58 protein-coding genes and 1 tRNA gene (1 of these 59 cut by a window edge) are annotated in these 55,024 nt (G+C 70.8%); 32 read left to right on the top strand and 27 right to left on the bottom strand.

The features are described from left to right. Positions 1-388, top strand: partial view of a DnaJ family domain-containing protein gene (locus GA0115233_RS11740; RefSeq protein WP_093720121.1) — the 3' portion only. Its footprint begins 35 nt before the window's first position; 388 of the gene's 423 nt are visible here — the last part of the coding sequence; its start codon lies off the left edge, out of view; it ends in the stop codon at positions 386-388. A gap of 51 nt (positions 389-439) precedes the next feature. On the opposite strand, the gene GA0115233_RS11735 is transcribed toward GA0115233_RS11740, so the two are convergent. Together GA0115233_RS11735 and GA0115233_RS11730 are read right to left on the bottom strand one after the other, a co-directional pair. After that, entirely contained in the window at positions 440-721 is a 282-nt protein-coding gene (locus tag GA0115233_RS11735) for a hypothetical protein (protein WP_093720120.1), read from the bottom strand. Between the two features lie 2 nt (positions 722-723). Continuing rightward, positions 724-1,329: a hypothetical protein gene (locus GA0115233_RS11730; protein WP_093720119.1), complete on the bottom strand. Its 606-nt coding sequence runs from the start codon at positions 1,327-1,329 to the stop codon at positions 724-726. Positions 1,330-1,435: 106 nt separating this feature from the next. Here GA0115233_RS11730 and GA0115233_RS11725 point away from each other — a divergent pair, with 106 nt between their 5' ends. Next, positions 1,436-1,936 (top strand): GNAT family N-acetyltransferase, encoded by a 501-nt coding sequence (locus tag GA0115233_RS11725; RefSeq protein ID WP_093720118.1) that lies wholly within the window; start codon positions 1,436-1,438, stop codon positions 1,934-1,936. On the opposite strand, the gene GA0115233_RS11720 is transcribed toward GA0115233_RS11725, so the two are convergent. Further along, a complete protein-coding gene (locus tag GA0115233_RS11720) occupies positions 1,929-3,947 on the bottom strand; it encodes an MDR family MFS transporter (RefSeq protein WP_093720117.1) in 2,019 nt (672 codons plus the stop codon). The two genes, GA0115233_RS11725 and GA0115233_RS11720, sit on opposite strands and share 8 nt — an antisense overlap. A gap of 180 nt (positions 3,948-4,127) precedes the next feature. Here GA0115233_RS11720 and GA0115233_RS11715 point away from each other — a divergent pair, with 180 nt between their 5' ends. Further along, a complete protein-coding gene (locus tag GA0115233_RS11715; protein WP_093720116.1) occupies positions 4,128-5,069 on the top strand; it encodes a peptidoglycan-binding protein in 942 nt (313 codons plus the stop codon). Between the two features lie 305 nt (positions 5,070-5,374). On the opposite strand, the gene GA0115233_RS11710 is transcribed toward GA0115233_RS11715, so the two are convergent. Next, positions 5,375-6,037, bottom strand: coding sequence for an HAD family hydrolase (locus GA0115233_RS11710; RefSeq protein WP_176711739.1), 663 nt, complete (start codon positions 6,035-6,037; stop codon positions 5,375-5,377). Positions 6,038-6,257: 220 nt separating this feature from the next. Then, complete coding sequence (locus GA0115233_RS11705) at positions 6,258-6,839, bottom strand: TMEM165/GDT1 family protein (protein ID WP_093720115.1); 582 nt, start codon at positions 6,837-6,839, stop codon at positions 6,258-6,260. Positions 6,840-7,194: 355 nt separating this feature from the next. On the opposite strand from GA0115233_RS11705, the gene GA0115233_RS11700 reads away from it, so the two are divergent. The 3 genes from GA0115233_RS11700 to GA0115233_RS11690 all read left to right on the top strand — a co-directional run bounded on the left by GA0115233_RS11700 (position 7,195) and on the right by GA0115233_RS11690 (position 10,107). Further along, positions 7,195-7,839, top strand: coding sequence for an HNH endonuclease family protein (locus GA0115233_RS11700; protein ID WP_093720114.1), 645 nt, complete (start codon positions 7,195-7,197; stop codon positions 7,837-7,839). An 85-nt stretch (positions 7,840-7,924) separates the two neighbouring features. Beyond that, positions 7,925-9,568, top strand: coding sequence for an alkaline phosphatase D family protein (locus GA0115233_RS11695; RefSeq protein ID WP_093720113.1), 1,644 nt, complete (start codon positions 7,925-7,927; stop codon positions 9,566-9,568). 101 nt (positions 9,569-9,669) lie between these two features. Beyond that, a complete protein-coding gene (locus GA0115233_RS11690; RefSeq protein WP_093720112.1) occupies positions 9,670-10,107 on the top strand; it encodes a DoxX family protein in 438 nt (145 codons plus the stop codon). Positions 10,108-10,167: 60 nt separating this feature from the next. Here the strand turns inward: GA0115233_RS11690 and GA0115233_RS11685 are convergent, their stop codons facing one another. After that, positions 10,168-10,713, bottom strand: a complete 546-nt coding sequence (locus GA0115233_RS11685; RefSeq protein ID WP_093720111.1) for a superoxide dismutase family protein — start codon at positions 10,711-10,713, stop codon at positions 10,168-10,170. 185 nt (positions 10,714-10,898) lie between these two features. Between GA0115233_RS11685 and GA0115233_RS11680 the strand changes: the two genes are divergently transcribed. Together GA0115233_RS11680 and helR are read left to right on the top strand one after the other, a co-directional pair. Continuing rightward, positions 10,899-11,513 (top strand): DedA family protein, encoded by a 615-nt coding sequence (locus GA0115233_RS11680; protein WP_093720110.1) that lies wholly within the window; start codon positions 10,899-10,901, stop codon positions 11,511-11,513. Positions 11,514-11,723: 210 nt separating this feature from the next. Further along, entirely contained in the window at positions 11,724-13,880 is a 2,157-nt protein-coding gene (helR, locus tag GA0115233_RS11675) for an RNA polymerase recycling motor ATPase HelR (protein ID WP_255310148.1), read from the top strand. Here the strand turns inward: helR and GA0115233_RS11670 are convergent. After that, the gene (locus tag GA0115233_RS11670; protein WP_093720108.1) at positions 13,877-14,221 is read right to left on the bottom strand and encodes a hypothetical protein; all 345 of its coding nucleotides are present in this window, start codon (positions 14,219-14,221) and stop codon (positions 13,877-13,879) included. The genes helR and GA0115233_RS11670 overlap by 4 nt on opposite strands. A 138-nt stretch (positions 14,222-14,359) precedes the next feature. Here GA0115233_RS11670 and GA0115233_RS11665 point away from each other — a divergent pair, with 138 nt between their 5' ends. Continuing rightward, positions 14,360-14,872: a GNAT family N-acetyltransferase gene (locus tag GA0115233_RS11665; protein ID WP_093720107.1), complete on the top strand. Its 513-nt coding sequence runs from the start codon at positions 14,360-14,362 to the stop codon at positions 14,870-14,872. 1 nt (position 14,873) lies between these two features. Beyond that, positions 14,874-15,236: an iron chaperone gene (locus tag GA0115233_RS11660; protein WP_093720106.1), complete on the top strand. Its 363-nt coding sequence runs from the start codon at positions 14,874-14,876 to the stop codon at positions 15,234-15,236. 4 nt (positions 15,237-15,240) lie between these two features. Here GA0115233_RS11660 and GA0115233_RS11655 read toward each other — a convergent pair whose 3' ends face one another. Continuing rightward, on the bottom strand, positions 15,241-16,137 hold the full coding sequence (locus GA0115233_RS11655) for a ketopantoate reductase family protein (RefSeq protein WP_093720105.1): 897 nt from the start codon (positions 16,135-16,137) through the stop codon (positions 15,241-15,243). A gap of 102 nt (positions 16,138-16,239) precedes the next feature. Between GA0115233_RS11655 and GA0115233_RS11650 the strand changes: the two genes are divergently transcribed. Beyond that, positions 16,240-16,470 (top strand): DUF2277 domain-containing protein, encoded by a 231-nt coding sequence (locus GA0115233_RS11650; RefSeq protein ID WP_093720104.1) that lies wholly within the window; start codon positions 16,240-16,242, stop codon positions 16,468-16,470. 8 nt (positions 16,471-16,478) lie between these two features. Here GA0115233_RS11650 and GA0115233_RS40595 read toward each other — a convergent pair whose 3' ends face one another. After that, positions 16,479-16,667 carry a hypothetical protein gene (locus GA0115233_RS40595; RefSeq protein WP_141689502.1) on the bottom strand — a complete coding sequence of 63 codons (189 nt, stop codon included), beginning with the start codon at positions 16,665-16,667 and terminating at the stop codon, positions 16,479-16,481. Between the two features lie 94 nt (positions 16,668-16,761). Here GA0115233_RS40595 and GA0115233_RS41690 point away from each other — a divergent pair, with 94 nt between their 5' ends. After that, positions 16,762-16,893, top strand: coding sequence for a hypothetical protein (locus tag GA0115233_RS41690; protein ID WP_255310147.1), 132 nt, complete (start codon positions 16,762-16,764; stop codon positions 16,891-16,893). A 370-nt stretch (positions 16,894-17,263) separates the two neighbouring features. Then, positions 17,264-17,590 (top strand): hypothetical protein, encoded by a 327-nt coding sequence (locus GA0115233_RS11640; protein WP_093720102.1) that lies wholly within the window; start codon positions 17,264-17,266, stop codon positions 17,588-17,590. A 43-nt stretch (positions 17,591-17,633) separates the two neighbouring features. On the opposite strand, the gene GA0115233_RS11635 is transcribed toward GA0115233_RS11640, so the two are convergent. Then, positions 17,634-17,705 (bottom strand) — tRNA-Val (locus GA0115233_RS11635). A 220-nt stretch (positions 17,706-17,925) separates the two neighbouring features. Here GA0115233_RS11635 and GA0115233_RS11630 point away from each other — a divergent pair. From GA0115233_RS11630 to GA0115233_RS11620, 3 genes are all read left to right on the top strand, one after another. Continuing rightward, positions 17,926-18,648 carry a DUF4097 family beta strand repeat-containing protein gene (locus GA0115233_RS11630; protein ID WP_255310146.1) on the top strand — a complete coding sequence of 241 codons (723 nt, stop codon included), beginning with the start codon at positions 17,926-17,928 and terminating at the stop codon, positions 18,646-18,648. A 77-nt stretch (positions 18,649-18,725) separates the two neighbouring features. Further along, positions 18,726-20,099 carry a hypothetical protein gene (locus GA0115233_RS11625; protein ID WP_093720100.1) on the top strand — a complete coding sequence of 458 codons (1,374 nt, stop codon included), beginning with the start codon at positions 18,726-18,728 and terminating at the stop codon, positions 20,097-20,099. A gap of 32 nt (positions 20,100-20,131) precedes the next feature. After that, positions 20,132-20,344 (top strand): FmdB family zinc ribbon protein, encoded by a 213-nt coding sequence (locus GA0115233_RS11620; RefSeq protein WP_093720099.1) that lies wholly within the window; start codon positions 20,132-20,134, stop codon positions 20,342-20,344. Between the two features lie 9 nt (positions 20,345-20,353). On the opposite strand, the gene GA0115233_RS11615 is transcribed toward GA0115233_RS11620, so the two are convergent. From GA0115233_RS11615 to GA0115233_RS11605, 3 genes are read right to left on the bottom strand one after another with little or no spacing between them, the layout of a single operon-like run. Further along, complete coding sequence (locus GA0115233_RS11615; protein ID WP_093720098.1) at positions 20,354-21,166, bottom strand: HAD family hydrolase; 813 nt, start codon at positions 21,164-21,166, stop codon at positions 20,354-20,356. Then, positions 21,166-23,601 (bottom strand): phosphoribosyltransferase, encoded by a 2,436-nt coding sequence (locus GA0115233_RS11610; RefSeq protein ID WP_093720097.1) that lies wholly within the window; start codon positions 23,599-23,601, stop codon positions 21,166-21,168. Before GA0115233_RS11610 ends, GA0115233_RS11615 begins: the two co-directional genes overlap by 1 nt. 21 nt (positions 23,602-23,622) lie before the next feature. Continuing rightward, on the bottom strand, positions 23,623-24,789 hold the full coding sequence (locus GA0115233_RS11605; RefSeq protein WP_093720096.1) for an HpcH/HpaI aldolase/citrate lyase family protein: 1,167 nt from the start codon (positions 24,787-24,789) through the stop codon (positions 23,623-23,625). A 186-nt stretch (positions 24,790-24,975) separates the two neighbouring features. Between GA0115233_RS11605 and GA0115233_RS11600 the strand changes: the two genes are divergently transcribed. Continuing rightward, positions 24,976-25,803: a TerD family protein gene (locus GA0115233_RS11600; protein ID WP_093720095.1), complete on the top strand. Its 828-nt coding sequence runs from the start codon at positions 24,976-24,978 to the stop codon at positions 25,801-25,803. Between the two features lie 21 nt (positions 25,804-25,824). On the opposite strand, the gene GA0115233_RS11595 is transcribed toward GA0115233_RS11600, so the two are convergent. The 6 genes from GA0115233_RS11595 to GA0115233_RS11570 all read right to left on the bottom strand — a co-directional run bounded on the left by GA0115233_RS11595 (position 25,825) and on the right by GA0115233_RS11570 (position 30,332). Then, positions 25,825-26,565 carry a TerD family protein gene (locus GA0115233_RS11595; protein ID WP_093720094.1) on the bottom strand — a complete coding sequence of 247 codons (741 nt, stop codon included), beginning with the start codon at positions 26,563-26,565 and terminating at the stop codon, positions 25,825-25,827. 89 nt (positions 26,566-26,654) lie between these two features. Further along, complete coding sequence (locus GA0115233_RS11590) at positions 26,655-27,797, bottom strand: DUF475 domain-containing protein (RefSeq protein ID WP_093720093.1); 1,143 nt, start codon at positions 27,795-27,797, stop codon at positions 26,655-26,657. Between the two features lie 134 nt (positions 27,798-27,931). Continuing rightward, positions 27,932-28,507, bottom strand: a complete 576-nt coding sequence (locus GA0115233_RS11585; RefSeq protein WP_093720092.1) for a TerD family protein — start codon at positions 28,505-28,507, stop codon at positions 27,932-27,934. Between the two features lie 108 nt (positions 28,508-28,615). Next, positions 28,616-29,191, bottom strand: a complete 576-nt coding sequence (locus GA0115233_RS11580; protein WP_093720091.1) for a calcium homeostasis/redox stress adaptation protein — start codon at positions 29,189-29,191, stop codon at positions 28,616-28,618. 113 nt (positions 29,192-29,304) lie between these two features. After that, positions 29,305-29,763, bottom strand: a complete 459-nt coding sequence (locus GA0115233_RS11575; protein ID WP_093720090.1) for a peroxiredoxin — start codon at positions 29,761-29,763, stop codon at positions 29,305-29,307. Between the two features lie 128 nt (positions 29,764-29,891). Continuing rightward, entirely contained in the window at positions 29,892-30,332 is a 441-nt protein-coding gene (locus GA0115233_RS11570; RefSeq protein WP_176711738.1) for a DUF3052 domain-containing protein, read from the bottom strand. Positions 30,333-30,718: 386 nt separating this feature from the next. Between GA0115233_RS11570 and aceE the strand changes: the two genes are divergently transcribed. Further along, positions 30,719-33,466, top strand: a complete 2,748-nt coding sequence (gene aceE / locus GA0115233_RS11560) for a pyruvate dehydrogenase (acetyl-transferring), homodimeric type (protein WP_093720088.1) — start codon at positions 30,719-30,721, stop codon at positions 33,464-33,466. A gap of 120 nt (positions 33,467-33,586) precedes the next feature. Here aceE and GA0115233_RS11555 read toward each other — a convergent pair whose 3' ends face one another. Then, positions 33,587-33,877, bottom strand: a complete 291-nt coding sequence (locus tag GA0115233_RS11555; RefSeq protein ID WP_093720087.1) for a small hydrophobic protein — start codon at positions 33,875-33,877, stop codon at positions 33,587-33,589. A gap of 296 nt (positions 33,878-34,173) precedes the next feature. Beyond that, positions 34,174-35,766 (bottom strand): MFS transporter, encoded by a 1,593-nt coding sequence (locus GA0115233_RS11550; protein WP_093720086.1) that lies wholly within the window; start codon positions 35,764-35,766, stop codon positions 34,174-34,176. 65 nt (positions 35,767-35,831) lie between these two features. Between GA0115233_RS11550 and GA0115233_RS11545 the strand changes: the two genes are divergently transcribed. From GA0115233_RS11545 to GA0115233_RS11535, 3 genes are all read left to right on the top strand, one after another. After that, a complete protein-coding gene (locus tag GA0115233_RS11545; RefSeq protein WP_093720085.1) occupies positions 35,832-36,458 on the top strand; it encodes a TetR family transcriptional regulator in 627 nt (208 codons plus the stop codon). 100 nt (positions 36,459-36,558) lie between these two features. After that, positions 36,559-37,776 (top strand): alpha/beta hydrolase, encoded by a 1,218-nt coding sequence (locus tag GA0115233_RS11540; RefSeq protein ID WP_093720084.1) that lies wholly within the window; start codon positions 36,559-36,561, stop codon positions 37,774-37,776. A 57-nt stretch (positions 37,777-37,833) separates the two neighbouring features. Further along, on the top strand, positions 37,834-38,685 hold the full coding sequence (locus GA0115233_RS11535; protein WP_093720083.1) for a DUF4429 domain-containing protein: 852 nt from the start codon (positions 37,834-37,836) through the stop codon (positions 38,683-38,685). Positions 38,686-38,688: 3 nt separating this feature from the next. Here GA0115233_RS11535 and GA0115233_RS11530 read toward each other — a convergent pair whose 3' ends face one another. Both GA0115233_RS11530 and GA0115233_RS11525 read right to left on the bottom strand, forming a co-directional pair. Then, a complete protein-coding gene (locus GA0115233_RS11530) occupies positions 38,689-39,708 on the bottom strand; it encodes an aldo/keto reductase (protein WP_093720082.1) in 1,020 nt (339 codons plus the stop codon). Beyond that, positions 39,705-40,169, bottom strand: a complete 465-nt coding sequence (locus GA0115233_RS11525; protein WP_176711737.1) for a MerR family transcriptional regulator — start codon at positions 40,167-40,169, stop codon at positions 39,705-39,707. The genes GA0115233_RS11530 and GA0115233_RS11525 overlap by 4 nt, the downstream gene beginning before the upstream one ends. 97 nt (positions 40,170-40,266) lie before the next feature. Between GA0115233_RS11525 and GA0115233_RS11520 the strand changes: the two genes are divergently transcribed. Together GA0115233_RS11520 and GA0115233_RS11515 are read left to right on the top strand one after the other, a co-directional pair. Further along, positions 40,267-40,737 (top strand): GNAT family N-acetyltransferase, encoded by a 471-nt coding sequence (locus tag GA0115233_RS11520; RefSeq protein ID WP_093720080.1) that lies wholly within the window; start codon positions 40,267-40,269, stop codon positions 40,735-40,737. Between the two features lie 18 nt (positions 40,738-40,755). After that, positions 40,756-41,583, top strand: a complete 828-nt coding sequence (locus GA0115233_RS11515; RefSeq protein ID WP_093720079.1) for a serine hydrolase domain-containing protein — start codon at positions 40,756-40,758, stop codon at positions 41,581-41,583. Here GA0115233_RS11515 and GA0115233_RS11510 read toward each other — a convergent pair. Next, positions 41,580-42,233: a pirin family protein gene (locus GA0115233_RS11510; protein WP_093720078.1), complete on the bottom strand. Its 654-nt coding sequence runs from the start codon at positions 42,231-42,233 to the stop codon at positions 41,580-41,582. The genes GA0115233_RS11515 and GA0115233_RS11510 overlap by 4 nt on opposite strands. A gap of 63 nt (positions 42,234-42,296) precedes the next feature. Here GA0115233_RS11510 and fasR point away from each other — a divergent pair, with 63 nt between their 5' ends. The 5 genes from fasR to fabF all read left to right on the top strand — a co-directional run bounded on the left by fasR (position 42,297) and on the right by fabF (position 47,237). Further along, a complete protein-coding gene (gene fasR / locus GA0115233_RS11505) occupies positions 42,297-43,502 on the top strand; it encodes a fatty acid biosynthesis transcriptional regulator FasR (protein WP_093720077.1) in 1,206 nt (401 codons plus the stop codon). Positions 43,503-43,591: 89 nt separating this feature from the next. Continuing rightward, entirely contained in the window at positions 43,592-44,506 is a 915-nt protein-coding gene (locus GA0115233_RS11500) for an ACP S-malonyltransferase (protein WP_093720076.1), read from the top strand. 16 nt (positions 44,507-44,522) lie between these two features. Beyond that, positions 44,523-45,524: a ketoacyl-ACP synthase III gene (locus tag GA0115233_RS11495; protein WP_093720169.1), complete on the top strand. Its 1,002-nt coding sequence runs from the start codon at positions 44,523-44,525 to the stop codon at positions 45,522-45,524. A gap of 107 nt (positions 45,525-45,631) precedes the next feature. Further along, positions 45,632-45,880: an acyl carrier protein gene (locus GA0115233_RS11490; RefSeq protein WP_015660680.1), complete on the top strand. Its 249-nt coding sequence runs from the start codon at positions 45,632-45,634 to the stop codon at positions 45,878-45,880. A gap of 85 nt (positions 45,881-45,965) precedes the next feature. Further along, on the top strand, positions 45,966-47,237 hold the full coding sequence (gene fabF, locus GA0115233_RS11485) for a beta-ketoacyl-ACP synthase II (RefSeq protein WP_093720075.1): 1,272 nt from the start codon (positions 45,966-45,968) through the stop codon (positions 47,235-47,237). A 67-nt stretch (positions 47,238-47,304) separates the two neighbouring features. On the opposite strand, the gene GA0115233_RS11480 is transcribed toward fabF, so the two are convergent. Next, positions 47,305-47,799 (bottom strand): DUF3145 domain-containing protein, encoded by a 495-nt coding sequence (locus tag GA0115233_RS11480; protein ID WP_093720074.1) that lies wholly within the window; start codon positions 47,797-47,799, stop codon positions 47,305-47,307. 257 nt (positions 47,800-48,056) lie between these two features. Between GA0115233_RS11480 and GA0115233_RS11475 the strand changes: the two genes are divergently transcribed. Further along, a complete protein-coding gene (locus GA0115233_RS11475; protein WP_093720073.1) occupies positions 48,057-48,959 on the top strand; it encodes an SGNH/GDSL hydrolase family protein in 903 nt (300 codons plus the stop codon). A gap of 15 nt (positions 48,960-48,974) precedes the next feature. Continuing rightward, positions 48,975-49,949, top strand: coding sequence for an aldose epimerase family protein (locus GA0115233_RS11470; protein ID WP_093720072.1), 975 nt, complete (start codon positions 48,975-48,977; stop codon positions 49,947-49,949). A 69-nt stretch (positions 49,950-50,018) separates the two neighbouring features. On the opposite strand, the gene GA0115233_RS11465 is transcribed toward GA0115233_RS11470, so the two are convergent. After that, a complete protein-coding gene (locus GA0115233_RS11465) occupies positions 50,019-52,454 on the bottom strand; it encodes a beta-glucosidase family protein (protein WP_093720071.1) in 2,436 nt (811 codons plus the stop codon). A 102-nt stretch (positions 52,455-52,556) separates the two neighbouring features. Here GA0115233_RS11465 and GA0115233_RS11460 point away from each other — a divergent pair, with 102 nt between their 5' ends. Continuing rightward, entirely contained in the window at positions 52,557-53,144 is a 588-nt protein-coding gene (locus tag GA0115233_RS11460) for a TetR/AcrR family transcriptional regulator (protein ID WP_093720070.1), read from the top strand. Between the two features lie 78 nt (positions 53,145-53,222). After that, positions 53,223-54,437, top strand: a complete 1,215-nt coding sequence (locus GA0115233_RS11455) for a pyroglutamyl peptidase (protein ID WP_093720069.1) — start codon at positions 53,223-53,225, stop codon at positions 54,435-54,437. Here GA0115233_RS11455 and GA0115233_RS11450 read toward each other — a convergent pair. Then, the coding region (locus GA0115233_RS11450; protein WP_093720068.1) for an EI24 domain-containing protein at positions 54,397-55,024 on the bottom strand (628 nt) is incomplete at its 5' end. The genes GA0115233_RS11455 and GA0115233_RS11450 overlap by 41 nt on opposite strands.

The raw sequence follows: 55,024 nt of genomic DNA, 5'->3' as shown, positions 1-55,024 counted from the left end.
GTCCTTCGTGGACAAGCAGATCCGCGACGCCGAGCGGCGCGGTGACTTCGCCCGTCTCCCGGGCGCGGGACAGCCGTTGCCGCCGGGCACGGACACCACGTACGACGAACTGTGGTGGATCAAGCAGAAGATGGCCCGCGAGGGCCTGGCGGTGCTCCCGCCCACGCTCGCCCTGCGCAAGGAGGCGGAGGACGCCCTGGAGGCGGCGCTCGGGGCGCCCTCGGAGTATCACGTCCGGAAGATCATCACCGAGGTCAACGCCAAGATCCGCGAGATGATGTTCAAGCCTCCGCCGGGGCCCCCGCTCGGCAAGAAGCCGTACGACGTCGAGGACGTCGTACGGCTCTGGCGGGAGCGCGGAGGCGCGCAGGGGCGCGAAGGCGCGTAAGGCTCCCTCGGGCAGGCCGAGTGCGCCGATCCGGATGCGCAATGCTCCGATTCAGATGCGCATCAGCCGGTCGGCCAGCTCGCGGTAGTCCTTCAGCGCGAGCCGCAGTTGCTCGGTGTCGGTCGCGGACTCGTCGTCCTGCCAGGAGCCGCGCAGCGTCCGGCGCCGCTGGGCCAGCGCCTCCGTGACCCGCCCGGAGACCTCCTCCAGCACCAGGTCGGCCTCCTCGACGGCGGCCCGGGGCTGCTCCACGAAGTCGGACAGGGCGTGCTGGAGCCGCAGTTCGAGCTTGTCGCACTCCTCGCGGCGCATGAGCGGCGTGTGTTCCGGCATGGTCACTCAACTCCCCTGCTGCCGTGGCTGGTTGCGGCCGGGCGGGCGTGCCGGCGGCGGCCGTGTCCGTCGGACCCGACCAGCTCGTCGAACAGGTGCCGCGCCTCGACCATGGCCTCCCGCATCTCCTCGGTGCTGCCGTCGCCGCCGTCGGCCGCCACGCGATGCACCCGGCGATAGCCGTCGACATGACCGGCGTGGTGCACGGAGAGCGCGGAGAGCTGCTCCTCGTACTGCCCGCCGTCGGGGAACCCGCGCTCCCCGGCGACGGAGGCGAGCAGCCGGTCGGCCTCGCCGACGGCCTCCCTCGGCGACTCCACGAACCGCTCCTGGGCCGCCGCCCAGCGCGCCTCGTACTCCTGCCTGCGCTCCGGCTCCAGCTCACGCTCCCGCAGGTCACCGTGGCGCCGTACGCGCTCGGCGAGTTCCCGCTCGGCCGCCTTGGTGTCCCCGTCGTGCCGGGCCACCGTCCGCTCGTACTCGGGCCCGAAGCGCCGCTTCAGACTCCGCCCGTTTCCCTGCCCCCGGGCGCGCAGGGCGAGGACGGCCGCGCCGATGACGACGACCGCCGCGATCACGATCAAGGCAATGATCAGGCCAGTGGACATGGACGCCTTCCACAGTTGTCGACCCAACCGGTCTCCGTGCGAACCGGTACCCGCCCCGGGTAGCCCCGGCGGCCGTCCCCAAACCGAACCGACGGACAATGCCCCCATGACCTGGAGCATCACCACGGAACCCGCCGTCTCCGCCACCGCCACCGCGCTCTGGCGGGAGTACTACACGGAGGTCAGCGACCGCTGGTATCTCCGCTTCGAGGGCCACCGCACCGACCCGGCGGAGCTGGAACGGGAGATCGCGGCCCAGACCTGGGCGGAACTCACCCCGCCCACCGGCCGGTTGTTGGTGGCGCGGTACGCGGGCGAACCGGCCGGGACGGCGGGCGTCCATCTGCTGGACGCGCACACCGCGGAACTCCGGCGCGTCTACGTCCGCCCGGCGCACCGCGGCAAGGGCGGCGCCGAACTCCTGGTCCGGGCCGCCGAGGACGCAGCCCGCGCGATGGGCGCGGCCCACATCGTCCTGGACACCCGCAGCGACCTGACCGAGGCCCGCGCGCTGTACACCCGGCTCGGCTACACGGAGACCGAGCGGCACAACGACGAGCCCTACGCCGAGCACTGGTTCCGCAAGGAGCTGACGCCGGTCAGCTGAGCTGCGCGCGGGCGGTGGCGTGGGGCTGCTCCCGCTCGGAACCGCACAGTTCGTCGTTGAGCTCCTTGACCAGGTGCACGAGGTCGGTGGGCCGGTCGGGACCCCACCAGTCGCCGAGGAGTTCGGCGAGGGAGTCCTCACGGGCCTGCGCCAGCCGCTCAGCGACCTCGCAGCCCTCATCGGTCAGTACGAGATCCGGCCCCGTACGCACCGCGAGCCGCCGCTCCTCCACCTGCCGGGCGGCGGCGAGGATGACGGCGAGCGGGACCGTACTGCGCTCGGCGAGCTGGGCGGGTTCGACCGAGCCGTACTTGCGGATGCGCAGCAGCAGCCAACTCGCCGCGGGCAGCAGGTCGTAGCCCGCCCGCTCGGTGATCCTGACGTAGATCTCGCGCCGCCCCTCGCCGGTGCCCAGCACCGACAGCGCCCGGCACACCTCGTCGTAGGACGACCGCTCCACCGGGTTGCTGGCCAGCGTCTCGGTGATGTCCGGCGCGGTGACCGAGCCGCGCAGCCTGTCCTCCTTCAGGAACCAGGCCAGTACGAAGCCGAGCAGGGCGACGGGGGCGGCGTAGAGGAAGACATCGGTGATGGAGGTGGCGTACGCCTCCACCGCCGCGGGCTGGAGCGAGCCGGGCAGTTCGGCGATACCCCGCGGGTCGGACTCCAGCGCGTCCGCCGAGACCCCGGGCGGCAGTTCGACGCCGCGGAAGGCATCGGCGAGCTTGTCGTCGAGCCGGCCCGCGAAGACGGTACCGAAGACGGCGACGCCGAAGGAGGCACCGATCGACCGGAAGAAGGTCGCGCCGGAGGTGGCGACGCCGAGGTCCTCGTAGGGCACGGCGTTCTGCACGATGAGCACCAGCACCTGCATGACGAGCCCGAGTCCGAGCCCGAAGACGAAGAAGAAGGTGCTCATCACGCCGGTGGAGCTGCTGACATCGAGCTGGTGCAGCAGAAGCAGCCCCAGCGCCGTGACTCCCGTCCCCGCGACGGGAAACACCTTCCACCGGCCGGTACGGCTGACGATCTGCCCCGAGACGGTGGACGCCAGCAGCATGCCCACCACCATCGGCAGCATGTGCACCCCGGACATCGTCGGTGTCACGTCCTGCACGACCTGGAGGAACGTCGGCAGATAGGTCATCGCCCCGAACATCGCGAACCCGACGACGAAGCTGATCACGGCGGCCAGGGTGAAGGTGCGGATGCGGAACAGCTTGAGCGGCAGCACGGGTTCGACGGCCCGCCGCTCGACGGCGACGAAGGCGACCGCGAGCACCACGCCCAGCACGGCGAGCCCGACGATCTGCCAGGACCCCCAGGCCCAGGTGACCCCGCCGAGGGAGGCGACGAGCACCAGACAGGTGGCGACGGCGGCGATGAGGAATGTGCCGAGATAGTCGATGACGTGCTGGGCGGAGCGCCGGGGAATGTGCAGCGCGAGCGCGATGACGACCAGCGCCACGACTCCCACGGGCAGGTTGATGTAGAAGACCCACCGCCAGCTCAGATGCTGGGTGAACACCCCGCCCAGCAACGGCCCGAGCACACTGGTGGCACCGAAGACGGCCCCGAACAGCCCCTGGTAGCGCCCGCGTTCACGGGGCGGGACCAGATCTCCCACGATGGCCATGGACAGCACGATGAGCCCGCCGCCCCCGAGCCCCTGAAGCGCCCGGAAGCCGATGAGCTGGGCCATGTCCTGGGCCATGCCGCACAGCGCGGAGCCGATCAGGAAGATGACGATGGCGAGTTGGAAGAGCCGTTTGCGCCCGTACTGGTCACCGAGCTTGCCCCACAGCGGCGTGGCGGCCGTGGAGGCGAGCAGATAGGCGGTGACCACCCACGAAAGATGCTCCATACCCCCCAGATCGCTGACGATGGTGGGCAGAGCGGTGGAAACAATGGTCTGGTCAAGGGCCGCGAGCAGCAACCCGAGCAGCAGAGCACCGATGGGAACGAGCACGTTCCCCGGCACGCGTTCCTGGACCTGACTGTCCCCTGCCATGCCGACCTCCCGAGTCCTCCCGAAACTCGACGCACCTTCCATCCTGGTCGGTGTGACCAGTTATGGCCTGTTGAATCCTGTGAAACGTGACGTTCCGGGGGGCGTGTCGATGACGGTGTGAAGCAAATCTGCATAATCTCTGGAGTTCGCGAGGGGAGTCGCGAGGGGAGGGACAAGCGCGTGACAGAGCAGAGGAACCATGGGTGCCCGGAATGCGGGGCGCCCCGGGGGGCCGACGGCACCCCGTCCTGCGGCTGCACGGAACGAGCCGCGGAGGCCCTGCGCGACGCGCGCGAGGCACAGGCGGCAGCGGCGGAGGACTTCAATCCGCTGCGCATACGTCCGTACGTGGACCTGGAGGGTCACGGGGAGGAACCGTCCGGGGACCCGGAGGCAACGATGGCGCTGCGCGCCCAGGCCCCGCCCCCCACCCCGGACCTGAGCCTGTTCGAACCGTCGACGCACCCGCGGCAGCCGGAGCACCACCCGGACCCGGCCCACCCGACGGGAAACCGCCGCCGGGGCCGCAGGCTGCTCATAGGCACGGCAGCGGCATCCGTGGCGGTCCTGGCGGCAGCGGGAATGGCCAGCGGCCTGTTCAACTACGAAACCCCGACGCGGGAGACCTCCCTCCCGGACCCGGTGCGGGCAAGCGTCCCCGAGGAAACCCCGGAGACGACGCAGAAGTCGAACCCGAAGGACGCGACCCCCACCCCGACGCAAACGTCGGCGTCCCCGTCGGCCACGGAATCGGAATCACCCTCACCGACACCCTCGGACTCCACCACGTCACCCTCCGGCTCCCCGTCCCCCACCACCACGGAGCCGTCCCCGACCTCCACCCCGGCCAAGGCCTCGGAGGAGCCCCCGGCCGAACAGCCGACCGCCCAGCCCGGCGGCCCGGTCCTCCGCCGCGGCGACAAGGGCCCCGAGGTAGTCGAACTCCAACTCCGCCTGCGCCAGCTCTACCTCTACAACGACGAAATCAACGGCAACTTCAACTGGCGCGTGGAAAACGCCCTGATGAACTACCAGTGGAGCCGAGGGGTGGGCAGAGACACCCTGGGCGTCTACACAGCGGAAACGAGAGCGGCCCTGGAATCGGAAACGACGGAACCGTAGGGGCAGCCTTTCAGCCGGCCCCGCGCTTGAAAACGCAGGTCGGCACCACCAGCCCGCCCGGCGCTTGAAAACGCAGGTCGGCACCACCAGCCCGCCCGGCGCTTGAAACGCAGGTCGGCACCACCAGCCCGCCCCGCACTTGAAACGCAGGTCGGCTCCTCCAGCCCGTCCGGCGCTTGACGGACGGGGCCCGTTCAGGGCCGATAGGGGGTCCAGGGGGCGGAGCCCCCTGGGCGGGGTCGAAGGGGCGGCAGCCCCTGGGGACGGGAACGGGAAGGGGCGGCGGGGGCGAAAACCCCCAACAGTCACCCCACGTACAGCCGCACAACCCCTCCGTCAACCCCCACCCGCACCGCCCTCAAATCCGGCACCACCACATCCGGCCCGTGCAAACCCGCCCGAGCCCCCACCCCCACAACCCGCATCCCCGCAGCCCGCCCCGCCTCAATCCCCGCCCCGGAGTCCTCGAACACCACACACTCCCCGGGCTCGACCCCCAACTCGGCGGCCCCCTTCAAGAACCCCTCGGGATCGGGCTTGCTGGCCCCCACACACTCCGCGGTCACCCGCACATCCGGCATCCCCAGCCCCGCCGCCCGCATCCGCGCCGTGGACAGCGCGACATCCGCGGACGTCACCAGCGCATGCGGCACAGATCCAGCCACCAGGGACGCCAAGAACTCCCCGGCCCCCGGCACCGGGACGACGCCCTCCACATCCGCGGTCTCCTGCTCCAGCATCCACGCGTTCTCCGCGTGGTTCTGCGCCATGGGCCGCTCCGGCAGCAGCAGCGCCATGGAGGCGTACCCCTGCCGCCCGTGGACGACCTTCATGACCTCGTCCCCGTCCAGCCCGTGCCGCTCGGCCCAGCGCCGCCAGATCCGCTCCACGACGGCATCGGAGTTGACGAGGGTCCCGTCCATGTCCAGCAGCAGGGCACGGCAGGTGAGCACGGTGGTGGCCGACATCGGCAGCTCCAAGGGACAGGTCGGGAAGACCAGGGAAGGAAACAAAATGGCCCCACCCGCCGGTCAGGGAGAACGGGCGGGATCCACTTTGTTCCCCCACGGTACAAAACCGTCCCATGATCCCGCCACTCCCCCACGGGCTCAGCCCGCGACCACCGCCACGAACCTCCGCCCGCGGCCACCACCACGAACCTCCGCCCGCGACCACCACCACGACCGCTCAGCCCGCAACCGCCTCCCACAAACTCCACACCCCGAGCCCACCCATCAGCACGGCCGCGATCCGAGTGATCAACGTCAGCGGCACCCGCTTCATCAGCGCCTTGCCGCCCACGATCCCCAGCCCCGCCACGGACCACAGCGCCAGCACGGCCCCCAGCCCCACGGACAGCGGATCGTCGTACCGCGCGGCGAGATTCGCGGTCATGATCTGCGTGAGATCCCCGAACTCGGCGACGAGGATCAGCATGAACCCGGCCCCGGCCACCTTCCAGAAGGACTGGTCCTCCGGCCGCCGGACCGACTCCTCGCCGTCGTCCTTCTTCAGCAGCAGCATCGCCGCCCCGCCCAGGAAGAGCACACCGGTGATCGCACTCACGACCTGCTGCGGCAGCAGCGTCAGCACACTCCCCGCCGCGACCGCGAGCGTGACATGCAGCGCGAACGCGGCGGCCACCCCCGCGAAGACATAGGACGCCCGGTACCGCGTACCGAGCACGAGCCCCGCGAGCGCCGTCTTGTCGGGCAGTTCCGCGAGAAAGACGACGCCGAACGCGACGGCCGTCACAGTGAAGCTGATCAAGGTTCCTCAATCGGTCGGGGCTGCCCCACCGAGAGTGCTGGTCCTCTTCGCGAAAAAGACACCTCGGCACGGCAGCGCACGGTCAATGCACTGCTTTGCCGAAGGTCTCGCTGGCGGCGCCCCTAGGGGCCCGCCTCCGGGCGCCGGCTCAGACGAGCTGAGCAGTATGTCGACGTTCCGGCGAAGAGCTACTCCCCTTCTGCGCCGACCATCCTACGCGATCGTTTCGCCGTAAACCTTGTCATGTCATGCACCCGTCACTACCTTGCCACGCAGCGCTCATCTCCCCGCAACAGGACGTGGCGAGCATTCCCACACCCACCCGCCAACGCCCCCACTCCCCAAGGAAGTTCGCATGCCGAAGTTCTACGCGCGTCGACGCGTGAGCACAGTCACCGCACTCACCGGTCTCATAGCCTCCGTCGGCCTGTTCAACGGACCGACCGCCTCCGCCGCCCTCCCCACCCCGGTCAGCGCCGCCACCGCCCGCTCCTACCTCGCCACGCTCACCGTGGCGGCCGAGGACCGCACCGGCTACGACCGCGACCTGTTCAACCACTGGATCACCATCTCCGGCACCTGCAACACCCGCGAGACGGTCCTCAAGCGCGACGGCACCAACGTCGTCACCAACTCCTCCTGCGCCGCCACCAGCGGAAGCTGGTACTCCCCCTACGACGGCGCCACCTGGACCGCCGCCTCCGACCTCGACATCGACCACCTCGTCCCGCTGGCCGAGGCCTGGGACTCCGGGGCCGACAACTGGTCCAGCTCCAAGCGCCAGGCCTTCGCCAACGACCTGACCCGCCCGCAGCTCCTCGCGGTCACCGACAACGTCAACCAGGCCAAGGGCGACCAGGACCCGGCCACCTGGATGCCCTCGCGCACCGCTTACCGCTGCACCTACGTCCGCGCCTGGGTCCAGGTGAAGTACTACTACGACCTGTCCGTGGACTCCGCCGAGAAGAGCGCGCTCACCGGCTATCTGAACGCCTGCTGATCCCGGCGCCGATCCGAGGGCTCCGGAACCTGTCCACCGGCCTCCGTCGTTCCGTACCGTACGGGGCGACGGAGAGGGGATCACCGTGGCCGATCTCAGACTGGGCCCGCTGCTGAGGTACGCCGACGGTTCGTCGGCGACCGTCTGGGTCGAGACGAGCCGCCCGTGCCTGGCCGAGGTGCGCGGCGGCTCGGGCGCCCGCGGCGAGTCCCGCACCTTCCAGATCGCCGGGCACCACTACGCGCTGATCGAGGTGGGCGGACTCACCCCGGGCACCAGTCAGCCGTACGAGGTCCTGCTCGACGGCGCCCCTGTGTGGCCGCTGCCGGACTCCCCGTTCCCGCCCTCGGTGATCCGCACCCCGGCACCGGACGACGACACCGTCCGCGTCGCCTTCGGTTCCTGCCGCTGGGCCGCCCCGCCGGACGGCGGCCACGACCCGGTCGGACCGGACGCCCTGGACACCCTCGCCGCCCGGGTCGCGGCCGACCCCGAGGGCGAGCGCCCCGACGTCCTGCTGCTGCTCGGCGACCAGGTGTACGCCGACGAGGTCTCCGAGGACACCCACCGCTGGCTGGCCGCCCGCCGTGACCTGAGCGACCCGCCCGGCAGCCAGGTCGCCGACTACGAGGAGTACACCCACCTCTACTACGAGTCCTGGCTCGACCCCGAGGTCCGCTGGCTGCTCTCCACGGTCCCCAGTTGCCAGATCTTCGACGACCACGACGTGATCGACGACTGGAACACATCCGCCTCTTGGCTCGCCAACATGCGGGCCACCCCGTGGTGGCAGGAGCGCTTGCTGAGCGGGCTGATGTCGTACTGGGTCCACCAGCACCTGGGCAACCTCAGCCCCGCCGAACTGGCCACCGACCCGCTCTACGCCGCCGTACGCCACTCCCCCGACGGCACCGACGAGTTGCGCGCCTTCGCCGCCCGCGCCGACGCCGATCCGGCTTCCGTGCGCTGGAGTTACCGGCGCGACTTCGGCCGGGTGCGGCTGCTCATGCTCGACAGCAGGGCCGCCCGCGTCCTCGACGAGGACAGTCGCGCGATGATCGACCCCGGGACGGCCGACTGGCTGCGCGCGCAGATCGAGGACGGGCGCGGGGACTACGACCACCTCCTGATCGGCACCTCACTGCCCTGGCTGCTGCCGCATCTGGTGCACTACGCCGAGGCGTGGGACGCGGCGCTGTGCCGGGGCGGCAAGGGCGAGCGCTGGGCCCGGTTCGGGGAGCGGCTCAGGCGCGCGGCCGACCTGGAGCACTGGGCCGCCTTCCCCGACTCCTTCGAGGCGCTGGCCGAGACCCTGCGCGAGGCGTGTTCCGGGCCCGGCGCGCCGGCGACGGTGTGCGTGCTGTCGGGGGACGTGCACCACGCGTACGTGGCCGAGCCGTCCTGGCCCGGCGCCGACCGGCAGCCCGGCGCCCGGGTCGTCCAGCTCACCTGCTCCCCGGTGCACAACTCCGTCCCGTTCCACATCCGGCTCGGTTTCCGGTTCGGCTGGAGCGGCCCCGCACGGGCGCTCGGCCGGCGGATCGCGGGGCACGGCGGAGTCCCCCGGCCCAGCATCAACTGGCGCCGCACGGGCGGCCCTTGGTTCGGCAACCAGCTCATGACCCTCACCCTGCGCGGCCGTTCGGCCCGTCTCCGTCTGCAACGAGCGTACCCGGAGAAGGACGGGGCCCGGCTGCGCACGGTCATGGAGCGCGAACTCGGCGCCTAGCCACGCCACATGGCCAAATGTTGAACTTGCAAGCACCATGAGGCGTACCTAGCCTGAGGCTCACCGGAACTCCGTCCCCACGGCCCCAAGGAGCCCCCCACATGACCGGACGCCTCAACAGCGCCCAGCCGTACGCCCTCGGCCTGTTCCGCATCGTCGTCGGACTGCTCTTCACCTGCCACGGCGCCTCCTCCCTCTTCGGCGTGCTCGGCCGTGAGAGCGTCGAGACCGGCGCCTGGCCCAACTGGTACGCCGCCGTCATCGAGTTGGTCGGCGGCGGCCTGGTCCTGCTGGGCCTGGCCACCCGCGCCGCCGCGTTCGTCTCCTCGGGCGCGATGGCGTACGCCTACTTCAAGGTGCACCAGCCGCAGGCGCTGTGGCCGATACAGAACAGCGGTGAGGGTGCCGCGATGTACTGCTGGTCGATGTTCCTGCTGGTCTTCACCGGCTCCGGCGCCTTCGGCCTGGACCGGCTCCTCGCCAGGCGTTCCTCCGAGCGGGACGAACGGCCCCGGGAGCAGGCGCCGGTGGCCGCCTGAGGCACACCGCGGCGCCCGTCCTCCGCAGGGACGGGCGCCGCGGTCGTCCTCCCGGCCGGTTCAGGCCACCCAGCCGAACGGCACCGTGAAGCAGCCCGCCCGCTCCCTGCTGCCCGGCCGGTCGTGCAGGACGACGGAGGCGGCCTCCCCCTTGCGGAACCCCCAGGAGTGCTCGGCCCGCGCCCGGCCCGCGCCGCGCTCGTCGGTGGTGAAGTCCAGCCACACCTCGTTGTCGGCGTTGACGTGGTGCGCTTCGGAGGAGACCACGTGCTGGTAGTGCCCGCCGGACGCGGCGGGATCGGCGCCGCAGGGATTGCGGTGCACATGGACCCCGTACGCGTGCCCCGGCTTCAGGCCGCTCACCCGCAGCCGCACGCTCGTCGCGCCGCCCGAGGACATCCGCTGCTCGACCTCGATCCAGGCGGCCGCCGGGACCAGTTCCTGGTCGTACGTCAGCGCCGCCGAGGGGACGAAGGCGCCGGGCGGCGCGAACCGCGCGTCCGTGCGCATCGAATAGCCACCGGCGCCGTCACCACCGGCCCCGTCACCGCCGCCGACGGCGAGCACGGCCGCCGCGAGGACGCCCGCGCATATGCCTGCCACCATGATCTTCCTCACTTCACTGGATCCGGAAAACCCCCTCTCCCGTGCTACGGGACACTTCGCGGCCCCGCTCCCCGGGAACCGGCAGCCGGGTGAACATCACGTGTTGAACACACGGGACCCCTGTGAACCACGCGTCACGCTCCGCCGCGTACGCTGTACAACCACGGGGGAAACGGGGAGTCGGGGTGCTGGAAAGTTTCGAAAGTGTCGGATCACTGGCCGCAAGTCCATGGATCTACGGGCTGGTAGCCCTGTCGGTCCTGCTGGACGTGTTCCTGCCGGTGCTGCCCAGCGGCGTGCTGGTCATCATGGCCTCGACCGCGGCGGCCCTGCCCGCGACCGCTGCGGCGGCCGGCCGGGCCACCCAGGTCCCGGACATCCTGGCGCTCACGCTGTGCGCCGCCACCGCGTCCGTCCTGGGCGACCTGGTGGCCTACCGTCTCGCCTGGCACGGCGGGCTGGACCGCGCCCTCGCCCGTTCCCGGCGGCTGACCCTCGCGCAGGAACGTCTCGGCACGGCTCTCTCGCGCGGCGGCGGCGCCCTGGTCGTCCTCGCCCGCTTCGCCCCGGCCGGCCGCTCGGTGGTCTCCTTCTGCGCCGGAGCCGCACAGCGCCCGGCCCGTGACTTCCTGCCCTGGTCGGCGCTGGCCGGACTGTCCTGGGCCAGCTTCAGCGTCGCGCTCGGCTACTTCGGCGCGCAGTGGATGGGCGCGGGCTGGGTGGCGACGGGCGTGTCCCTCGCGGCACTGGCGGCGGTGGGCGCGGTGGCGACGTACCTGGTACGGCGCGAGCCCGCCTGAACAAGGCCGGTACGGCAGTCAATTCACCAACAACGGCGAAGTCCTGCCGCCGGCGGCGAATTCCGACGCACATAAACAAAGGCAAGGGAGTTCGGATATCCCTTGCCACTCTCAACATATAGCGCATGGGGGGCCTTGCGGCAAGGCCCCCCATATCCCGCACAATCGCTCATCCAACGCCAGTAGCTGCGGAAATGAGTGATTCGCGAAGTGAATGCCCCCTTGCTGCGCAGCGCGTTCGACCTTCCCGAGCGGCTCGCCGCCAAGGCCGATCCGACGCTGATCTCCGACGACGAACGGCACTTCGCTGCGATCGCGGAGAGCCTGAAAGAAACGATCGACGAACTGTCCGAGCGGCTGGCCGCCGAACTGCGGGCGCCCGGCGGCACCGGCCGCGCCGCGATGGACCGGGACGCGGAGGTGCACCGTCTCTCGGCCCGGCTGCGCGCCCTGCGCCGGTTCGGACTCGACCTGGTCCTCGGCCGCATCGTCACCGCCGACGACCCCGAACCCCTCTACATCGGCCGCTTCGGCCTCACCGACCGCACGGGCCGGCGGCTGCTCGTCGACTGGCGGTCCCCGGCCGCCGAGCCGTTCTTCGCCGCGACCCACGGCAACCCGCTGGGCCTGGTCAGCCGCCGCCGGTACCGGTGGACGAACGGGCTGGTCAGCGACTACTGGGACGAGGTCTTCACCACCGACGGACTGGAGGGGCACGCCGCCCTGGACGACCAGTCCGCCTTCATCGCGAGCCTCGGCACCAACCGCTCGGAGCGGATGCGCGACGTCCTCTCCACCATCCAGGCCGACCAGGACGCCATCATCCGCGCCTCCTCGCGCGGCGCCCTCGTGGTCGACGGCGGCCCCGGCACCGGCAAGACCGTCGTCGCCCTGCACCGCTCGGCCTACCTGCTCTACTCCGACCCCCGCGTCGGCCGCCAGCGCGGCGGACTGCTCTTCGTCGGCCCGCACCAGCCGTATCTGTCGTACGTCTCCGACGTCCTGCCCAGCCTCGGCGAGGAGGGCGTACAGACCTGCACCGTGCGCGACCTCGTCGCCGAGGGAGACGGGGCGCCGGAGGAGAGCGACCCGGAGGTCGCCCGCCTGAAGTCCTCCGCGGACATCGTCCAGGCGATCGAGAAGGCCGTCCGCTTCTACGAGGACCCGCCCACCGAACCCCTGACCGTCACCACCCCCTGGGCCGAGTTCCGGATCACCGCCCACGACTGGGCCGAAGCCTTCCAGGCGCCCGGCCCGAGCACCCCGCACAACGAGGCGCGCGAGCCGATCCGCGAGGAACTGGTCACGATGCTCATGGAACGGCTCGACCCCCTCGACGACGAGATCCCCCACGACCGGGTGCGCCGGACGCTGCTGCGCGACGAGGAGATCACCGAGGCCCTCGACCGGGCCTGGCCACTGATCGAGGCCGGCGACCTGGTCGGCGACCTCTGGTCGGTCCCGGCGTATCTGCGCCTGTGCGCACCCTGGCTGACGCCCGACGAGGTACGGCTGCTGCAGCGCAAGGACGCCCCGCAGGCGTGGACCGTCTCCGACCTGCCCCTGCTGGACGCGGCACGCCAGCGGCTCGGCGACCCGGCCGCGGCCCGCCGCCGACGCCGCGCACAGGCCGTGCTGGAGGCCCAGCGCGACCGTATGAACCAGGTGGTGGAGAACCTGATCGCCGCCGACCACAACCTCGACGGCCTGATGATCCAGCTGCGCCGGGCCGACTTCCAGCGCAACCTGGTCGACGAGTCCGAACTGCCCCCCGCCGACCCGGACCTGCTCGCCGGGCCGTTCGCGCACATCGTCGTCGACGAGGCGCAGGAACTGACCGACGCGGAGTGGCAGATGCTGCTGCTGCGCTGCCCGTCCCGCAGCTTCACCATCGTCGGGGACCGCGCCCAGGCCCGGCACGGCTTCACCGAGTCCTGGGAGGAGAGGCTGGCGCGGATCGGCCTCGACCGGGTCGAGGTGGCCTCCCTCAGCGTCAACTACCGCACCCCGGCGGAGGTGATGGCGGAGGCCGAGCCGGTCATCCGGGCGGCGCTGCCGGACGCGAACGTGCCGACCTCGATCCGCAGTTCGGGCATCCCGGTCCGGTATGCCCCGCGCACGGACCGGGACGCGATCATCGAGGAGTGGCTCGCCACGAACGCCGAGGGGATCGCCTGTGTGATCGGCGACCCGACCTTCCGGGCCCGACCCCGGGTCCGGTCACTGGCGCCGGAACTGTCGAAGGGGCTGGAGTTCGACCTGGTGGTCGTGGTCGACCCGGAAGGGTTCGGCGGGGGCATCGAGGGTGCGGTGGACCGCTATGTGGCGATGACCAGGGCGACGCAGCGGCTGGTGGTCCTGCGCTAGTCCGAGTCCTCCTCGGCGGGCGGGCGGGCGCGCTTGGCCCGCATCCGGGCCTCCACCCGGTCCTCGGGCGGGAGTTCCGACCAGAAGCGGTGCGTGCTGACGAACACCGCCAGCTCGTGCTCGCGGCGCCTGAGCTTCTCCACGGCTGCCTGCTCATCGGCGGTCCAGCCGGGGGAAGCGGGGCGCTCCACCTTCCGCCAGCCGTTGTCGTCACTGAAGCCGTCGAGCGGTTCCACCGACCAGGGCAGCCGCTTGAGCAGGGCCGACAGCTCGGCCCTGACCTGATGCAGCTCCTCCTGACCGGCGAGGAGGTCACTGGGAAAATCATAGGTCGTAGCCACGACCTCAATGGTACGCCTGTTCGATTTTTGGTCGCGAGTTGCTTCGCGGGGTTCATCCGAACGGGTGCGCGAGCGGAGGCGGGGGTTCCAAGCCGTGTGCGGGGGCCCCGGGCTGGACGCCGGGCCCAGAATGAACCCATGAGCCCGCACTGGACCTGGACCGCACGCCCGGAGACCACCGACGACATCGACGCCGTACGCGAGACCGTCCTCGCCGCGTTCGAAACACCCCTGGAAGCCGACCTGGTCGACACGCTGCGCACCGACGAGGCATGGATCGACGGCCTGTCGTACGTGACGACGGACGCCACCGGCACCCCCGTGGGCTACGCCCTCCTGACCCGCTGCCACATCGACGAGGTACCGACCCTGTGCCTGGCCCCGGTCGCCGTCCACCCCGCCCACCAGCGCACGGGCGCGGGAGGGACGGTGATCGAGGCGGCGCTGACCGCTGCGGCCCGCTTGGGCGAACGCTTCGTGACCGTCCTCGGCCACCCCGCCTACTACCCCCGCTTCGGCTTCACCCGAGCCTCGGCGCACGGCATCGGGGTCACCTTCGACGTCCCCGACGAGTCCCTGATGGCGCAAGCCCTGACGGAGGCCCCGCTGCCCTCCGGCACGATCCGGTACGCCAAACCCTTCGGAGTCTGAGATGCGCAGCGAAGCGAAGGACGTGGACAGCTACCTGGCGGAGCTGCCGGACGCCCGAAGGCCCGCCCTGACCCGCCTGCGGGACCTGTGCCGGGCCGAACTCCCGGCCCACACCGAGGTGATGGCGTACGGCATGCCGGTCTACACCCGCGACGGCGAACCGGAGATCGCCTTCGCGTCGCAGAAGCAGTACGTCTCCTTCTACCTGATGCGCGGCGACGTCCGGGACGCCTTCGCCGACCGCCTGGCCGACCAGGACATGGGCAAGGGCTGCCTGCGCTTCCGCAACCCCGACGCAGTGGACGAGACCCTGCTGCGGGACTTGCTACGGGCGACGGCGAAGGGCCCCGGCAAAACCGGCTGAGCCGCTAGCTGCCCAGTTCCGCGACCACCCGCGTGGCAACCGGCACGGAAATCCCATGCCGCTCGGCGGCCCGGAGCAGCGCCCCGCCGATGGCGTCGAGTTCGAGCGGCCGTCCGGCCTCCGCGTCCCGCTGCATGGAGGACTTGGTGCCGGCCGGGAAGGCGTCGTACCGCGCGAGGGCCTGCGCCGGATCCCCGGGCCCACCGCAGGCGCGGCTCACCGCGGCGGTCTCCTCGACGAGCGCGACGAGTTCGTCCCGGTGCCGGGTGCGGACGTCACCGAGAGGAAGCCCGTACCGGGTGGTGAGCAGCGCGAAGGGCGCGAGGAAGGACATCTTGGCCCAGAGGACGCCGACCTCGTCGTCGAGGACGCGAGTGACGGGCCCGGAGGCCCGGAGCACCTCCCCCAGCTCCTCAAGCCGCTCCCGCGCGACACGGTCCCCGGTCAGATCGACCTCGCAGAACGGACTCCCGTGCTCGATGACCCCGGGCGCGACCCGGGTGGACTCGACGCGGATGACGCCGGGCGCGACGAGCTCGTCCCGGTGACGGTCGCGCAGCACGGCAGGGTGCTCGACGCCGTTCAGGAACGGCACGAAAAGGGCGTCCCCGAGTACGTCGGCGGGCACGCGCCGGAGCGCGGCGTCGAGGGAGGTGTGCTTGACGCACACCAGACAGACGTCAACGGGTTCACGCAGCACCGTGTCGGCGTCCACGGAGGCGTTGAAGTCCCCGTAGACCCCACTGCGCACGGACACCCCCGACTCCCGCAGCACCCGCACGCTCTCCTCCCCCGCGAGACAGACCACACGATGCCCGGCACGGGAGAGCAGCCCGGCCAGGAGCCCCCCGATCCCACCGGGCCCGAGCACCGCGACACGAAGTACAGATCGACCGGTCATGACGGTTGATTCCTCCTCAACGGTCGGCCCCACGTTCGGGTGGCCGCCAGTCAAGGATCATGACAGACCCCGGTTGTCAGTGCCGCGAGTAAGACTGGACCCATGTGCCGAAGCATCAAGACCCTCCGCCCCCCGGCGTTGCCCGAGGAGGCCACGGAAGCCGACATCAGGGCGGCGGCCCTCCAGTACGTCCGCAAGGTCTCGGGCTTCAGAGCGCCCGCGGCCCACAACCAGGAGGTCTTCGACGAGGCGGTGGACGCCATCGCGGAAGCCACGGCCAGACTCCTCGCAGGCCTGGAAATCCGAGGCCAGACACCCCGCAAGGCGGACTAGGACACCACCTAGGCCCCGCTGTGCCGGGTGAGACAGGTGTACATCAGCTCACCCTCCCACCCCCCGACCTCGGCGAAGTTCACGACAGCCGCCCGCGAGGGCGCCGCGCACAGGGGCGCGTCCGTGGTGAAGGCCGGCGTCAGCCCGGTCGGATCGAAGGGCAGCAGGTCGTGGCACTGATACCCGGGAGCGTTCATCAACAGAATCGCCTCCCGCTCGGGCCCGGACGCACTCCCGGTGTACACGAGGCAGTACGAGGCCCCGGGGTCCCCACCGGTGGGCGGCGTCTGAATGACCCGAACCTGCTCCAGCCCACTGGGCGAGGGCTCGGCGAGAACGGAGGGCGGCGCCTCACTGGCAACAGCCGAGGACGAGGGCGAGGGCGAGGGCGAGGAGGACCCCCGGTCCTCTCCGAAGGACTGACTCGGCGAAGCACTGCCCCCCGGCCCTGCCTGCACCTCCACCTCACTCCCACGCCCCTGAAACAGAGCAACCCCGGCCCCTACGAGCCCACCCAGCACCCCGACCCCCACCACGACCGCCGCCCAGGGCCACCACCGGGCCCGCCGCGCCGGCAGCCGCACGACCGGGATGTTGTCGAGCGTGTCCCCATTGTGGAAGCGAGCAAGCGCCTCCTCCTCGTCCGGCCGAAGCGGACGCTGCGGCTTGTCGTCGGGCACAGGTTCCCCCCTGTAGAGCACGCCACGGAAAGACCAGCAGTATCCCGTGCCCAAACCACCCCTACGCCCCACCTGCCGGAACTGAGGACCACGCCCGAGGCGTCCGAGCCGGTGTGAAGGAAGAGACCAAAGCCCTCACCGGCTTCCTGGCAGCCGCCCTGGGCGCCGCAGCGGCCCTGCTCGCCTGGGCTCCACTGGCACGGGTCAACATCGAGGGCGGGTTCGAGGGGGAACGCCGGGACCTCAGCGTCCTGTACATCGACCTACCGCTCGTCGCCACGGGCGGCGCCCTGGTCCCCCTCACCTGCTGGCTGCTCACCCTGCGCTACTCCCGCCGCCCCTGGCTCGCCGCCCTCACCACGGCCACCGCAACCGCCCTGGGCATCTGGGCCCTGACCAACTGGTGGACCCCGCACCAGGCCCCTGACTTCACCGGCTGAAACGACGACGGCCCCCGGAGAAACTCCGAGGGCCGACGACCGGTGGGCGCGGACGGTTTCGAACCGCCGACATCCTGCTTGTAAGGCAGGCGCTCTACCCCTGAGCTACGCACCCGGGACAGGCCGTCAGCCTACATTGTCCCGCGCCCTGTGCCGCAATCCGGTATCCCGGGCGGACGGGACGTGGCACGCCAGGGGGGTTAACCCCACCCAAAAGTCGGGAGTGGGCCGGATGCCTGGTTGGGGGCCGGGTTCGTACGGTCGGAGGAGGTCTTGGGAGCTCTGTCGGGGAGGTCGTCGTGGGGCGTGGGCGGGTTGGGGTTGTGGGGGGTTTGGTGGCGTTGGTTGTTGCTGGGGTGGCGGGGTGTGCCTCTGCCGATGAGGACCGGGAGCCCGAGCGGCGGGTGTTCGGAGTGCAGGGGGCGAGGCTGGTCGTGGATTCCCGGGATTCCGCGTTGGAGGTTGTGGCGAGTGAGCGGGTTCCGGAGGGGGAGGTTCGGGTTACGCGGTGGTTCAAGGGGTCCGTTGCCGTTGGGGGTGAGCCCGAGGTCAGTTGGAGGATGAAGGACGATCGGCTCACCTTGCGGATGAAGTGTTCCGGGGTTTTCGCCGACTGTGCCGTCAAACATCTGGTCGAGGTGCCGCGGGGCCTCGCCGTGGAGGTCGAGGAGGGGGACGGGAGTGTGCGGGCCCGGGGGTTCCGGGACGCGCTGAGTGTGCGTACCGGTGACGGGGCCGTGCATGTCACCGACTCCACCGGGCCGCTGCGGCTGCGGTCGGGCGACGGGGCCGTGCGGGCCGAGGTCGATGCGACGGAGGTGCGGGCGCAGACCGGGGACGGGGCCCTGAAGATCGAGGTGGGGGTCGTGCCGAGGCTCGTGGAGGCGCGGAGCGGGGACGGGAGTGTGACCGTTGAGGTGCCCGATGGTGCTTATCGGGTGAGCGCCGATGCGGGGGACGGGGGCGTTGACGTGGACGTGCCTCGGGACTCCTCCAGTGCTCATGTCCTGCGTGCTCACGCCGGCGACGGGAAAGTCACGGTCCGAACCGCGAACTAACCGGCCCGTGTGTTCGTCATTAACCGGTGGGAGAATGACAGCGCCGGGCAGGGCGGACCACAGCACGGGAGAGGGATGTGACGGCGACACCATCGCAGTCGGACTCGCCGTTGGTGGTGCGTGCACATCGTGTGGTCGGGGACGCCGTGACCCTGCTCGCGTTGCCTCTTGTCGCCGCGCTCGTGTTGCCCGTCGCGTTCGCCGGGGGCGGTACGCGGCGCTGGTTCGGCGGGCGGGCGGAGAACCAGCGGGCGGAGGCGCAGGCCGCGAAGGATGCCGCGGCGGCCGCGTTCTACGAGCTGGACACCGCCCAGCGTGACCTGCGGATCTCGATAGAGACGATCACCGCTGTCGACGACTCCCCCGCCGCCCGGCGTGCCGTCGCCGATTTCGAGGCGATCAGCCGGCGTATCGACGAGGTCAGTCATCAGTACATCCAGGCCGTGGATGCCCATGACCTGGATCGGGACGATCTGGAGGCCTCGGCCGCGGCGCGGGCCCGGACCGAGCTGACCAGGGCCAAGGACGAGCTGGCCAACGTCAAGCGGGAGCTGGACCGGTTCGCGGACGGGCTCGGGCCGCTGCTCGGCAAGGCCGAGACGCAGCTCGCGCGGCTCGCGCCCGCCGTGGAGCGGGCCCGGCAGGGGCTGCTGGCGGCCTCCAACGCCCTGGACGGCGTACGGGCCTCGGGGCTGAAGGCCGACGACCTCGCCGCCCGGCTCGCGGCTCTGGCGCCGGAGCTGACCAAGCTGAACCAGGGTGCCGGTCAGCACGGTGTGCCGCAGACGCTGGAGCGTGCCGAGCGGGTCGCCCGGGAGGCCGGGGCGGTCCGGGCGGAGGCCGAGCGGCTGCCGGAGCGGGCCGCCGAGATCGATCACCGGCTGGTGTCGCTGCGGACCCGGGCGCAGGCCCTGACCACGCGTTCCGAGCAGGTCGAGCCGATTCTGAGCGAGCTGCGGCGGCGGTTCACGGTGGCGTGCTGGCAGGACCTTCAGGGGGTGCCCGAGCAGGCCGGGGAGAACGTGCGGCAGGCCGAGCTGAAGCTGAAGGAGGCGCAGGCCGCGCGGGACGAGCAGCGGTGGCCGGACGCGACGGCGTTGTTGTCGACGGTGAGGGCGCTGCTCAATTCCACCGATGAGTCCGTCTCCGCCGCCGGGGACCGGTTGCAGCGGCTGAACGCCGTGCAGAAGGATCCCGCCGCGGAGATCGACCGTACGCGGTTCGCGATCCGGGACGCCCAGCGGCTGGCCATGGCCGGGCGGAACACGCCGGATCCCCGGCACGCCCGGCCGCTGGACGACTCGGTGGCGCGTCTGGAGCGGGCGATGGGCACGCTGGAGGGGCGGCATCCCGACTACTGGCACTTCCTGACGGAGCTGGAGGCGGTCCGGGAGACCGTGGCGCGGGTCGTCGCACAGATACGGGAGGAGCGGGGGGCCTCGGGCGGCTGACCCGGTGGCCCGGCCCCGGTTAATCTGTGCGCATGCCTCGCTATGACTACCGGTGCCGGACCTGCGGTGACACGTTCGAAGTCAGCCGTCCCATGGCTCAGTCCTCCGACCCCGCGCAGTGCCCCGCGGGACATGACGACACGGTGAAGCTGCTGTCCACCGTCGCGGTGGGCGGTACGGCGAGCGCCCCCGCGCCCAAGGGTGGCGGCGGGGGCGGCTGCTGCGGTGGGGGTTGCTGCGGCTAGCAAGGGCCTCTAGCGCGGTGCGCGGCACTGCCGCAGGAACTCGCGCAGGATCCGCTCCCCCGCCAGCACTCCCCGCTCCGGCAGTGCGCTGACGCCCGGTGCCGTCCACTGGGCGTCGGCGAGTTCGCCGTGCCCGGGGCGCCAGCCCTTGTCCGCGGCGAGGAGGAGGTCGGCGTCGAGGAGGGAGTCGCCGGCGGCCAGGGTGAGGTCGGCGCCGGTGCGGCGGGACAGTTCGTGCAGGGCCGCGCTCTTGGTGAGCGGCTTGGGCACGGCGTAGATCTTGCGGCCCTGGAGGGAGACGGTCCAGCCGCGGTTCTCCGCCCAGACGGCCAGTTCCTTCACCCATTCCTCGGGCAGCAGTTCCCGTTCCACGACGAGGTAGGCGAAGAGGTCCTCGGCGACCCGGTGCTTGCGGACCCAGGCGGGGTCGGCGGTGGCCATCAGGTGGGCGCGGATCTCGTCGAGCGGCGCGCACTCCTCGGCGAGCCGGGCGGTGACCCGGGCCTGCCAGGAGGGGTCGGAGACGCCGTCCACCAGGATGTGGCCGCCGTTGGCGCAGATCGCGTAAGTGGGGGGCGGGCCGGGGAGGTTGATGCGCTGGTACTGCTTGCGGGTGCGGGTCGTGGTGGGCACGAACAGGGCGGTGTCGCCGAGTTCGGTGAGCAGGGCGGCTGCCGTCTCGGTCATGTACGACAGCGGCCTGCTCTCGTGCACCTCGACGCAGAGCAGCCGGGGTGCCCGCGCGTCCGGCATGGTGAGGGCGAGGGCCGCCGAGGAGTAGATGAGTGTGCGGTCCAGGTCGCTGGCCACCAGCACCGGCATCAGGCGTTCACCGCCTTGCCGTCGGCGCCCGTCGCGCCCCGCGTGTACTTGGGGTGGATCAAGCCCACGCAGGTGTACGGCAGTTCGGCGACCTCTTCCACCGGAACCCCTCTCTGTTCGGCCAGCAGGCGTACGTGGTCCAGGTCGGCGCCCGCGCCTGCGCGCGCAAGGATCTTCCACGGTACGCGACGCAGCAGTACCCGGGTGGTCTCGCCGACGCCGGGCTTCACGAGGTTCACGTCGTGGATGCCGTACTCCTCGCTGATGCGCTCGACTGCCGCCCAGCCCTCCCAGGTTGGGGCGCGGTCGGCGGACAGGAGGTCCTTGGCGAGGGCGTCGACGGCGTCGGAGACCTCGGTGAAGCGGGCGGTGACGGCGTCGAGGAAGGCGACGGAGACATCGGCGCCGGCGAGTTCGCGGTAGAACTTCGCGCCGTGGAAGTCGTTGGGACCGACCAGGTCGGCGCGCAGCACGGTGCGTGAAATCAGGCCGGACACGGTGGAGTTGAGGCAGGCGGAGGGGATCAGGTAGTCCTCGCGGGTGCCGTAGGTGCGCACGCAGGAGCCGGGGTCGGCGAGGACGGCGATCTCGGGGTCGAAGCCGGTGATGCCTTCGGCGGCCTCGAACTCCTCGATGGCGGCGGTGAGTTCGCGGGTGATGGCGCCCTTGCCGGTCCAGCCGTCGACGAAGACGACGTCGCTGGGGTCGTGGTGGGCGGCGAGCCAGCGCAGGGCGTTGGCGTCGATGCCGCGGCCGCGGACGATGGAGACGGCGTAGTGCGGCAGGTCCAGGCCGTGGCGGTGCTGGGCCCAGCGGCGCATGAGGACGCCGACGGGGGTTCCGGCGCGGGCGAGGGAGACCAGGACCGGGCGGGGTGAGCGTTCGGCGAGGACGACCTCGGTGACCGCGCCGACGGCCTGGGCGAGGCGGGCCGCGGACTGCTCCAGCGCGGCCTGGAAGAGCTGCTGGTACTGCTCGCTGGGCTGGTACTCCACGGGCAGTGATTCGGCGTAGTGGGCGCCGCCGCTCTGGATGGCCTCCTCGCGCTCCTCGGTGGGCGCCTCCAGGGTGACGTCGGAGAGGTCCTGGAGGAGCCAGCCGACCTCCTCGGGGGCGTACGAGGAGAAGGCGGGGCCGCGCAGGGGCTCGGGCAGCATCGAGGGCCTTTCGGGTACGTACGAGGGGACCACCACGAGGAGGACCTGCGCGGTGTGGGCCCGGAGCCGGGCGAGCAGGCCGTCGGGGGCGTGCAGTTCGGGGGTGTCGGCGGCGGAGTCGACGACGACCACGACGGTGTCGAAGCCGGCTCCGGCGACGTTGTAGGCGTAGCGGTCGCCGGGGCCGTCGGCGGGGTTGTCGTGGGCGGGGAAGACCAGGCGGGTGCGGATGGCGTAGCCGGGGTCGTCGACGGCGAGGACCGGGGAGCGGGTGGTGGTGGAGTAGCGGATCTCCGCTTCGGTGATCTGCTCCAGTTCGCGGGCCAGGCGCAGGGGGGCGTACATCAGCTCTTCGAAGCCGAGGACGTGGACGCGGCGGGCGTCCTCGGGGAGGGCTTCGGCGAGGCGGGCGGCCATGGCGGGCAGGGCGTTCTCCAGGCGTATTCGGTGGGCCTGGGTGAAGCCGTGGCGTCCGCCGTCGGGGAGGCCGTGCGGCCAGTGCAGGTCGACGCGGCGCACGGCGGCGGGCCGGTGCCCGGTCGGCGCGGGCTCGTGGGGTCGCTCGTGCTGGGCGACGAGGGCCTGGCCCTTGTCCAGCACGCCGTCAGGCAGGGTGACGGTTCCGGAGGCGGCGGCGACGAGGTCGACGCGGGCGCCTATCTCCCGTGCGAAGGCCTCCAGGCGCCGGGTGTCCTGGGGCGAGCGCATGTCGACCAGGGCGACGACGACGTACCGGCGCCTGGGGTAGCGCTCGTGGAGGTCGCGGATGGTGTTGAGGACGGTGTTGCCGGTGGAGAACTCGTCGTCGACGAGGACGAGGGGGCCGTCGCCGAGCAGGAGGGTGGGGTCCTCGGGGAGCAGCAGGTGCGAGGTGGCGTGGCTGTGGGACTCCTCGAAGCCGCCCGCGGGGGCGACTCCGGGGACCGGGCGGCGGGTGGAGTGCAGGTAGGGCGCGGAGCCGACGCCGTCGGCGACGGAGTGGCCGAGTCCGGTGGCGGTCTCCGCGTAGCCGAGGACGACCGCCCGCTCGGCCTGGTCGGCGCCCAGCAGTTCCCGTACCTGGCGGCCGAGGGTGAAGCCGTGGCCGTAGACGACGGTGGGTGACTGCGGGATGTGTTTGCCCAGTACGTGGGAGACGAGGAGGTGGGCCCGCTTGGGGTTGCGGCGCAGGGCCAGCCCGAGCAGGTCCTTGAGGGTGTCGTCGCCCTCCAGTTCGACGCCGAGCCGCTGGGCGACCCAGGTGCCGGACCAGACCCCGTTGTTCACTGCCTTGTTCATGCGTCCCTTGGTTGTCGGTGGTCAGCCGGGGATTCCGGCGGCGAGCAGCTCCACGAAGCCCACGTCCTCGTTGGCCACTCCGAAGACCTCGGCGCGCAGCATGGTCCGCTCGGCCCAGGCGCGGTGCGGCTTCACCTCGTTCATCTTGTTCGTGTACTGCGAGCGCAGCACGCCTCCGCCGCCGCTCTCGGGGCGCAGGATGTCCTGGGCGTCGCTGAACTCCTCGTGGCTGACGACGGAGAGCGCGTGCACGGGCAGGACGTGGGAGGGGTGGATGCAGGTCTTGCCGGTGAGGCCGTTGGCCTGGTCGAGGGCGATCTCGCGGAGCAGTCCGTCCATGGCGTGCTCGATGAGGGCCTCGCGCAGTTGTTCGGCCTGGCCCTCCAGGAAGGGGCTGCGGCGCAGCTGGGGCTTGAACATACGTTCCTGCACGCGGAAGTACTCCCACACCGGGCCGGTGACGGTGAAGCCGGTGCCGTCGGCGCGGCCGAGCATGTTGACCACGTCGGCGATGACGGAGGCGACGATCTGGACGTCGTACGCCGTCATGTCGGGAGCCCGGCGCAGACCGTAGCTGGAGCAGAAGTCGGTCACGCCGAGGCGCAGCGCGAGCACCTTCTCACGATACTTGTCGACCGCCCGGAAGATCCCTTCCAGGGTGTCCACGCGGGACTCGCGGAAGAGCAGCTCGGGGGATTCCAGCACGGGCATGGCGAACAGGCGCCGCCCGCTCATGGCCTCGGCGCTCGCGAGGGCCTCCAGGAAGGGGATGCCGCGTTCCTCGGTGAACTTGGGCAGCACGAAGCCGGAGAGCAGGGCGACGGTGGGGCCGAGTCGGTGGGCGAGGTCGGGGATCTGCTCGGGGGTGCGAACCCGGATGAACAGCAGCGGCAGGGCGGACCGGTCACCGGCGGCGAGGTCGGCGAACTGGTGTACGAGGTTTTCCTCGCCCGCGGCCACGTCCTCGTCGCCGATGGAGTCCTCCAGGCACAGCACCATCGACACGACACCGCGCGCGGCCTGCTTGCGGACGTCGTCCGCGAGCCGGGGCCGGGTGGCCGGACTGTACAGGGTGGCCCCCAGGGCGGCGGCGAGCAGCCGGGCGGGCGAGTCCGCGTCGAACTCGCACGGCTGCTGATGGAAGAGGCGGCGCCGCACCTCAGGGGCGATGTGCCCGAAATGACGCATAAAACTCCCCCGTGGTGGCTGAGCGACCCCTGTGAACCGTTCGCAGGTGGCCGGTAATAGTACGTAGATACCTCTGTCAGGGGTTCCCGCCGGGCATGAATTTCTGGTAACGCGGTTGTGGACACGGTCAGCTGATCATGTACCCCCGCGTTGTCGTGATCACTACCGAGAGGGCAGGATGACCGCATGACGCACGCGATGCTGAAGGGGTCGAACGTCCCGCTCGAAGCCACGACTGTACGTGCCGTGCTCCGGTGGACGCCCGGGCAGGGGGTCCCGGATGTCGACGCCTCGGCGCTGCTCCTCGGCCCCGACGGTCGGGTGCGCTCCGACGAGGACTTCGTCTTCTACAACCAGCCCCGACACCCCTCCGGGAAGGTCTGGCGGCTCGGCAAGAAACGGCTGGCCGAGGGCCTCACCGACACGATCCAGACAGACCTCGCGGGTGTCGAGCCCGACGTCAGCCAGATTTACCTGGTCGCATCGGCGGACGGCGCGACCTTCGACCTCGTACGGTCACTGCGCATCCTGCTGTACGACGCGTCCGTCGCCGACGGCGAACCGCTGCTGTACTTCGACATCAAGCCGGAGACGGGCCAGGAGACCGCGCTGATCTGCGGCGAGCTGTACCGCCGCGGGGATGCCTGGAAGTTCCGCGCCCTGGGCGAGGGCTACTCCAACGGCCTGAAGGGCCTGGCCACGGACTTCGGCATCTCGGTGGACGAGTCGGAGGAGGCGGCCCCCGCCGCGCCCGAGGAGCCCGCGGAGGAGCCGAAGTCCCAGCCGCTGCCGCCGGAGCAGCCCACCACCGTGGTCCCCCCGCAGCCGGCGTACGGCTACCCGCAGACTCCGCAGGCCCCGCCGCCCACGACCCAGCCCGCCTACGGCTACCCCCAGCCCACCGGCCGGCCCGCCCCGGGCGGCTACGGCTACCCGCCCGCCCCGGCACCGGCTCCGGTCCCGGCGGGCGAGTTCCGCCTGCCCCCGCAGGGACCGCAGTTCATCGGCCGGTGACCGGAGTCGGACGAGGGCGGGTCAGCGGTCCGCCTTCGTCTTGTAGCCGCGGCCCCACTGCAGGCCCCAGCCGTACAGCCGGTCCAGCTCGGCCTGGAAGCCGTAGACGAACTTGACCTCCCGGCGGACGATCAGTTCGCCCTTGACGTTCTCGATCATCACCACCGCGCAGGAGCGGGCCAGGGGATGGCGTTCGTCGAGGCCGATCTCGATACGCGGGCCGTTGCTCGGGAAGAGCGTGACCGTGGCCTGGGTGCGGTCGAAGGCCGGGGTCTGGTCGTAGATGTAGACGAAGACCAGCAGCCGCTTGATGTTCTCGCGCTGGTCGAGGTTGACGTACATCGTCTCGCCGGACGCCGAGCCGAACCGGTCGTCGCCGCTGAGCTTGACGTACGGCGGTGCGTTCACGTCGCCGAGCAGGCCGCCCAGCGGCTGGACGACGCCCTTGGTGCCGTCGGTCAGCTCGTACAGGCATCCCAGGTCCAGGTCGACGTTGACCATGCTCTGGCTGTGCGCGACGACCTCCGGGGGCTTGAGCGCCTTGAACGGATGCCGCAGCAGGCTCTCCCGCTGCGGCCCGCCTATGTCGGAGCTGCGCATCCGCCAGTTCAGATTGATCCGCAGATGACCGGTGGCCGCGTCCTGCTTGGTCAGCGAGACCTGACCGTGCCGCTTGGTCAGCTCGATCGCGTTGCTCGACGCACTTCCCGAGTCGAACTGCGGGCTGCGCCCACGCCACAGCAGCCCGTCCAACAAGCCCATTCCCGCCCCCACACGCCGGTCAAGCAAGGAGAACGGGGCGGCCGGAGACCGGCCGCCCCGTCAAGAAGCGTTCCTCATACCCAGTGGTGTCACACCCCGGACGAGACCTCAGTCCTGTCCGAGGCCTCCGCTTTTCCCTCGGCCGCCGCGAGCGCCCGGTTGCGCCGCACCGAGGACCAGAAGGACCAGGCGATCAGAATGACACCGATGGAACCGGTGATCAGCTCGCTGATCTGGTACTGGATGGTGACCAGCAGGATCACGGCCAGGGCGCCGATGGCGTAGTGCGCGCCGTGCTCCAGGTAGACGTAGTCGTCGAGGGTGCCCTGGCGGACCAGGTAGACCGTGAGCGAACGGACGTACATCGCGCCGATGCCCAGACCCAGCGCCATCAGCACGATGTCGTTGGTGATGGCGAAGGCGCCGATCACGCCGTCGAAGGAGAAGGACGCGTCCAGGACCTCAAGGTAGAGGAACATGAAGAACGCGGCCTTGCCGGCGAGGGCGACCGCCGAGCGCGGCTTGCCCGTGCGCGCGGCCTCCTCTTCCTCCTCGTGCTCGCGCTCCTCCTCTTCCTCCAGCTTGTCCTCGAAGTAGCCGGAGAGACCGCCGACCACCATGTAGGTGATCAGACCGCCGATGCCGGAGAGCAGAACCGTCTCTGCCTTGTCCGCGCTGCCCGCGTGCAGATGCGCGTGGGTCGCGAAGGTCATGGCGGTGATGAGCAGGACCACCAGCGCCACACAGACCGACAGCATGTCGATCTTGCCGAGCTTGGCCAGCGGCCGCTCCAGCCAGGCGAGCCACTTGATGTCCCGGTCCTCGAAGATGAAGTCCAGGAAGATCATCAGCAGGAACATACCGCCGAAGGCGGCGATCGCCGGGTGGGCGTCCGTGACGAGCTGCTCGTAACGGTCCTTGTCGGTCAGCGCCAGGTCGACGGCCTCGATGGGGCCCATCGAGGCGCTGATGGCGACGATGACGACGGGGAAGACCAGCCGCATACCGAAGACGGCGATCAGGATGCCCACGGTGAGGAAGATCTTCTGCCAGAAGGCATTCATCTTCTTCAGGATCCCGGCGTTGACCACCGCGTTGTCGAAGGACAGCGAGATCTCAAGGACGGAGAGGATCGCCACGATGCCGAAAGCGGTCCACCCCCCGAAGAGGACCGCTGCGACGAGGCCGAGCGCGGTGACCGCGAACGACCAGCCGAAGGTTTTCAGAACCACTGGCTACCCAATCCTGTATGTACGGGTCTCCCCCGTGCCGTACTCGGCTTTACGAACTTTTGAAGCCGCAGTGTAGTCGTCAGTCCCTCGTACCCCAGAGGCCCCCGACTTTTGCTCATAACGCGTTACAAGCGTTATGAGACGTTGACCCCGAAGTCCAGGGCGATTCCCCGCAGACCGGACGCGTACCCCTGGCCGACCGCCCTGAACTTCCACTCGCCCTGGTACCGGTAGAGCTCGCCGAAGATCATCGCCGTCTCGGTGGAGGCGTCCTCGCTGAGGTCGTAGCGGGCGAGTTCCTGGCCGTCGGCCTGGTTCACGACGCGGATGAACGCGTTGCTGACCTGTCCGAAGGTCTGGCCGCGCTCGTCGGCCATATGGATCGAGACCGGGAAGACGATCTTGTCGCACTGGGCGGGCACCTTGACCAGGTCGATCAGCAGCGACTCGTCGTCGCCGTCGCCCTCACCGGTGAGGTTGTCACCGGTGTGCTCCACGGAGCCGTCCGGGCTCTTGAGCTGGTTGTAGAAGATGAACCACTCGTCCCCCATCACCCGTCCGCCGCTGCACATCAGCGCGCTGGCGTCCAGGTCGAACGGGGCTCCGGTGGTCGAGCGCGCGTCCCAGCCGAGCCCGACCATCACCTGGGTGAGGTTCGGTGCGGCCTTGGACAGGGAGACATTGCCCCCCTTGGCGAGCGTGACGCCCATGATGCTGGTCCTCCCCAGGTCAAGCTTCTTTGGTTGTTTCCCTGCACGTCCGGCGCCGCACGCAAACCGTGCGGCGCCGGGCGATTGAAGCGCGGGTGGTGACGCGGCTCAGACGTTCACGCCGAAGTCCTGCGCGATGCCGCGCAGGCCGGAGGCGTAGCCCTGGCCGATGGCGCGGAACTTCCACTCCGCACCGTGCCGGTAGAGCTCACCGAAGACCATCGCGGTCTCGGTGGAGGCGTCCTCGCTGAGGTCGTAGCGCGCGATCTCGGCGCCACCGGCCTGGTTCACCACGCGGATGAACGCGTTGCGGACCTGGCCGAAGGACTGCTGACGGTTCTCGGCGTCGTAGATCGACACCGGGAAGGTGATCTTCTCGACGTCGGCCGGGACGGCGGCGAGGTTGACCTTGATCTGCTCGTCGTCGCCCTCGCCCTCACCGGTGAGGTTGTCACCGGTGTGCTCCACGGAGCCGTCCGGGCTCTTGAGGTTGTTGAAGAAGACGAAGTGCGCGTCGCTGGCGACCTTGCCGGAGCTGTTCAGCAGCAGCGCGCTGGCGTCCAGGTCGAAGTCCGTACCGGTCGTGGTGCGGACGTCCCAGCCCAGACCGACGATGACCGCGGTCAGGCCGGGGGCCTCCTTGGTCAGCGATACGTTGCCGCCCTTGCTGAGGCTGACTCCCACGAGTCCTCCATTGGTGTTCAGGGGCGGGGAGCCCCGCCGTGCGTGTGATATCGGATCAACGTGTCGATCCTAGTGAGGGGTTCCCGCGACCCGCAGGCCCTGGAACCGAAGAATCACAGGGTGTCGAGCGCCTTGACGTACTCGTTCAGGTCACGGGCGTCCGGGAGGGCGTTGACGACGGTCCAGCGGACGATGCCCTCCTTGTCGATGACGAAGGTGCCGCGGACCGCGCAGCCCTTGTCCTCGGCGAAGACGCCGTAGGCGCGGGAGACCTCACCGTGCGGCCAGAAGTCGCTCAGCAGGGGGTAGTCGAGGCCCTCCTGCTCGGCGAAGACGCGCAGGGTGTGGATGGAGTCGTTGGAGACGGCGAGCAGCTGGGTGTCGCGGTCGGTGAACTTCGGCAGGTTGTCCCGCAGCTCGCACAGCTCGCCGGTGCACACGCCGGTGAAGGCGAACGGGTAGAAGAGCAGCACGACGTTCTTGTCGCCGCGGAAGTCGGACAGCTTCACGGTCCGGCCGTGGTTGTCCTTGAGCTCGAAGTCGGGGGCTTTGTCGCCGACCTGGATGGCCATCTGCGGCTGGTCCCTTCGGTGAGGCTGTTCGGGTGGTCGTAGCCCACCCTACGCAGAGATCACCGAGGGACCGCGGACGGACCGACCGGAGCCGGCCCGTCCGGTGTGCCGGGGACAGACCCCAGGGGTTACTTCTTGCCGGACTTCGCCGCCTTCGGCGTCACCAGCCGGCTGCCGCTCCAGTCCTTGCCGACGCTGACGCTCTTGGACGCGGACAGTCCGGCCGTGGTGGCGGCTTCGGAGATGTCGCTCGGCTCGACGTAGCCGTCACGTCCGGTCTTCGGCGTCAGCAGCAGGATCGAGCCGCCTTCCTCGATGTACGTGATGGCGTCCACCAGCGCATCCGTCAGGTCGCCGTCCTCGTCGCGGAACCACAGCACCACGGCATCGGCGACGTCGTCGTAGTCCTCGTCCACGAGGTCACTGCCGATGACCTCCTCAATGGCCTCGCGGAGTTCCTGGTCTACGTCTTCGTCGTAGCCGATCTCCTGGACCACCTGCTCGGGCTGGAACCCCAGCCTTGCGGCAGGGTTCGTCCGCTCCTCCGCGTGGTCCGCGGTCGCGCTCACGGGTTGCCTCCAGATCATGTCTTCGGGAATAACTCAGCCACGCGCGTGCGCGAAGCATTGGCCGTAGTCCACACGGGCGGGACGGATCGCGCAAGTACCCGGCCGTGCGGACCGCCGAAACGGTGACGTTCCGTGCCGTGTCACCCCAACCAGCGTCATCGCGCCACACCCCAAGGTGACACACGCCACACCGTTCTGCCCTCTTTGCGCTTTTGGGAACCCTCCGAGGGGACCACGCTTGGATTACCTCGTAGTAGAGATGACGTTTGCCGTCCCGAGGTACACGATGGGGATCGGCGCAGACAGAGCAAAACGCCGGAAACAAGCCCTGAAGCAAGCCGAAGCAAGCCCCGAGAAAATCAGCCCTCTGACAGGTAAGGACCAGCGTGGCTTCCGGATCCGATCGCAACCCGATCATCATTGGCGGCCTTCCGAGTCAGGTTCCTGACTTCGATCCCGAGGAGACCAAGGAGTGGCTCGACTCCCTCGACGCCGCTGTCGACGAGCGCGGGCGTGAGCGGGCCCGCTACCTGATGCTCCGGCTGATCGAGCGGGCCCGCGAGAAGCGCGTGGCCGTGCCCGAGATGCGCAGCACGGACTACGTCAACACGATCGCGACCAAGGACGAGCCGTTCTTCCCCGGCAACGAGGAGATCGAGCGCAAGGTCCTGAACGCGACCCGCTGGAACGCGGCGGTCATGGTGTCCCGGGCCCAGCGCCCCGGCATCGGGGTCGGCGGGCACATCGCCACCTTCGCCTCCTCCGCCTCCCTGTACGACGTGGGCTTCAACCACTTCTTCCGCGGCAAGGACGAGGGCGACGGCGGCGACCAGGTCTTCTTCCAGGGGCACGCCTCGCCGGGCATCTACGCCCGCGCCTTCCTGCTGGACCGGCTCAGCGAGCAGAACCTGGACGCGTTCCGCCAGGAGAAGTCCAGGGCGCCGCACGGGCTGTCCTCCTACCCGCACCCGCGGCTGATGCCGGACTTCTGGGAGTTCCCGACGGTGTCGATGGGCCTCGGCCCGATCGGCGCGATCTACCAGGCGCGGATGAACCGCTACATGGAGGCGCGCGGGATCGCGGACACCTCCAAGTCACACGTGTGGGCGTTCCTGGGCGACGGCGAGATGGACGAGCCGGAGTCGCTCGGCCAGCTGTCCATCGCCGCGCGGGAGGGCCTGGACAACCTGACCTTCGTGGTCAACTGCAACCTCCAGCGCCTCGACGGGCCGGTACGCGGCAACGGCAAGATCATCCAGGAGCTGGAGTCGATCTTCCGGGGCGCCGGCTGGAACGTGATCAAGCTGGTCTGGGACCGCAGCTGGGACCCGCTGCTGGCGCAGGACCGCGACGGCGTGCTGGTGAACAAGATGAACACCACGCCGGACGGGCAGTTCCAGACGTACGCCACCGAGACCGGCGCGTACATCCGTGATCACTTCTTCGGTGACGACCACCGGCTGCGGGCGATGGTCGAGGGGATGACCGACGACCAGATCCTGCACCTGGGGCGCGGCGGCCACGACCACCGCAAGATCTACGCGGCGTTCTCGGCGGCCAAGGCGCACAAGGGCCAGCCGACGGTGATCCTGGCCAAGACGATCAAGGGCTGGACGCTGGGGCCGAACTTCGAGGGCCGCAACGCCACGCACCAGATGAAGAAGCTGACGGTCGACGACCTCAAGCGCTTCCGGGACCGGCTGCACCTGCCGATCTCCGACAAGGAGCTGGAGTCCGGCGCGCCGCCGTACTACCACCCGGGGCGCGACAGCGAGGAGATCCAGTACATGCACGACCGGCGCAAGGCGCTGGGCGGGTATGTGCCGACCCGGGTGGTACGGGCGAAGCCGCTGCCGCTGCCCGAGGACAAGACGTACGCGACCGTGAAGAAGGGCTCCGGTCAGCAGTCCATCGCGACGACCATGGCGTTCGTGCGACTGCTGAAGGACCTCATGCGGGACAAGGAGATCGGCAAGCGGTTCGTGCTGATCGCGCCGGACGAGTACCGCACGTTCGGCATGGACTCCTTCTTCCCGAGTGCGAAGATCTACAACCCGCTCGGGCAGCAGTACGAGTCGGTGGACCGTGAGCTGCTGCTGGCGTACAAGGAGGCGCCGAACGGGCAGATGCTGCACGACGGCATCTCCGAGGCGGGCTGCACGGCCTCGCTGATCGCGGCGGGCTCGGCGTACGCCACACACGGGGAACCGCTGATCCCGGTCTACGTCTTCTACTCGATGTTCGGTTTCCAGCGCACCGGTGACCAGTTCTGGCAGATGGCGGACCAGCTGGCGCGCGGTTTCGTGCTCGGCGCGACCGCGGGGCGCACCACGCTGACCGGCGAGGGCCTCCAGCACGCCGACGGCCACTCCCAGCTGCTGGCGTCGACCAACCCGGGCTGTGTCGCCTACGACCCGGCGTTCGGCTTCGAGATCGCGCACATCGTGCAGGACGGTCTGCGCCGGATGTACGGGCCGACGGGGGACGGCAAGCCGGGCGAGGACGTCTTCTACTACCTCACCGTCTACAACGAGCCCATCCAGCACCCGGCCGAGCCGGAGAACGTGGACGTCGAGGGCATCGTCAAGGGCGTCTACCGGTTCAGCGAGGGCACGGCGGGCTCGATCCCGGCCCAGATCATCGCCTCCGGTGTCGCGGTGCCCTGGGCGGTGGAGGCGCAGAAGATCCTCGCCGAGGAGTGGAACGTCAAGGCCGACATCTGGTCGGCGACCTCCTTCAACGAGCTGCGCCGCGAGGCCGTGGCCTGCGAGGAGCACAACCTGCTGCACCCGGAGGAGGAGCAGCGGGTGCCGTACGTGACCCGCAAGCTCTCCGGCGCGCAGGGTCCGTTCGTGGCCGTCTCCGACTGGATGCGTGCGGTTCCGGACCAGATCGCCCGCTGGGTGCCCGGCCGGTACCAGTCCCTGGGCGCCGACGGCTTCGGCTTCGCCGACACGCGGGGCGCGGCGCGGCGGTTCTTCCACATCGACGCGCAGTCGATCGTGGTGGCCGTGCTGACGGAGCTGGCGAAGGAGGGCAAGGTCGACCGCTCGGCGCTGAAGCAGGCGATCGACCGGTACCAGCTGCTGGACGTCTCGGCGGCGGACCCGGGCGCGGCGGGCGGCGACGCGTAGCGCCGCACGGGTGAGCACGTACGGGGCCGGGAGGCGTGAGCCTCCCGGCCCCGGTTCGTTCCGGGCAGCCGCCGCTCGATGCGAACATCAAGCCGCCGGGTGAAGCGGGTCCCCGCGGTTTCACATCGGCCCGCTGCCCGCCAGCCAGACCAGTGCCAGAAGGGTGTCGATCGCGCCCAGGACGACGGCGATCAGGGCCGGGAGGGAGCGGGTTCCGGACCAGGTGCGGTTCATCGCGAGCCAGCCGCACAGGACGGCCGCCGGGCCCAGGACGATGCCCAGGGTGAAGAAACCGGCCACCGCGCAGATGACGCCGATGATGCCGAGGGTCGCGCGATCCGGCCCGGACCGTGACCGTGTGCGGCCACGCGTGCGGGGGTGCCTGCGCGTTCCGTGTCCGAAGCCCGCCATGGATCTCAACTCCCGGGAACCGGTCGTGGGTTGGATTCGGTTCCCCGGGCGGGTACCCAGTGGGGAGGAGTTACTCCTCCTCAACTCCCCCTGGTTCTCCGGCCGGCGGCGCGCTGTCCCCCTCCGGCAGCGCGCCGCAGCACCGGGCGCCCTTGCCGTACGAACTTGCCCGAGGAACATGCCGTACGGAGGGCTTGACCCACTGTGAACCGCGGCGCGTGCCGAGATCGAGGAATCTTTAGCTTTGTCACCCTGATAGGGGAAAGCCGGGTGAAACCTCTTGCCGGGAGCGGGCCTTAGATATGCGCGGCGCCCGCTCCGGCCTCCGCGTTCTCACCCCGCTTGGTCAGGAACGCGACCGCGACGGCGACCGCCGCCACACCGGCCGCGACCAGCGACGCGAGGCTCATGCCGGAGATGAAGGTGTCGTGCGCGACGTCCGTGATCTTCGCGGCGATCTCCGGCGGGGTGTCCGCGGTCACCGGAGCGGCACCGACCTGGACCGCCTCGGCCGCCTGCGCCGCCTGGTCCTCGGGGAGCTTCGGCAGCCCCGCCTCGGCCCAGTTGCCGGGCAGGTCGCTGTCCACCTTGGAGGCCATCACGGCGCCCAGCACGGCCGTACCGAGGCTGCCGCCGATCTGCATCGCGGCCTGCTGAAGACCACCGGCGACACCGGACAGCTCCAGCGGCGCGTTGCCGACGATGACCTCGGTGGCGCCGACCATGACCGGCGCGAGGCCGAGACCGAGCAGCGCGAACCAGATCGACATCAGGCCACTGCTGGTGTCCGTCTCCAGCGTGGACATGCCGTACATGGCGATGGCCGTCAGAGCCATACCGCCCGCCAGCGGGACCCGGGGGCCGAGCTTGGTGATCAGCGCGCCCGCGAGCGGCGAGCCGACGATCATCATGCCGGTGAGCGGGAGGAGGTGGAGTCCGGCGTCGATCGGGCCCATGCCGTGCACGTTCTGGAGGTAGAACGTCACGAAGAACAGGCCGCCCATGAAGGCGATGGCCATCAGGACCATCAGCACGACACCCGCCGACAGCGGGATCGAGCGGAACAGCCCGAGCGGGATCAGCGGCTCCTTGACCTTGGTCTCCCAGAATCCGAAGAGCGTGAACAGCACCACCGAGCCGATGATGAACGCCCAGGTCGAGGTGGAGCCCCAGCCCCACTCGGGCGCCTTGATGATCGCCCACACCAGGCAGAACATCGCGGCCGACATCAGCACGATGCCGAGCAGGTCGAAGGAGCGCGGGGCGTTCTTGGCGCGGTGGTCCAGCAGGATCAGCACACCGAGGACGACGGCGAGGATGCCGACCGGCACGTTGATGAAGAACACCGACTGCCAGTTGACGTTCTCGACGAGCACACCGCCGAGGATGGGGCCGCCGGCCGTGGAGGCGCCGATGACCATGCCCCAGATGCCGATGGCCATGTTGAGCTTCTCGGCCGGGAAGGTCGCCCGCAGCAGACCGAGCGCGGCCGGCATCAGCAGCGCGCCGAACAGGCCCTGGAGGACGCGGAAGGCGACGACGAAGCCGATGCTGCTGGACAGACCGATGGCGCCGGAGGCGGCGGCGAAGCCGACCACACCGATGAGGAAGGTCTGCCGGTGCCCGAAGCGGTCGCCGAGCTTGCCCGCGGTGATCAGGGAGACCGCGAGGGCCAGGAAGTAACCGTTGGTGATCCACTGGACCTCGGCGAAGGTGGCCCCGAGGTCCTTCTGGATGGCCGGGTTGGCGATGGCCACGATGGTGCCGTCCAGCGCCACCATCATCACGCCCACGGCGACGGTTATGAGCGTGAACCAGGGATGCCCACGAAGCCCTGACGGCGGGGCGGCGTCCTGGGGCGCCTTGTCGACGATGGTCTGACTAGTCATGCCCCGAGGCTAGTGACAGCCACTGACAATTGACAAACCAATTCACAAGTCGGTAACTGACGCATATGCAGACACTTCGCGAGCGCAAGAAGCAGCGCACCCGCATCGCGCTGCTCCGCGCGGCGCTCGGACTCTTCACCACCCGCGGCTACGAGGAGACGACGGTCGACGACATCGCCGCCGCCGTCGAGGTCTCCCAGCGCACCTTCTTCCGCTACTTCGCCAACAAGGAGGAGGCCGCCTTCGCCGTCCAGGAGATGGTGGAGGCGTACTACGTGGCGGCGGTACGGCGCAGGCCGCCCGAGGAGGCGCCGATGGAGGCGCTGCGGCGGGCGGTGCTGGAGGGCTGGGACGGGCTCAGCGAGGTCGTCGAGTCGGTCGTCCCGGTGGAGCTGCATCTGCGGATGTACCGGCAGGTGGAGTCGACGCCCTCGCTCCTCGCCGCGCATCTGCGGCGCTCGGCGGAGACGGAGGAGAAGATCGCGCGGGTGCTGGCCGAGCGCGAGGGGCTCGACGTGGACGCCGATCCCCGGCCGCGGCTGGCGGTGGCGGTCTTCGGCGGAGTGATGCGAGTCACGGAACGGCAGTGGAGCCAGGGCGATGACTTCAGCCTGGCCGGAATCCGCGAACTGACCGTCTCCTACCTGGAACAGGTGGGACCCGCACTGACCGAGAGCTGGCGGCAGGGCTGACCGGGGGCGGACGGTCGGCGCGGCCGGGATCTACCACGAAACGTGATCCCGGTCACTCGGTTAACGCGAGACCCGTCCGTTCTCCTAGTGTGTCCTCCCAGTGACTTCCTTCGACACGTCCCCGCAACTGAACGTCTGGCGCGCACTGCTCGCGCTGGCCGTGGTGTTCGTCATGCTGGCGACCACCGGCTGGACGGCGCTGCGCAACCAGCGCACCACGCCCGCGCTGCAGGTATCGCTCGCCGCCTGGGACAAGGGCCGGATAGCAGGACGCGATCTGCCCTCCCCGGACTCCGAACCGGCGCTGCTCGCGCGCTTCTTCGCCACGCTCACCAATGAGCAGAGCGCCGCCCTGGTGCGCCGCTACCCGCTCGTGGTCGGCAACATGAACGGCGCCCCGGTCAAGCTGCGCTACCGCGCCAACCGCGTGGCGCTGCTCCAGGCCCGCAAGGTGGAGCGCGAGCGGATGCACGACCGCCGGCTGACGCGTGCGGGGCAGGCGGAGGCGGGCCGCCGGATGGAGCGCTACGAGGCGCTGATGAGCCCCGGACGGCACATCCTCGCCTTCGACCCGGCGGGTTCGGGCCGGGTGGCCGAGGTCTTCGGCGACCTCGACCGCGCCCAGCGCATCTCGGTGGTCGTCCCCGGTGTCGACACCGATCTGCTCACCTTCCAGCGCAGCTACCGCAAGTACTCGGCACCGGTCGGCATGGCGCAGTCGCTGTACGCGGCCGAGCGCACCGCCTCCCCGGTGACGCGTACGGCGGTGATCGCGTGGGCCGACTACACCGCGCCCGGCGGGCTCGGCATCGAGTCCGCCAGCGCGGCCCGCGCGGCCCGCGGCGCGGTACGGCTGAACGCGCTGGTGCGGGCGCTGCCCGGAAGCTCCCCGGTGTCGCTGTTCTGCCACAGCTACGGCTCGGTAGTGTGCGGGGTCGCCGCGGACGAGCTGCCCGACCGGGTGGCCGACATCGCGGTGGCCGGGAGTCCCGGAATGCGGGTCGCCCATGTGTCCCACCTGGGCACCTCGGCGCGGGTGTGGGCGATGCGGGACGCCGACGACTGGATCGCGGACGTGCCCAACCTGGAGCTGGGCGGGCTCGGCCACGGCGCCGACCCGGTGGCCGAGGGCTTCGGGGCCCGGGTGCTGTCGGCGCGGGACGCGGAGGGTCACAGCGGCTACTTCGAGCCGGGCACGGACAGTGTGCGCAACTTCGCCGAGATCGGGGTTGGCCAGTACGCGTCGGTGCAGTGCGCCGAAGATGGCGAAGACTGTCGGGAGGGTTTGTCCGCCACCACGAAGGTCGGACGCGCGTAGAGGCGCAGAAACTACGGTCTGCGCGAGGAGGCGACGGAGGAGCTCGTGCCGCATACGATGAGCCGCATGGGTGACGTACTGGCCGGATTTCATGCCGCCTGGGAGTTCGAGTCCGACTCCGTGCTCATCCGTTACGAACGGGGGATGCGAACACCCAAGCTCCTTCAGGCGCTCGGTGAGCGCCGGGTGCCGCTGTCGGCGATATCGGGGGTGACGCTGTCGCCGGGCAAGCGCGGGACGGTGGTGCTCCGCGCCGAGCTGCGGCCCGGGGCCGATCCGCTGCTGGAGGCGGCGGACGGGCAGCTGAAGGAAGGGTGCGATCCCTACCGGCTGGTGCTGCCGGCCGACCGCGAGACGCTCGCGGAGTACTACGCCGACGAACTCAAGGGGCAGTTGGGCGAGTCCGGGCCCGCGGACCGTTTCCTGGTGGCGGCGCCCGAGCCGCCGCGGTCGTTCAAGGCGTACGACGGCAAGGCGTCCTTCGACGGGCGCACGGTCTCCTTCCGCTGGTTCTGGACGGGCGCGTCCTCGGCCAAGTGGAAGGCGGGCGACCAGTCCTTCGCGATCAGTGACCTGACCGGCGTGGAGTGGCGCTCCCCCGAGGTGTTCGAGGGGTATCTGCGGCTGCTCAGGCGCGGGGTGGACTCCCCGGCGCAGGTCGACCACGATCCGGCGGCCGTGGTGTTCGGGCTCGGGTACGGGCCGGTGCACGAATCGCTGCCGTTCGCGGCGTCGGTGCTCGCGGCGGTGCGCTCGGCGGGGCCCGCGGTCCCGGCGGTGGTCGCACCGCGCCGGGACCCCGCGGACATCGCCGAGCGGATCCGTCACCTCGGGGAACTGCACCAGGCCGGGCTGGTCACCGACGAGGAGTTCTCGGTGAAGAAGGCCCAACTGCTGGCCGAGTTGTAGCGCCTATTCGCGGCCGGCGGACGTGAACGTCATGTCCGCGTACCGGTCCCCGGCCACCTGTCCGGCGATCGGCTCCAGCAACCCCAGTTCCTCGGCGGTCAGTTCGATCCGGGTGGCGGCCGTGTTCTCCTCCACCCGGCTCGGCCTGCGGGTGCCGGGGATCGGGACCACGGGCAGGCCGTGGACCTTCGCCTGCTGCTGGACCCAGGCGAGGGCGATCTGGCCGAGGGAGACGCCGTGCGCGTCCGCGAGCTTGCGGATCGGCGCGAGGAGCGCGGCGTTGGCGGCGGCGTTCTCGCCGGTGAAACGGGGCTGCTGACGGCGGAAGTCGCCCTCGGTGAGGTCCTTGTCGGCCGAGCCGAAGGAACCGGCGAGGAAACCCCGGCCCAGCGGGGAGTACGGCACCAGGGCCACACCCAGTTCGCGGGCGGCGGGGACCACCTGGGCCTCGATGTCCCGGCTGAACAGCGACCACTCCGACTGCACGGCGGCGATGGGGTGCACGGCGTGCGCGGCGCGCAGTTCGGCGGCGGTGACCTCGCTCAGGCCCAGGTGCTTGACCTTGCCCTCGCGGACCAGCTCCGCCATGACGGCGACGGTGTCCTCGATGGGGACGTTCACATCGCGCCGGTGCATGTAGTAGAGGTCGATGGTCTCGACGTCCAGCCGCTTCAGACTCGCCTCGACGGCCTGGCGGATGTAGGGGGCGTCGTTGCGGATGACCCGGCGCGTGGGCTCACCCGGCGGGATGGACAGGGCGAACTTGGTCGCGACGACGACCTCGTCGCGGTGGGCGCGGAAGAAGGGCGACAGGAAGAGTTCGTTCTCGCCCGCGCCGTAGGCGTCGGCGGTGTCGTAGAGGGTGACGCCGAGTTCCAGGGCCCGCTCCAGGGTGGCGCGGGACTCCTTGGCGTCCGAGGGGCCGTAGGCGAAGCTCATGCCCATGCAGCCGAGGCCCTGCACTCCCGTCTCGGGGCCCTTGTCGCCCAGCTGTACGGTCGCGATCCTGCTGTTGTCGGTCATCGGGGCCTTTCCGACGCCAGGGCGTGCCCGGCGTCGCCGTAGAAAGCGATCTTGCGGTCGAGGACGGCGAGCGTGTCCTGGAGTTCCGCGATCCGGGACAGCACGTCCCGGCGGGTCTGCTCCAGCAGTTCGTAGCGCTCGCCGTAGGTGTGGTCGCCCTCGCGGACCAGTTCGGCGTAGCGGACCATGTCGGCGACGGGCATACCGGTGAGCCGGAGCTTGCCGACCAGGTCGAGCCAGTCCAGGTCGCGGTTGCTGTAGCGGCGCTGGCCGGTGTGCGAGCGGTCGATGTGCGGCATCAGGCCGATCCGCTCGTACCAGCGCAGGGTGTGCGCGGTCAGGCCGGTGAAGGCGGCGACCTCGCTGATCGTGTAGCTGTCCTGCCCGTCCGGTCGGCGGTCCGCGCGGGGCGGACCCGCGCAGGTGTCGGTCCTGGTACCCGTGGTCTCCATCACCGTCATGCGCTCCACGCTATGGCCTTGGAGTGCGCTCCAAGCAAGCGGAAACGGTAAGAAATCCGGGCGACGTGCGGTGACCGCCACAACTACCGTGCGCCGTATGAGCCTCGTACGCCGTGCCACGCCCGAGGACGCCGCCGAAGTGCTGAGGCTGCGTCAGGTGATGATCGACTCCATGGCCCCGGAGCCCGGCGAAACCGGCTGGCACGCGGAGTCGTTGCCCACCCTGCGCGCCCGACTGTCCTCCCCCGACGACGACTTCGCCGCGTTCGTGGTGGACCACCCCGACAGCCCGGGTGGGTTGGCGGCCCTGGCCGCCGGGACCCTGGAGTACCGCATCGGCCGCTCCGGCAACCCGCACGGCCGGATCGGCTACGTCTTCAGCGTCGCCACCGACCCCACCGCCCGCCGCCGCGGCTACGCCCGGGCCTGCATGGAGGACCTGCTGGCCTGGTTCCGTACGAAGGACGCGGGCTACGTCATGCTCACCGCCACGGAGTCGGCCGAGCCCCTGTACGCCTCCCTGGGCTTCACCCGCGACCCGGACCCCTCGATGCGGCTGCACCTGTGAGCGGCTTAGGCTCCAGGCATGTCGCTGAGCAGTCTCGCGTTGATCGAAAACTGGCCCGTTCCGCACGCCGCCGCCGGCGTGGTGCGGGCGGACGGCACTGTCCTCGGGGTGCACGGGGAGACGGCGCGGCGGTTCCCGCTGGCCTCCGTCACCAAGCCGCTGGCCGCGTACGCCGCGCTCGTCGCGTACGAGGAGGGGGCCGTCGAACTGGACGAGGCCGCCGGGCCGGAGGGGGCCACCGTGCGGCATCTGCTCGCGCACACCTCGGGGCTGGCCTTCGACGAGCACCGGGTGCTGGCCCCGCCCGGGGAGCGGCGGCTGTACTCCAACGCCGGGTTCGAGCAGCTCGGCGACCACATCGCCAAGGCGGCCGACATCCCGTTCGCGGAGTATCTGCGGCAGGCGGTGCTGGAGCCGCTGGGGATGGGCTCGACGTCTCTGGAGGGCTCCTGCGCCAAGGACGGCGTGTCCACCGTGGAGGATCTGCTGCGGTTCGCCGCCGAAGTGCAGGCGCCCCGGCTCCTCGACCCCCGGACCGTCGCCGAGGCCATGAGCGTGCAGTACCCGGGGACCAAGGGCGTGCTGCCGGGGTACGGGCACCAGAACCCCAACGACTGGGGGCTCGGCTTCGAGATCCGCGACGGCAAGTCGCCCCACTGGACCGGCTCGGGGTCCTCTCCGCGTACCTTCGGGCACTTCGGGCAGTCCGGCACCTTCCTGTGGATCGACCCGGACGCGGGCGTCGCCTGTGTCGCCCTGACCGACCGGGCCTTCGGACCCTGGGCGATCGAGGCGTGGCCCGCCTTCACCGACGCCGTACTGACGGAGGTCCGGGGCGCCCGCTAGGCCGACATCTCCCAGATCAGCAGTTCCGCCGCGGTCACCGCGACCGCCTCCAGGTCCGTCTCCGCACTGAGCCGTGCCGCGTCCCCGGCGGTCAGCGTCTCGTCGCTCAGCCGGATCTCGCCGCGCACCACATGGACGTAGACCCGCTCCGAGTCCGGCACCGCCGTGCGCTCGCCCGGGGTCAGACGGCGGACGTGGAGCAGGGTGCCGGCCTCGGGGACGGCGTACGGGGTGGAGTCGGCGATGCCGGGGACGTGGTCGTACGTGGGGTCGCCGCCCGGCTGGAGCGGGGCCAGCCAGGTCTGGACGAAGGTCAGCGGGGTGTCGCCGTCGTTGCGTTCCACGTGCCGGACGCCCGACGCGGCGCTCAGGCGCTGTACGTCACCGGCCCGTACCTTCGTTTCGTGTCCCGTCGAGTCGCGGTGGGTCAGCTCGCCCTCCACCACCCAGGTCACGATCTCGGTGTGGCTGTGCGGGTGCTCGTCGAAGCCCGCGCCGGGCGCCAGCCGCTCCTCGTTGCAGGCGATCATCGCGCCGAACCGGAGGTTGTCCGGGTCGTAGTGGGGCCCGAAGGAGAAGGCGTGCCGGGAGGTGATCCCGGCCTCCTCGTCGCCGCCTGGGTAGCGCTCGTCGGCGCGCCGTACGTCCATCACGGACCCCACCGTAGACCCCGACGGCGCACTCGCCCGTCCGGATAAGGCAGTCTTGTCCCCGTGCCCGAACCCGAAGCCCACAAGTCCGAAGCCGCAGCGCATGACGTCCACCCGCACGCAGCGACCCTGAAGCGGCTGGAGAAGTCCTCCGGCTCCCTGGCCGCCCAGGCCATCACGCGCATGGACGAGACCCTGCCGTGGTACCGGGCGATGCCCCCGGAGAACCGTTCCTGGATCGGCCTGGTCGCCCAGGCCGGTATCGCGGCGTTCACCGAGTGGTTCCGGCACCCGGACGCCCCGCAGGCGATCTCCACGGACGTCTTCGGCACCGCCCCGCGCGAGCTGACCCGGGCCATCACGCTGCGGCAGACCGTGGAGATGGTGCGCACCACCATCGAGGTCATGGAGTCCGCCATCGACGAGGTGGCCGCCCCGGGCGACGAGTCCGTGCTGCGCGAGGCCCTGCTCGTCTACGCCCGCGAGATCGCCTTCGCCACCGCCCAGGTCTACGCCCAGGCCGCCGAGGCACGCGGTGCCTGGGACGCCCGCCTGGAGTCGCTGGTGGTCAACGCGGTGCTCAGCGGCGAGGCCGACGAGGGCGCCGTCTCCCGGGCCGCCGCGCTCGGCTGGAACTCCCCGGAGCACGTCTGCGTGGTGCTCGGCACCGCGCCCGACGGGGACTCCGAGCTGACCGTGGAGGCGATCCGGCGGGCCGCCCGGCACGCCAAGCTCCAGGTGCTCACCGGGGTGCTCGGCGACCGGCTCGTGGTGATCGCGGGCGGCAGCGACAACCCGCTCGCCGTCGCGAAGTCCCTGATCGGCCCGTATGCCGCCGGACCGGTGGTGGCCGGGCCGATCGTGCCCGATCTGCTGGCCGCCACCCGGTCCGCGCAGGCCGCCGCCGCCGGGCTGAAGGCGTGCTCCGCCTGGCAGGACGCCCCGCGGCCCGTCCTGGCGGACGACCTGCTTCCGGAGCGCGCGATCGCCGGAGATCCCAGCGCGCGCGAGCAGTTGGTGGAGGAGATCTACAGACCGCTGGAGGAGGCCGGCTCCGCACTCCTGGAGACCCTCTCGGTCTATCTGGAACAGGCGAGCAGTCTGGAGGGCGCCGCCCGGATGCTGTTCGTGCACCCCAACACCGTGCGCTACCGGCTTCGACGTGTGACTGACGTCACCGGCTGGTCGCCTTCGGACGTACGTTCAGCGTTCACGCTGCGGATCGCGCTGATCCTGGGGCGTCTGGTCGACGGCGATCTTCAGCCGTAGGGTTTTGTCGGGGGTCCACAAAACCCCCTGCTGTTCTTCGTCCCTGTCCCCACGGGCGGCCGTGGCCGTCCACAAGAGAGAGTGTGAGAGTGCTCGTACTCGTCGCTCCCGGCCAGGGCGCCCAGACGCCCGGCTTCCTGACTCCCTGGCTCGACCTGCCCGGCGCCGCTGACCGCGTCGCCGCCTGGTCCGACGCCGTCGGCCTCGATCTCGTCCACTACGGCACCAAGGCCGACGCGGACGAGATCCGGGACACGTCGGTGGCCCAGCCGCTGCTGGTCGCTGCCGGAATCCTGTCCGCCGCGGCACTGGGTGCCGTCACTCCGGGCGCCGTCGCCGGGCACAGCGTCGGTGAGATCACCGCCGCCGCCTTCGCGGGCGTCCTGGACGACACCGCCGCCCTCACCCTCGTACGCAGGCGCGGGCTCGCCATGGCCGAGGCCGCCGCGATCACCGAGACCGGGATGTCGGCGCTGCTCGGCGGCGACCCCGAGACCTCGGTCGCGCACCTGGAGAAGCTCGGCCTGACCCCGGCGAACATCAACGGCGCCGGTCAGATCGTGGCCGCCGGCACCCTGGAGCAGCTCGCCGCGCTCGCCGAGGACAAGCCCGAGGGCGTGCGCAAGGTCGTCCCGCTGAAGGTCGCCGGAGCCTTCCACACGCACCACATGGCGCCCGCCGTGGACGCGCTCGCCGAGGCCGCCAAGGAGCTGTCCGCGAACGACCCGAAGGTCGCCTACGTCTCCAACAAGGACGGTCAGGCCGTGGCCACCGGCGCCGAGGTGCTGGAGCGGCTGGTCGGCCAGGTCGCCAACCCGGTCCGCTGGGACCTGTGCATGGAGACCTTCAAGGAGCTGGGTGTCACGGCGCTGCTGGAGGTGTGCCCCGGCGGCACCCTGACCGGCCTCGCCAAGCGCGCGCTGCCCGGCGTGAAGACGCTCGCCCTGAAGACCCCCGACGACCTCGACGCGGCTCGCGAGCTGATCGCCGAGCACAGTGCCTGACAAGGAGTCCGAGCAGATGTCGAAGATCAGGCCCAGCAAGGGTGCCCCGTACGCGCGCATCCTCGGTGTGGGCGGCTACCGTCCCACCCGGGTCGTGCCGAACGAGGTGATCCTCGAAAAGATCGACTCCTCCGACGAGTGGATCCGCTCGCGCTCCGGGATCGAGACCCGGCACTGGGCCTCCGACGAGGAGACCGTGGCCGCCATGTCGATCGAGGCGTCCGGCAAGGCCATCGCCGACGCCGGTATCTCCGCCGAGCAGATCGGCGGCGTGATCGTCTCCACCGTCTCGCACTTCAAGCAGACCCCGGCCGTCGCCACCGAGATCGCCGACAAGCTCGGCACGAACAAGGCCGCCGCCTTCGACATCTCGGCCGGCTGCGCGGGCTTCGGCTACGGCCTGACCCTCGCCAAGGGCATGATCGTCGAAGGCAGCGCGGAATACGTGCTGGTCATCGGCGTGGAGCGGCTCTCGGACCTGACCGACCTGGAGGACCGCGCCACGGCCTTCCTGTTCGGCGACGGTGCCGGTGCGGTCGTCGTCGGCCCCGCCGAGGAGCCCGCCATCGGCCCCACCATCTGGGGCTCCGAGGGCGACAAGGCCGAGACCATCAAGCAGACCGTGCCGTGGACGGACTACCGCACCGGCGAGGTCGACAAGTTCCCTGCGATCACGCAGGAGGGCCAGGCGGTGTTCCGCTGGGCCGTGTTCGAGATGGCGAAGGTCGCCCAGCAGGCGCTGGACGCGGCCGGGATCACCCCGGACGACCTGGACGTCTTCATTCCCCACCAGGCCAACGAGCGGATCATCGACTCGATGGTGAAGACGCTGAAACTGCCGGAGCATGTCACGGTCGCCCGCGACATCCGCACCACCGGCAACACCTCGGCCGCCTCGATCCCGCTCGCGATGGAGCGGCTCCTGGCGACCGGCGCGGCGAAGAGCGGCGACACCGCGCTCGTCATCGGCTTCGGGGCGGGTCTCGTCTACGCCGCCACTGTCGTTACCCTCCCCTAGGCACTCCGTGCCGGATCTTCACTCGGTCCGGACCGGCCGTACCTGCTTGCCGCTGACGCGGCGGGCACTTGCCAAACCCTCTGGATTACTACGAAGGAGCGCCTGACATGGCCGCCACTCAGGAAGAGATCGTCGCCGGTCTCGCCGACATCGTGAACGAGATCGCCGGCATCCCGGTCGAGGACGTCCAGCTGGACAAGTCCTTCACCGACGACCTGGACGTCGACTCCCTGTCCATGGTCGAGGTCGTCGTCGCCGCCGAAGAGCGCTTCGACGTCAAGATCCCGGACGAGGACGTGAAGAACCTCAAGACGGTCGGCGACGCGACCGACTACATCCTCAAGCACCAGGCCTGAGTTTCCGCTTAGGCCGGATGTGCCCGGCCCCGCCACCCGGCGGTGGCGCCGCTGATCCTCGTATCCCGTTGGAGAAAGAATTCCCGTGAGCTCGACCAATCGCACCGTGGTCGTCACCGGTATCGGCGCAACCACACCGCTGGGTGGCGACGCGGCCTCTACCTGGGAGGGCCTCGTCGCCGGACGTTCCGGCGTCAAGCCCCTCGACCAGGACTGGGCCGCGGACCAGGCGGTCCGTATCGCAGCGCCGGTCGCCGTGGAGCCGACCGAGGTGATCCCGCGTCCGCAGGCCCGCCGACTGGACCGCTCGGCCCAGTTCGCGCTGATCGCCGCGAAGGAGGCCTGGGCCGACGCCGGTTTCACCGACAAGGCCGGCGAGGACTCCTCCGTCGACCCGGACCGGCTCGGTGCGGTCATCGCCTCCGGCATCGGTGGCGTGACGACCCTGCTCGACCAGTACGACGTGCTCAAGGAGAAGGGCGTCCGCCGCGTCTCCCCGCACACCGTCCCCATGCTGATGCCGAACAGCCCCTCCGCGAACGTGGGTCTGGCCGTGGGCGCCCGCGCGGGCGTGCACACGCCGGTCTCCGCGTGCGCCTCGGGCGCCGAGGCCATCGGCTACGCCATCGAGATGATCCGCACCGGCCGTGCCGACGTGGTCGTCGCCGGCGGCACCGAGGCGGCGATCCACCCGCTGCCCATCGCCGCGTTCGGCAACATGATGGCGATGTCCAAGAACAACGACGACCCCGAGGGCGCCTCGCGCCCCTACGACCTCGCGCGGGACGGCTTCGTCCTCGGCGAGGGCGCCGGTGTGATCGTTCTGGAGTCCGCCGAGCACGCCGCCAAGCGCGGGGCTCGTGTCTACGCCGAGGCGGTCGGGCAGGGCATCTCCGCCGACAGCCACGACATCGTGCAGCCGGAGCCGGAGGGCCGCGGTATCGCGCACGCCCTGCAGAACCTGCTGGACCGCACCGACCTCGCGCCGTCGGAGATCGTGCACGTCAACGCGCACGCCACCTCGACGCCGGCCGGTGACATCGCGGAGCTGAAGGCGCTGCGCAAGGTGTTCGGCGACGACACCGACCACATGGCGGTCTCCGCGACCAAGTCCATGACCGGGCACCTGCTCGGCGGCGCCGGTGGTGTCGAGACGGTCGCGACCGTGCTCGCCCTGTACCACCGGGTGGCCCCGCCGACCATCAACGTCGACAACATCGACCCGGAGGCCGAGGCCAGCGCGGACGTGGTCCGCGGCGAGGCCCGCAAGCTGCCGGTCGAGGGCCGGATCGCCGCGCTGAACGACTCGTTCGGCTTCGGCGGTCACAACGTGGTGCTGGCGTTCCGCACCGTCTGACCATCGCCCTCGGGCGTGTGAAAGGGCCTGCCACCTCGCAAGAGGTGGCAGGCCCTTTCGGTGCGTCTCAGACGACTTGGTGCAGCCAGCGGACCGGGGCGCCCTCGCCCGCGTACCGGAACGGCTCCAGCTCGTCGTCCCAGGGCTTGCCCAGCAGCTTGGACAGCTCCGCCTCCAGGTCCGTCTCCGCGCGCTGGCTGCGCTGCAGGGCCGCGCGCAGCCGGTCCTCGGGGATGAGGATGTCGCCGTGGATGCCGGTGACCGCGTGGAAGATACCGAGGTCGGGGGTGCAGCTGTAGCGCTCGCCCTCGGCGGTGGGGCAGGGCTCGGCAGTCACCTCGAAGCGCAGCAGGTGCCAGCCTCTGAGGGCGGACGCCAGCTTCGACGCGGTGCCGGGCTGGCCCTGCCAGGAGAACTCCGAGCGCCAGGTGCCGGGCGCGGCGGGCTGCCGGATCCAGTCGAGGTTGACGCGCGTGCCGAGCACCCCGGCGACGGCCCACTCGACGTGCGGGCACAGCGCGCGCGGCGCGGAGTGCACGTACAGAACTCCACGTGTCGTCACCGGGACCTCCGGGCTGAGCGGGACATCTTGCGAACTGGTGGACGGCCGTGGCGGCAGGGCCACGTTGATGGCGAGGCTACCGTGCGGCGGCGCAAGGAGTGTGACGTACCGTCGGTCCCGGTGCCGTGAAACGCCCGCCATTCACCCGGCAGGACGCCTGTACGGGGCCCGGGCGTTGCGTCGCGGGCGCCCGGGAACTCCCGCACGTTGTATGGGGAGGGGAGAAGTCGGCCGTCGAGCGAGGGGATCAGCAGCGGATGCACAGGACCGGTCACCGCTCACTTGCCTTACTCGCCGTGGTGTCCGCGGCGGTTGTCGGACTGGCCGGCTGCGACGCCGTCGGCGGGAACTCACCGGGGCCCTCGGGGACGAACGTGCAGCGGGGCAAGCCGAGCCCGAAGCCGACTCCGGCGTGGGACAGCAGCCCTGGGTCGATCGCGGCCGTCGGCGACTCCATCACCACCGGCTTCGACGCCTGCTCGGTGCTCTCGGACTGCAAGGAGGTCTCGTGGGCGACCGGCACCAGCGAGCGGGTGGACAGTCTCGCGGTACGGCTGCTGGGCCCGGCGAAGGCCGCCGAGCGGAGCTGGAACTACGCGGTGACCGGGGCGCGGATCGCGGATCTGCCGGGGCAGATGGCGCAGGCGGCGACCCGGCGGCCGGAGCTGGTGACGGTGCTGGTGGGGGCCAATGACGCCTGCCGGGACAGCACCGCGGCGATGACGTCGGTGGCCGACTTCCGGGCGCGGTTCGAGGAGTCGATGCGGACCCTGCGCGGGGCGGCGCCCAAGGCGCAGGTGTTCGTGGCGAGCGTGCCGGACCTTCAGCGGCTGTGGTCGCAGGGGCGGACCGACACGCTGGGCAAGCAGGTGTGGAAGTGGGCCGGTATCTGCCAGTCGATGCTCGCCGACGCGGACTCGCTGGACTCGGCAGCGACCGAGCGCCGGAACACGGTGCGGGAGCGGGTGGCGGACTACAACACGGTGCTGGAGGAGGTGTGCGCGAAGGACAAGCGGTGCCGGTTCGACGGGGGCGCGGTGCACGCGGTCCGGTTCGGCACGGACCAGCTCAGCCGCTGGGACCGGTTCCATCCGAGCGTGGACGGCCAGGCGAAGCTGGCCGAGATCGCCTACCGGGCGGTCACGGCGCAGTTGCCGTGACTTAAAGTTCCGCACATGAACGAACTCTTCGGCACACTTTCCGACGGCACGGCCGTGCACCGCTGGACCCTGGAGCGGGCCGGGGTGCGGGTGCGGGTGCTGACGTACGGCGGGATCGTGCAGTCGGTGGAGGTCCCGGACCGGGACGGCGTGGCCGCGAACGTGGTGCTGGGGTTCGAGGAGGCGGCCGGGTATCCCGCGCATCCCGGGCCGTACTACGGCGCCCTCGTGGGCCGGTACGCCAACCGGATCGCCAAGGGGCGCTTCACGCTGGACGGCTGGTCGTACGCGCTGCCCGTCAACAGCGGGGCGAACTGTCTGCACGGCGGTGAGCGCGGTTTCGACGAGCGGCTGTGGGACGCGGAGCCGGTCGCGCACGGGGTGCGGCTGAGCCGGGTCTCGCCGCACGGCGAGGAGGGCTTCCCGGGCCGCCTGGAGGTGTCGGCGACGTACACCCTGGACGAGGACGGGGCGCTGCGGATCGCGTACGAGGCGGTGACGGACGCGCCGACCGTGGTGAACCTGACCAACCACAGCTACTTCAACCTCTCGGGGGCGGGCTCGGGCAGCGCGGCCGGACACGAACTGCGCCTGGCCGCCTCCCGGTTCACCCCGGTGGACGCCGATCTGATCCCGACCGGCGTGGAGTCCGTGGCGGGGACCCGCTTCGACTTCCGCGAGCCGCGCACGGCGGGTCCGGGGTACGACCACAACTTCGTGCTGGACAAGGGCCTTACGGCCGGCCCCGTGGAGGTGGCCGAGCTGTACGACCCGGCGTCCGGCCGCGTACTGACGGTCGCGACGACCGAACCGGGCCTCCAGCTCTACACCGGTGATCATCTGCTGGCCCCCTACGCCCCGAACGACGGCATCGCGCTGGAGACCCAGCACTTCCCCGACTCCCCCAACCACCCGGAGTTCCCGAGCACGGTGCTGCGGCCGGGTGAGGTGTACCGCTCGGAGACGGTGTACGGGTTCTCGACGCGGTAGTAGAGCGTTCAGCCCCGGTCCGGGCGTCAGGTCCCGGACCGGGGCTGGGCTTGGGGACAGGGTCCCGGATCAGACGTTAATCGTCCCGGTGAGCCTGCGGTCCATGATCGAGCGACCGGCCTGGATCTCGTACGAACCCTTCACAAACGACCACGAGCCGGTCTTCTCGTCCCAGATCTCGAACACCCGGCGCGGGATGTCGATCACGGCTTCCACCGTCTCCCCCGGCTTCGCGGTCACCGTGGCGAATCCGGCGAGTTCGCGGGCCGGGCGCTCGGCGTCGGGCTCGGTGGGGGCCGCGTAGAGCTGGACGACCTCGCGGCCGGGGCGGTCGCCGGTGTTGCGGACGCGGACCTTGGCGGTGGTGCCGTCGAGTTCGAGGGAGTCGTAGGCCCAGGTGGTGTAGCCGAGGCCGTGGCCGAAGGGGTGGGCGGGGGCGCGGCCCTCGCGTTCCCAGGCGCGGTAGCCGATGAAGACGCCCTCGGTGTAGGGCAGTTCGCCGTCGGTGGGGGCGACCCGGGTGACCGGGGCGTCGGCGAGGGAGCCCCAGGTGGTGGGCAGGCGTCCGCCGGGCTCCTCGGCGCCGGTGAGGACGTCGGCGAGGGCGGCGCCGCCCTCCTGGCCGGGGAACCAGCTCAGCAGCACCGCGGCGACCTCGTCGCGCCAGGGCATCTCCACCGGGGAGCCGGAGTTGACCACGACGACGGTGCGCGGGTTGACGGCGGCGACGGCGCGGACCAGGTCGTCCTGGCGGCCGGGCAGGGTGAGGTCGGTGCGGTCGAAGCCCTCCGACTCCACGAGTTCGGTGGTGGCGACCACGACGACGGCGGTGTCGGCGGCCCGCGCGGCCACGACGGCCTCGGCGATCAGTTCGTCCGGGTCGCGGCGCGGTTCCTGGTGGACGAGGGTGAAGCCGACGCCCTTGACGGGGGCGTCCGCCGGGATGCTGACGGTGTGGGTGAGGGAGACCTCGACCGGCTCCCCGGCGGTCAGTTCGACCACGGCATGCGGTTCGGGGCCGCCGAAGAAGGCGGCGAAGGGTTCGGACCGGCCGCCGCCCCGGTTGCCGGCGTAGTGGGTGGTGCCCGCGACGGTGAGGACGAAGTGGCCGCGGCCCTTGATGCCGAGGGTGTGCGGGCCGCTCTCGCGCGGGGTGAAGGTGCCGGTGAGCTCGACGGAGCGCAGGGTGTCGTGGGTGACGCCCTCGGGCAGGTCCGAACCCATCCACTGGATCTGGCCGTTGGGCGCGGAGCAGGTGCCGATGACCTGTCCCGCCGCGTCCCGGCACACGGCCCGCAGCGCGAATCCCTTGTCCGCGACGGCGAGTTCGGTGTTGGGGTCGGCGCCGACGGCGTAGGTCAGGCTGCCCTCGGGGAGGGCGGCGGTCAGTCCGTCGAGCGGGGAGACGGTCCGGGCCGGGAAGACGATGGCCGAGCCGCCGCCGAGGACGCGGGCGTCACGCGCGGCGGCGCCGATCAGCGCGACAGAGCCGCCGGGCGGGAGCGGCAGTGCGCCCTCGTTGCGGACGAGGACGAAGGAGCGGCGGGCGATCTCGCGGGCCAGCGCCTGCCCGTCGACCTCGGCGGGCGGCTCGGCGACCACCGGCTCGGCGCCCTTGAGCGCGCCGACCCGGGCGGCGAGCCGCAGCACACGGCGTACGGCCTCGTCCACGCGGGCCTCCTCGACCTGGCCGGAGCGCACGGCCGCCGCGAGGGCCGGACCGTACACCGTGCCGGGGCCGGGCATGGCGATGTCGAGGCCGCCCTCGACGGCGCCGGTGGTGGAGCGGGCGGCCATCCAGTCGGAGACATTCGCGCCGTCGAAGCCCCATTCGCCGCGCAGGACTTCGTTCACCAGGTGGTGGTGCTCGGTCATCGTGGTGCCGTTGACCGCGTTGTAGGCGGTCATGATCCCCCAGGGGCGGGCCTTGGCGACGATGGTCTCGAAGGGCGCCAAGTACAGCTCACGCAGGGCGCGTTCGCTCACCTTGTTGTTCACGGTGAAGCGCTCGGTCTCGGCGTCGTTGGCGACGAAGTGCTTGACGGTGGTGCCGACCCCGCCCGACTGGACGCCCTCCACATAGGCCGCGCCGATCAGCCCGGTGAGCAGCGGGTCCTCGCTGTAGGCCTCGAAGTGCCGTCCGCCGAGCGGGGAGCGGTGCAGGTTGACGGTGGGCGCGAGCAGGACGTGCACGCCCTTGCGGCGGGCCTCCTGGGCGAGCAGGACGCCCGCGCGGTGGGCGAGTTCGGGGTCCCAAGTGGCGGCGAGGGCGGTCGGGGAGGGCAGGGCGACGGAGGGGTCGTCGGCGGTCCAGCGCACGCCCCGGACGCCGATGGGTCCGTCGGACATCACGAGTGAGGCGAGGCCGATCTCAGGGAGGGCGGGCAGGGTCCACATGTCCTGGCCGGCCAGCAGCCGGGTCTTCGCATCGAGGTCGAGCCGGGCCAGGGCCGTCTCGACGGCCGTCTCGCGTGCCTCGTCGGCCTGGGTACGGGTTCCCGCCATGCGGTGCCTCCTCGGTGAGTCCGTGCCGTGCCCTCCGTCGCGCACACGCTACCTGTTACTCGGTAGGTTTCGTTATCCCTCGATTATGTTCAGGTCGGATTCCTGCCGTACCGTGACGCCATGAACGCCAGGGTCAGGAGCGAGGAGCGCCGCGCCGAGATCGTGCGGGCCGCGCTTGAGGTGATCGCCGAGCGCGGGTACCGGGGGGCCAGCCTCGCCGCGGTGGCGGAGCGGGTCGGGCTCACCCAGCAGGGCCTGCTGCACTACTTCCCGACCAAGGACGCCCTGCTGGTGGCGGTGCTCCAGGAGCGCGACCAGTGGGACGCGCTGCCCGACACCCGCTGGCGGGTGGATCTGCTCGCCTCGCTGGTGGAGTACAACGCGATGCGGCCCGCCATCATCCAGACCTTCTCGGCGCTGCTCGGCGAGAGCGTCACCGAGGGCCACCCGGCACGGGAGTACTTCACCGGGCGCTACACCCGCGTCCGCGCCGCCATGGCGGAGGTCCTGCGCGCCGAGTACGGCGACCGCCTGCCCAACGGCCTCACCCCGGAGCGCACCGCGCCCCTGATGGTGGCGGTGATGGACGGTCTGCAGTACCAGTGGCTGCTGGACCCGGAGTCGGTGGACATGCCGCAGGCGTTCCGGGACTTCCTCACCCTGCTGGGCGAGGAACAGGTGGCTCGATAGCGGCGGTTCCGGCGTGCCGATGCGGGGAAACGGACTGTCGTCACGTTCCCCCACCGCACCGGAAGGACCACAACTCCCGTGAATCTCATACGTGTGGGGATCTGGGCCCTGGGCCTGGCGCTGACCGCGACCCTCACCGCCCCCGCCGCCGCGACCGCCGCCGAGCAGCCCACGGTGGAGGAGCGGCGGCTCGACCTGGCGGTGCCGCAGGAGATCCTGCGCCGGTCCGGATTCGACTCCGTGGCACCGCAGTTCGCGGCGGCGCTGCGGGGAGCGCGCTCGTACGCGCGGGCCCGTGCCGTCGTCGTACGGGAGGGCGGCGCGCTGTGGCGGCGGGCGGTGGAGCGGGCGCAGGGGCGGGGCCCGGCGGGCGGTGACCTGAGCCGGGACGACGACCGGCCGCTGTACTGGGCGCGGCTCGGGATGACCAGGGAACTGCGGTCCTGGGAGCCGGGGTTCGGGCTCTCGCCGGAGCAGCGGTCGGCGCTGCTCGGGGAGTTGGAGCGGACCTCGCGCGGGCAGAGCGCGATCCGGTATCCGCACGGCGAGGGGATCAAGCGGATCCTGCTCACCGGGTTCGACCCGTTCACGCTGGACCGGGACATCCGGATCTCCAACCCCTCCGGGGCGACCGCGCTCGCGCTCGACGGCACGGTGATCCAGACCGCGGACGGTCCGGCGCGGATCGAGACGGCGGTGTTCCCGGTGCGCTGGCGGGACTTCGCGGACGGCACCGTGGAGCGGACCCTGCGGCCGTACCTGAAGTGCGTGGACCTGCTGACCACCGTGAGCCAGGGCCGGGTCGGACGGTTCGACGTCGAGCGGACCAACGGGGCCTGGCGGGGCGGCTTCCCGGACAACGACAACCTCGGCAGCACCGGCCCGGTCCCGGTCGACGACCCGGCCACACAGCCGCAGTGGACGACCACGACCCTGCCGTACGAGCGGATCGTGGCCGCGGACACCGGACGCTTCCCGGTCTACGACAACACCACCGTGACCGAGATCCCGGCGGGCGGTACGACGCCCGTGGTGCGGCCGGACGGGCCCACCCCGGGATCGGTCGCGCGGGCCGGTGGCGGCGGTGACTACCTGTCCAACGAGATCGCCTACCGCGCCACGCTCCTGCGCGACCGGCTCGGGCTGCACGACACCCTGCCCGCGGGCCATGTGCACACGCCGGTGCTCCAGTTCGGGCCGGGCAACACCACCCAGGTCACCGACCCGCAGTTCGTGCGCAACCGGCTCGACATCATCGACCAGGTGCGGGCGATCCTGCGGACTGCTGGCTGAGTTCCTCCTCGGCGTCCTCGTCGTCGTCCTCGACGATCTCCTCACCGAGCAGGTCCCGCGCCATGAGGGTGGCGCCCGCGACCGCGCCCGGCATCAGGAAGACCGCCACGAACGGCACCACGAAGGCGACACCGAGGGGCGTGCCGAAGCCCCACACCAGGGTCCGGCGGGCGCGCAGCAGCCGCAGCCGGTCACGGAGTTCGATCTCCCGGCGCTGCAGGGCGACCGCGGTCAGCTCCTCGGTGAGGAAGTAGCCGGTGACCATGAACCCGAGCACCGGCACCACCGTCTGCCCGACGACCGGGACGAAGCCCAGCGCGAAGAGCAGCACGCCCCAGACCGCGGCCCGGACGACGATACGGAGGCTGTCGCGGCCCGAGATCCACAGCTCGCGCCAGAGCGGCAGGCCCGACTCGGGGGCGGTGCCGTCCGGGGAGACGTCCCGGTCGACCTGCTCGGAGAGGCTCTCGTAGAACGGCTGGCCGATCAGCAGGGTGACCGCGGTGAAGGTGACCGTGGTCAGCAGCAGGGAGAGGGCGAACAGCAGGACCGTGAGGAAGCCGCGGAAGAGCCCGAGCCAGGGGCTC

Source organism: Streptomyces sp. DI166 (assembly GCF_900091315.1).
GTDB classification, from domain to species: Bacteria; Actinomycetota; Actinomycetes; order Streptomycetales; family Streptomycetaceae; genus Streptomyces; species Streptomyces fuscus.
Note: the sequence above shows the minus strand (reverse complement) of the source record. Positions and strands in the feature narration are given on the sequence as shown.

Bases quoted from the DNA above. Each gene is read 5' to 3' on its own strand.
- GA0115233_RS11620 (WP_093720099.1), top strand. From the start codon at position 20,132: ATGCCTCGCTATGACTACCGGTGCCGGACCTGCGGTGACACGTTCGAA.
- GA0115233_RS11720 (WP_093720117.1), bottom strand. From the start codon at position 3,947: ATGGCAGGGGACAGTCAGGTCCAGGAACGCGTGCCGGGGAACGTGCTC.
- GA0115233_RS11515 (WP_093720079.1), top strand. From the start codon at position 40,756: ATGTCGCTGAGCAGTCTCGCGTTGATCGAAAACTGGCCCGTTCCGCAC.
- GA0115233_RS11535 (WP_093720083.1), top strand. From the start codon at position 37,834: ATGAGCCGCATGGGTGACGTACTGGCCGGATTTCATGCCGCCTGGGAG.
- GA0115233_RS11600 (WP_093720095.1), top strand. From the start codon at position 24,976: ATGACGCACGCGATGCTGAAGGGGTCGAACGTCCCGCTCGAAGCCACG.
- GA0115233_RS11655 (WP_093720105.1), bottom strand. From the start codon at position 16,137: ATGACCGGTCGATCTGTACTTCGTGTCGCGGTGCTCGGGCCCGGTGGG.
- GA0115233_RS11685 (WP_093720111.1), bottom strand. From the start codon at position 10,713: ATGGTGGCAGGCATATGCGCGGGCGTCCTCGCGGCGGCCGTGCTCGCC.
- GA0115233_RS11545 (WP_093720085.1), top strand. From the start codon at position 35,832: ATGCAGACACTTCGCGAGCGCAAGAAGCAGCGCACCCGCATCGCGCTG.
- GA0115233_RS11525 (WP_176711737.1), bottom strand. From the start codon at position 40,169: ATGACGGTGATGGAGACCACGGGTACCAGGACCGACACCTGCGCGGGT.
- GA0115233_RS11520 (WP_093720080.1), top strand. From the start codon at position 40,267: ATGAGCCTCGTACGCCGTGCCACGCCCGAGGACGCCGCCGAAGTGCTG.
- GA0115233_RS11730 (WP_093720119.1), bottom strand. From the start codon at position 1,329: ATGTCCACTGGCCTGATCATTGCCTTGATCGTGATCGCGGCGGTCGTC.
- GA0115233_RS11665 (WP_093720107.1), top strand. From the start codon at position 14,360: ATGAGCCCGCACTGGACCTGGACCGCACGCCCGGAGACCACCGACGAC.
- GA0115233_RS11495 (WP_093720169.1), top strand. From the start codon at position 44,523: ATGTCGAAGATCAGGCCCAGCAAGGGTGCCCCGTACGCGCGCATCCTC.
- GA0115233_RS11725 (WP_093720118.1), top strand. From the start codon at position 1,436: ATGACCTGGAGCATCACCACGGAACCCGCCGTCTCCGCCACCGCCACC.
- GA0115233_RS11465 (WP_093720071.1), bottom strand. From the start codon at position 52,454: ATGGCGGGAACCCGTACCCAGGCCGACGAGGCACGCGAGACGGCCGTC.
- GA0115233_RS41690 (WP_255310147.1), top strand. From the start codon at position 16,762: ATGACCCGAACCTGCTCCAGCCCACTGGGCGAGGGCTCGGCGAGAACG.
- GA0115233_RS11595 (WP_093720094.1), bottom strand. From the start codon at position 26,565: ATGGGCTTGTTGGACGGGCTGCTGTGGCGTGGGCGCAGCCCGCAGTTC.
- GA0115233_RS11575 (WP_093720090.1), bottom strand. From the start codon at position 29,763: ATGGCCATCCAGGTCGGCGACAAAGCCCCCGACTTCGAGCTCAAGGAC.
- GA0115233_RS11470 (WP_093720072.1), top strand. From the start codon at position 48,975: ATGAACGAACTCTTCGGCACACTTTCCGACGGCACGGCCGTGCACCGC.
- GA0115233_RS11660 (WP_093720106.1), top strand. From the start codon at position 14,874: ATGCGCAGCGAAGCGAAGGACGTGGACAGCTACCTGGCGGAGCTGCCG.
- GA0115233_RS11690 (WP_093720112.1), top strand. From the start codon at position 9,670: ATGACCGGACGCCTCAACAGCGCCCAGCCGTACGCCCTCGGCCTGTTC.
- GA0115233_RS11650 (WP_093720104.1), top strand. From the start codon at position 16,240: ATGTGCCGAAGCATCAAGACCCTCCGCCCCCCGGCGTTGCCCGAGGAG.
- GA0115233_RS11605 (WP_093720096.1), bottom strand. From the start codon at position 24,789: ATGCGTCATTTCGGGCACATCGCCCCTGAGGTGCGGCGCCGCCTCTTC.
- GA0115233_RS11585 (WP_093720092.1), bottom strand. From the start codon at position 28,507: ATGGGCGTCACGCTCGCCAAGGGGGGCAATGTCTCCCTGTCCAAGGCC.
- GA0115233_RS11490 (WP_015660680.1), top strand. From the start codon at position 45,632: ATGGCCGCCACTCAGGAAGAGATCGTCGCCGGTCTCGCCGACATCGTG.
- GA0115233_RS11555 (WP_093720087.1), bottom strand. From the start codon at position 33,877: ATGGCGGGCTTCGGACACGGAACGCGCAGGCACCCCCGCACGCGTGGC.
- GA0115233_RS11550 (WP_093720086.1), bottom strand. From the start codon at position 35,766: ATGACTAGTCAGACCATCGTCGACAAGGCGCCCCAGGACGCCGCCCCG.
- GA0115233_RS40595 (WP_141689502.1), bottom strand. From the start codon at position 16,667: ATGAACGCTCCCGGGTATCAGTGCCACGACCTGCTGCCCTTCGATCCG.
- GA0115233_RS11700 (WP_093720114.1), top strand. From the start codon at position 7,195: ATGCCGAAGTTCTACGCGCGTCGACGCGTGAGCACAGTCACCGCACTC.
- GA0115233_RS11610 (WP_093720097.1), bottom strand. From the start codon at position 23,601: ATGAACAAGGCAGTGAACAACGGGGTCTGGTCCGGCACCTGGGTCGCC.
- GA0115233_RS11530 (WP_093720082.1), bottom strand. From the start codon at position 39,708: ATGACCGACAACAGCAGGATCGCGACCGTACAGCTGGGCGACAAGGGC.
- GA0115233_RS11735 (WP_093720120.1), bottom strand. From the start codon at position 721: ATGCCGGAACACACGCCGCTCATGCGCCGCGAGGAGTGCGACAAGCTC.
- GA0115233_RS11615 (WP_093720098.1), bottom strand. From the start codon at position 21,166: ATGCCGGTGCTGGTGGCCAGCGACCTGGACCGCACACTCATCTACTCC.
- GA0115233_RS11475 (WP_093720073.1), top strand. From the start codon at position 48,057: ATGCACAGGACCGGTCACCGCTCACTTGCCTTACTCGCCGTGGTGTCC.
- GA0115233_RS11510 (WP_093720078.1), bottom strand. From the start codon at position 42,233: ATGGACGTACGGCGCGCCGACGAGCGCTACCCAGGCGGCGACGAGGAG.
- GA0115233_RS11710 (WP_176711739.1), bottom strand. From the start codon at position 6,037: ATGTCGGCCACCACCGTGCTCACCTGCCGTGCCCTGCTGCTGGACATG.